The organism is Nostoc sp. MG11, assembly GCF_014904695.1.
Classification (GTDB): Bacteria; Cyanobacteriota; Cyanobacteriia; order Cyanobacteriales; family Nostocaceae; genus Komarekiella.
Map to the genome: position 1 here is coordinate 1 of NZ_JACXXN010000010.1, position 57671 is coordinate 57671.

General features: G+C 41.5%; 45 protein-coding genes, 3 pseudogenes and 1 CRISPR repeat array (1 of these 49 running past the window's edge). Of the genes and pseudogenes, 22 read left to right on the plus strand and 26 right to left on the minus strand.

From position 1 onward, the window contains the following. Positions 1-511 precede the first annotated feature (511 nt). A CRISPR array of direct repeats spans positions 512-2979; the repeat unit is 37 nt; unit sequence GTTTCAATCCCTAATAGGGATTATGAGTAATTGAAAT. Positions 2980-3374: 395 nt separating this feature from the next. Continuing rightward, on the minus strand, positions 3375-3698 hold the full coding sequence (locus HCR01_RS16055) for a hypothetical protein (protein WP_162394444.1): 324 nt from the start codon (positions 3696-3698) through the stop codon (positions 3375-3377). A gap of 97 nt (positions 3699-3795) precedes the next feature. Further along, positions 3796-4842 (minus strand): histidinol-phosphate transaminase, encoded by a 1047-nt coding sequence (hisC, locus tag HCR01_RS16060; RefSeq protein WP_193197154.1) that lies wholly within the window; start codon positions 4840-4842, stop codon positions 3796-3798. A 325-nt stretch (positions 4843-5167) separates the two neighbouring features. Here hisC and HCR01_RS16065 point away from each other — a divergent pair, with 325 nt between their 5' ends. The 3 genes from HCR01_RS16065 to HCR01_RS16075 are packed head-to-tail and all read left to right on the plus strand — an operon-like array spanning position 5168 to position 7636. Continuing rightward, entirely contained in the window at positions 5168-6310 is a 1143-nt protein-coding gene (locus HCR01_RS16065; protein WP_226889377.1) for an acyl-CoA dehydrogenase family protein, read from the plus strand. Beyond that, entirely contained in the window at positions 6300-7049 is a 750-nt protein-coding gene (locus HCR01_RS16070; RefSeq protein WP_226889378.1) for a PIG-L deacetylase family protein, read from the plus strand. The genes HCR01_RS16065 and HCR01_RS16070 overlap by 11 nt, the downstream gene beginning before the upstream one ends. Beyond that, a complete protein-coding gene (locus HCR01_RS16075; protein WP_193197155.1) occupies positions 7046-7636 on the plus strand; it encodes a class I SAM-dependent DNA methyltransferase in 591 nt (196 codons plus the stop codon). The genes HCR01_RS16070 and HCR01_RS16075 overlap by 4 nt, the downstream gene beginning before the upstream one ends. A gap of 76 nt (positions 7637-7712) precedes the next feature. Here the strand turns inward: HCR01_RS16075 and HCR01_RS16080 are convergent, their stop codons facing one another. After that, a complete protein-coding gene (locus HCR01_RS16080) occupies positions 7713-9008 on the minus strand; it encodes a glycosyltransferase (protein ID WP_193197156.1) in 1296 nt (431 codons plus the stop codon). Positions 9009-9318: 310 nt separating this feature from the next. Between HCR01_RS16080 and HCR01_RS16085 the strand changes: the two genes are divergently transcribed. The 3 genes from HCR01_RS16085 to HCR01_RS16095 all read left to right on the plus strand — a co-directional run bounded on the left by HCR01_RS16085 (position 9319) and on the right by HCR01_RS16095 (position 10620). After that, positions 9319-9837: a GNAT family N-acetyltransferase gene (locus HCR01_RS16085; RefSeq protein ID WP_193197157.1), complete on the plus strand. Its 519-nt coding sequence runs from the start codon at positions 9319-9321 to the stop codon at positions 9835-9837. 170 nt (positions 9838-10007) lie between these two features. Beyond that, entirely contained in the window at positions 10008-10253 is a 246-nt protein-coding gene (locus HCR01_RS16090; RefSeq protein ID WP_193197158.1) for a hypothetical protein, read from the plus strand. After that, positions 10246-10620, plus strand: a complete 375-nt coding sequence (locus HCR01_RS16095) for a type II toxin-antitoxin system RelE family toxin (RefSeq protein ID WP_193197159.1) — start codon at positions 10246-10248, stop codon at positions 10618-10620. Before HCR01_RS16090 ends, HCR01_RS16095 begins: the two co-directional genes overlap by 8 nt. A 54-nt stretch (positions 10621-10674) precedes the next feature. Here the strand turns inward: HCR01_RS16095 and HCR01_RS16100 are convergent, their stop codons facing one another. The 9 genes from HCR01_RS16100 to surE all read right to left on the minus strand — a co-directional run bounded on the left by HCR01_RS16100 (position 10675) and on the right by surE (position 21699). Further along, positions 10675-11946 carry an ATP-grasp domain-containing protein gene (locus HCR01_RS16100; RefSeq protein WP_193197160.1) on the minus strand — a complete coding sequence of 424 codons (1272 nt, stop codon included), beginning with the start codon at positions 11944-11946 and terminating at the stop codon, positions 10675-10677. Between the two features lie 56 nt (positions 11947-12002). Beyond that, positions 12003-12968: a protochlorophyllide reductase gene (locus HCR01_RS16105; protein WP_193197161.1), complete on the minus strand. Its 966-nt coding sequence runs from the start codon at positions 12966-12968 to the stop codon at positions 12003-12005. A gap of 166 nt (positions 12969-13134) precedes the next feature. Continuing rightward, positions 13135-13665, minus strand: coding sequence for a DUF937 domain-containing protein (locus tag HCR01_RS16110; RefSeq protein WP_193197162.1), 531 nt, complete (start codon positions 13663-13665; stop codon positions 13135-13137). A gap of 52 nt (positions 13666-13717) precedes the next feature. Beyond that, positions 13718-15637, minus strand: a complete 1920-nt coding sequence (locus HCR01_RS16115; protein ID WP_193197163.1) for a DUF4912 domain-containing protein — start codon at positions 15635-15637, stop codon at positions 13718-13720. A gap of 658 nt (positions 15638-16295) precedes the next feature. Further along, positions 16296-17288 carry a DNA polymerase III subunit delta' gene (locus HCR01_RS16120; RefSeq protein WP_193197164.1) on the minus strand — a complete coding sequence of 331 codons (993 nt, stop codon included), beginning with the start codon at positions 17286-17288 and terminating at the stop codon, positions 16296-16298. A gap of 111 nt (positions 17289-17399) precedes the next feature. Then, entirely contained in the window at positions 17400-18308 is a 909-nt protein-coding gene (locus HCR01_RS16125) for an AAA family ATPase (protein WP_193197165.1), read from the minus strand. Between the two features lie 124 nt (positions 18309-18432). Then, positions 18433-19575 (minus strand): bifunctional riboflavin kinase/FAD synthetase, encoded by a 1143-nt coding sequence (locus HCR01_RS16130; RefSeq protein ID WP_193197166.1) that lies wholly within the window; start codon positions 19573-19575, stop codon positions 18433-18435. Positions 19576-19717: 142 nt separating this feature from the next. After that, positions 19718-20614 (minus strand): MBL fold metallo-hydrolase, encoded by an 897-nt coding sequence (locus HCR01_RS16135; protein ID WP_193197167.1) that lies wholly within the window; start codon positions 20612-20614, stop codon positions 19718-19720. A 287-nt stretch (positions 20615-20901) separates the two neighbouring features. After that, entirely contained in the window at positions 20902-21699 is a 798-nt protein-coding gene (gene surE / locus HCR01_RS16140; RefSeq protein ID WP_193197315.1) for a 5'/3'-nucleotidase SurE, read from the minus strand. A 308-nt stretch (positions 21700-22007) separates the two neighbouring features. Here surE and pheS point away from each other — a divergent pair, with 308 nt between their 5' ends. The 5 genes from pheS to HCR01_RS16165 all read left to right on the plus strand — a co-directional run bounded on the left by pheS (position 22008) and on the right by HCR01_RS16165 (position 25080). Then, on the plus strand, positions 22008-23000 hold the full coding sequence (gene pheS / locus HCR01_RS16145) for a phenylalanine--tRNA ligase subunit alpha (RefSeq protein WP_193197168.1): 993 nt from the start codon (positions 22008-22010) through the stop codon (positions 22998-23000). A gap of 135 nt (positions 23001-23135) precedes the next feature. After that, positions 23136-23738 (plus strand): Uma2 family endonuclease, encoded by a 603-nt coding sequence (locus HCR01_RS16150; protein ID WP_193197169.1) that lies wholly within the window; start codon positions 23136-23138, stop codon positions 23736-23738. A 232-nt stretch (positions 23739-23970) separates the two neighbouring features. Beyond that, complete coding sequence (locus HCR01_RS16155; RefSeq protein WP_193197170.1) at positions 23971-24318, plus strand: hypothetical protein; 348 nt, start codon at positions 23971-23973, stop codon at positions 24316-24318. Between the two features lie 127 nt (positions 24319-24445). After that, positions 24446-24739, plus strand: coding sequence for a DUF433 domain-containing protein (locus tag HCR01_RS16160; protein WP_193197171.1), 294 nt, complete (start codon positions 24446-24448; stop codon positions 24737-24739). Continuing rightward, on the plus strand, positions 24736-25080 hold the full coding sequence (locus HCR01_RS16165) for a DUF5615 family PIN-like protein (protein WP_193197172.1): 345 nt from the start codon (positions 24736-24738) through the stop codon (positions 25078-25080). The genes HCR01_RS16160 and HCR01_RS16165 overlap by 4 nt, the downstream gene beginning before the upstream one ends. Before the next feature lie 63 nt (positions 25081-25143). Here HCR01_RS16165 and HCR01_RS16170 read toward each other — a convergent pair whose 3' ends face one another. Together HCR01_RS16170 and HCR01_RS16175 are read right to left on the minus strand one after the other, a co-directional pair. Continuing rightward, complete coding sequence (locus tag HCR01_RS16170; RefSeq protein ID WP_193197173.1) at positions 25144-27030, minus strand: S9 family peptidase; 1887 nt, start codon at positions 27028-27030, stop codon at positions 25144-25146. Positions 27031-27105: 75 nt separating this feature from the next. Continuing rightward, complete coding sequence (locus HCR01_RS16175) at positions 27106-28548, minus strand: RecQ family ATP-dependent DNA helicase (RefSeq protein ID WP_193197174.1); 1443 nt, start codon at positions 28546-28548, stop codon at positions 27106-27108. Between the two features lie 310 nt (positions 28549-28858). Here HCR01_RS16175 and HCR01_RS16180 point away from each other — a divergent pair, with 310 nt between their 5' ends. Further along, entirely contained in the window at positions 28859-29296 is a 438-nt protein-coding gene (locus HCR01_RS16180; RefSeq protein WP_193197175.1) for a GNAT family N-acetyltransferase, read from the plus strand. A gap of 93 nt (positions 29297-29389) precedes the next feature. Here the strand turns inward: HCR01_RS16180 and HCR01_RS16185 are convergent, their stop codons facing one another. The 3 genes from HCR01_RS16185 to HCR01_RS16195 form a co-directional block, all read right to left on the minus strand. Beyond that, entirely contained in the window at positions 29390-30052 is a 663-nt protein-coding gene (locus HCR01_RS16185; RefSeq protein WP_193197176.1) for a SnoaL-like polyketide cyclase, read from the minus strand. A gap of 797 nt (positions 30053-30849) precedes the next feature. Beyond that, positions 30850-31521 carry a pyridoxamine 5'-phosphate oxidase family protein gene (locus HCR01_RS16190; RefSeq protein WP_193197177.1) on the minus strand — a complete coding sequence of 224 codons (672 nt, stop codon included), beginning with the start codon at positions 31519-31521 and terminating at the stop codon, positions 30850-30852. Positions 31522-31556: 35 nt separating this feature from the next. Beyond that, positions 31557-32033 (minus strand): GNAT family N-acetyltransferase, encoded by a 477-nt coding sequence (locus HCR01_RS16195; RefSeq protein WP_193197178.1) that lies wholly within the window; start codon positions 32031-32033, stop codon positions 31557-31559. Positions 32034-32137: 104 nt separating this feature from the next. Here HCR01_RS16195 and HCR01_RS16200 point away from each other — a divergent pair, with 104 nt between their 5' ends. Next, entirely contained in the window at positions 32138-33598 is a 1461-nt protein-coding gene (locus HCR01_RS16200; protein ID WP_193197316.1) for a PLP-dependent aminotransferase family protein, read from the plus strand. A gap of 237 nt (positions 33599-33835) precedes the next feature. On the opposite strand, the gene dapF is transcribed toward HCR01_RS16200, so the two are convergent. The 4 genes from dapF to HCR01_RS16220 all read right to left on the minus strand — a co-directional run bounded on the left by dapF (position 33836) and on the right by HCR01_RS16220 (position 37784). Then, the gene (dapF, locus tag HCR01_RS16205) at positions 33836-34708 is read right to left on the minus strand and encodes a diaminopimelate epimerase (protein WP_193197318.1); all 873 of its coding nucleotides are present in this window, start codon (positions 34706-34708) and stop codon (positions 33836-33838) included. A 328-nt stretch (positions 34709-35036) separates the two neighbouring features. After that, positions 35037-36641 carry a 2-isopropylmalate synthase gene (locus HCR01_RS16210; RefSeq protein WP_193197179.1) on the minus strand — a complete coding sequence of 535 codons (1605 nt, stop codon included), beginning with the start codon at positions 36639-36641 and terminating at the stop codon, positions 35037-35039. 95 nt (positions 36642-36736) lie between these two features. After that, positions 36737-37258, minus strand: coding sequence for an NYN domain-containing protein (locus HCR01_RS16215; RefSeq protein ID WP_162394409.1), 522 nt, complete (start codon positions 37256-37258; stop codon positions 36737-36739). Between the two features lie 343 nt (positions 37259-37601). After that, positions 37602-37784 (minus strand): hypothetical protein, encoded by a 183-nt coding sequence (locus HCR01_RS16220; protein WP_193197180.1) that lies wholly within the window; start codon positions 37782-37784, stop codon positions 37602-37604. Between the two features lie 213 nt (positions 37785-37997). Here HCR01_RS16220 and HCR01_RS16225 point away from each other — a divergent pair, with 213 nt between their 5' ends. Further along, on the plus strand, positions 37998-40313 hold the full coding sequence (locus tag HCR01_RS16225) for a CHASE2 domain-containing serine/threonine-protein kinase (RefSeq protein ID WP_193197181.1): 2316 nt from the start codon (positions 37998-38000) through the stop codon (positions 40311-40313). A 474-nt stretch (positions 40314-40787) separates the two neighbouring features. Here the strand turns inward: HCR01_RS16225 and gorA are convergent, their stop codons facing one another. Further along, a complete protein-coding gene (gene gorA, locus HCR01_RS16230) occupies positions 40788-42134 on the minus strand; it encodes a glutathione-disulfide reductase (protein ID WP_193197182.1) in 1347 nt (448 codons plus the stop codon). 253 nt (positions 42135-42387) lie between these two features. Continuing rightward, positions 42388-44700, minus strand: a complete 2313-nt coding sequence (locus HCR01_RS16235) for a tetratricopeptide repeat protein (protein WP_193197183.1) — start codon at positions 44698-44700, stop codon at positions 42388-42390. Positions 44701-45060: 360 nt separating this feature from the next. Between HCR01_RS16235 and HCR01_RS16240 the strand changes: the two genes are divergently transcribed. The 6 genes and pseudogenes from HCR01_RS16240 (at position 45061) to HCR01_RS16265 (ending at position 50848) form a co-directional block, all read left to right on the plus strand. Then, complete coding sequence (locus tag HCR01_RS16240; RefSeq protein ID WP_193197184.1) at positions 45061-45906, plus strand: peptidoglycan-binding domain-containing protein; 846 nt, start codon at positions 45061-45063, stop codon at positions 45904-45906. A 1085-nt stretch (positions 45907-46991) separates the two neighbouring features. Beyond that, a pseudogene (locus tag HCR01_RS16245) lies at positions 46992-47453 on the plus strand (TIGR00341 family protein); the annotation flags it as partial. 121 nt (positions 47454-47574) lie between these two features. Continuing rightward, positions 47575-48390: an ion transporter gene (locus tag HCR01_RS16250; protein ID WP_193197185.1), complete on the plus strand. Its 816-nt coding sequence runs from the start codon at positions 47575-47577 to the stop codon at positions 48388-48390. A 32-nt stretch (positions 48391-48422) separates the two neighbouring features. After that, positions 48423-48884: pseudogene (locus HCR01_RS16255) on the plus strand (mechanosensitive ion channel domain-containing protein); the annotation flags it as partial. 36 nt (positions 48885-48920) lie between these two features. Then, the gene (locus tag HCR01_RS16260; RefSeq protein WP_193197186.1) at positions 48921-49520 is read left to right on the plus strand and encodes a hypothetical protein; all 600 of its coding nucleotides are present in this window, start codon (positions 48921-48923) and stop codon (positions 49518-49520) included. A 101-nt stretch (positions 49521-49621) separates the two neighbouring features. Further along, a complete protein-coding gene (locus HCR01_RS16265; RefSeq protein ID WP_320073124.1) occupies positions 49622-50848 on the plus strand; it encodes an HhoA/HhoB/HtrA family serine endopeptidase in 1227 nt (408 codons plus the stop codon). Positions 50849-50965: 117 nt separating this feature from the next. On the opposite strand, the pseudogene HCR01_RS16270 reads toward HCR01_RS16265, so the two are convergent. The 3 genes and pseudogenes from HCR01_RS16270 to HCR01_RS16280 form a co-directional block, all read right to left on the minus strand. Further along, positions 50966-51838: pseudogene (locus tag HCR01_RS16270) on the minus strand (AI-2E family transporter); the annotation flags it as partial. A 119-nt stretch (positions 51839-51957) separates the two neighbouring features. Then, positions 51958-53817 carry a response regulator gene (locus HCR01_RS16275; protein ID WP_193197189.1) on the minus strand — a complete coding sequence of 620 codons (1860 nt, stop codon included), beginning with the start codon at positions 53815-53817 and terminating at the stop codon, positions 51958-51960. A 294-nt stretch (positions 53818-54111) separates the two neighbouring features. Continuing rightward, entirely contained in the window at positions 54112-56262 is a 2151-nt protein-coding gene (locus HCR01_RS16280) for an ATP-binding protein (protein ID WP_193197190.1), read from the minus strand. 182 nt (positions 56263-56444) lie between these two features. Here HCR01_RS16280 and HCR01_RS16285 point away from each other — a divergent pair, with 182 nt between their 5' ends. Continuing rightward, positions 56445-56816 (plus strand): response regulator, encoded by a 372-nt coding sequence (locus HCR01_RS16285; protein ID WP_193197191.1) that lies wholly within the window; start codon positions 56445-56447, stop codon positions 56814-56816. Positions 56817-57203: 387 nt separating this feature from the next. Then, on the plus strand, positions 57204-57671 hold the 5' portion of the coding sequence (locus HCR01_RS16290) for a DUF3611 family protein (RefSeq protein WP_193197192.1). It continues 102 nt past the right edge of the window; the window shows 468 of its 570 coding nt (coding positions 1-468); it begins with the start codon at positions 57204-57206; the stop codon falls past the right edge of the window.

Genomic DNA, 57671 nt, shown 5'->3' on the forward strand with positions numbered 1-57671 from the left:
CTGTGATTGACTTTTTTGCACAAGCACTGCTGGCTAATTCTAATAATTATCTGTCTCGCCCATCTCTGCTTCCTAAATATTAGACCTGAATCCTTACCAAAGAAATCACCAAATAATACAAATTATAGTCTTTTTGAAATGCATGTCCGATTATTTAGGAAAAATTATAATGTTGATATAGATTGTTTATATTTAATATAATTACATAGTATACATTTTGTATTTCGTTGTGTTAAATGTTTTGCGATCGCACTCAATTAAATAACGCACGCGTATAAATTATCAAACTAAAAACGCTTGTACTTACGTATTATATAGTGGCGTCATGCGATCGCAGTTTGAAAAAATAAATAAATTCGAGTTTTGCCAAGCTACATATCGATATCCAAGCGTTGCTGATTAAGAGTATGAATTTTGTTTCATGCAAAGGCGCAAAGATAAGAGTTTTAAAGAAGGAATTTTGAGTAATTGAAATTCTAGGTTATCTGAGAATGGGAATCCATTCCCACTCGCTTCAATCCCTAATAGGGATTATGAGTAATTGAAATAATATATTCACAAGTACCGCGCCTTGTCAGATTGCGTTTCAATCCCTAATAGGGATTATGAGTAATTGAAATTTGCTTTCCAACAATAATTGTGGCGTTATCGTGCTTGCGTTTCAATCCCTAATAGGGATTATGAGTAATTGAAATTGAACATATTCGCTTACATCTGGCATTGGAATTCGTTTCAATCCCTAATAGGGATTATGAGTAATTGAAATTTGAAGTTGAGCGGCTATTTCAGCAAGCCCATTCTGTTTCAATCCCTAATAGGGATTATGAGTAATTGAAATCTTATTTCTTCTTGGGAGACTTGAGGAACAAGGTTTCAATCCCTAATAGGGATTATGAGTAATTGAAATTTTATTTCCCCCCCTGCTGTCATCTTTTTAGAAAGTTTCAATCCCTAATAGGGATTATGAGTAATTGAAATATGCCAAAATCCATAGTGGTTTCAATCAAATTTACGTTTCAATCCCTAATAGGGATTATGAGTAATTGAAATCTGGCTATTGCGGCATCTCCAAGATGATGAGCGCAGTTTCAATCCCTAATAGGGATTATGAGTAATTGAAATATGTCCACTTCCAACCAGCAGAGCGATGGGCTTTGTTTCAATCCCTAATAGGGATTATGAGTAATTGAAATCTTGTATGGAAAAATCAAACTGATGAGGAGTTTCGTTTCAATCCCTAATAGGGATTATGAGTAATTGAAATCGAAGTTAAATCTATAGTTGAGCAAGCGTCTGATCGTTTCAATCCCTAATAGGGATTATGAGTAATTGAAATCCTAAAATCGTACTACAAACTCGATTTCTCCTAAAACGGTTTCAATCCCTAATAGGGATTATGAGTAATTGAAATCAAGATGCTGTCGTAGCTGCGGGTGGCACGATCGTTTCAATCCCTAATAGGGATTATGAGTAATTGAAATATTACAAAACCCGTGCTGATGTAGCGGCATTATTCGAGTTTCAATCCCTAATAGGGATTATGAGTAATTGAAATAGGTCTTGTTAAGTCAATTATTGGCATTGAAAACGTTTCAATCCCTAATAGGGATTATGAGTAATTGAAATTCTATTGCGGCGATCGCCTGGGGGTCTTTGAGTTCGTTTCAATCCCTAATAGGGATTATGAGTAATTGAAATTAACATTCTGCGTTTAATGCCGTCGTGAACACCATGTTTCAATCCCTAATAGGGATTATGAGTAATTGAAATCTTAGAGTACAGTAAGCAAGCTGAAGAACGCGAACGTTTCAATCCCTAATAGGGATTATGAGTAATTGAAATCTGTGGCAGAGAATCAAAAGCCTAATTTCATAGTGTTTCAATCCCTAATAGGGATTATGAGTAATTGAAATCTGGAATTATTTGGACTCCAAATGATCCGTTAGTTTCAATCCCTAATAGGGATTATGAGTAATTGAAATCTTTGTTACCTACTCAAATTGATAATTTATGTGTTTCAATCCCTAATAGGGATTATGAGTAATTGAAATGTCACTGCCCCCTGTCTTTAGCTTCTCGTACTCGTTTCAATCCCTAATAGGGATTATGAGTAATTGAAATCAAAATCTTTAATTATTAGTGACTCATCAAAAGGTTTCAATCCCTAATAGGGATTATGAGTAATTGAAATTTCTGCTCCAAATTTGGCAAAGAGAAAGTCCGTTGGGTTTCAATCCCTAATAGGGATTATGAGTAATTGAAATTCAGCAAGAATTTTACGGCTTTTGGAACTTCTCAGGTTTCAATCCCTAATAGGGATTATGAGTAATTGAAATGGTGCAGATCCCAGGTAGACCCGGTAGAGATGGTTTCAATCCCTAATAGGGATTATGAGTAATTGAAATGTGGACTAATGATATTGATTGGGATAGCGTCAGTGTTTCAATCCCTAATAGGGATTATGAGTAATTGAAATTTATCCCCGCGACCCCAGAGAGGGTGTTAGCGTTGCGTTTCAATCCCTAATAGGGATTATGAGTAATTGAAATATTAGATTATCTTTTGATATGCCTTTCATATCAAGTTTCAATCCCTAATAGGGATTATGAGTAATTGAAATGCAATCACTTTCTGGAATGACACAACTTCCACTGTGCGTTTCAATCCCTAATAGGGATTATGAGTAATTGAAATAATTGAAGATTGGTTAGACAAAAACGGCTTTTGAGGTTTCAATCCCTAATAGGGATTATGAGTAATTGAAATATATCAGTTTTACCGGGCACTAAAAAAGTTACAGGTTTCAATCCCTAATAGGGATTATGAGTAATTGAAATGCCCACAAATAATTGGCTCATCATACTTAACCATTGTTTCAATCCCTAATAGGGATTATGAGTAATTGAAATTACTAGAAAATTTCAAAAGAAGAACTTTCAAAAGTTTCAATCCCTAATAGGGATTATGAGTAATTGAAATCCCGGACGTCTGAAAGCCTCGTCTTATTTGGTTTTCAAGGTTCTGTTGCGCGGACTTAGAAATAATAACATGAGGAATTGTAATTTGGCTAGATGCAAATCGCTGAAAACTAGTCCAGGTAAGGTGCGCGGATGGCTTAGAAATTTTATTCCCCTCAAATTCTTGTATAGACGGCAATTCAGCCATTTTTATAGTTACCCTTTAACTAACACCTACCCATCCGCGCACTTGGTACAGAAACTAGTCGGATTGTAAAGCTGATCACTATCAATATTTTGCACTTTGCCAAGAGAAATTTATACTATCGAGATCATACTCAATTAGTTCAGATAGCTAAGAATGCGATGCCTACGGTGGTAAACTAAGCACTTCCGATTCCCCCCAAGCGTCGGATGTTATTTGATAGAGTCTTCAAAGTCTGTCATAGCACAAGCAAACTCCCTAAAAGCAGTTTTAATCAGAACCTCTTTCGTTCCCCTTTCAAGTCGAGAATTGCGTATGAGATCTGCTAATTCTATAAACAGCATAGAAAACATAAAGCGATCTTGGCGGTCAACTTGTTTCAAGCAAGACAATATAAACTCATAAAGCTCTGTTTTTCTTGGTTTGGTTTGTTCTTCCCATATTTGTAGTCCAAGCCTGAAGGTTCTCAAGCGGATTTCATTAGTGTTGAAAGACGCGTCTTTGTAGCGAACTGATACGCGTTGAGGTATTTCCATAAGTTTTCACATGAAAATTCAATGTAAAGTAATTATTCAGATTTTTTTTGGCTCATCCGGGAAAATGGATAAATTAGAGCTTGTTACTCTGAGCTAATTACGAATTACTCAGCGCTTTTACTAGAATTTGATTTTGCTCCTCAGTCCCAATAGTGATGCGTAATTTATCATCCAGTCCTGGCTGCTTGAAGTAGCGGATTAAAATTCTCTGTTCTTTCAGCTTTTGATAGAGATATTCTGCATTATCTTGCGGAGGTTGTACCAGTAAGAAGTTAGTTTGAGAATCCCAAACACGGAAACCTAATTGTTTCAAGTTTGTTGTTAGTTTAATCCGCGATGCTTTAATCTTTGCTATACAAGCATTTTTATAAGCTTGATCGGTGATGGCAGCTGTCCCAACTGCACAAGCGATCGCATCAATGTTATAACTATCTTTCACTTTAAACAATCCATGCAACAACTTGGGATTAGCCACTCCAAATCCCAGTCGTAATCCTGCCAATGAGTACCCTTTAGAAAGTGTCCGAATCACGATCACATTCTCGTATTCTTTAACCAAAGCCAATGCATTATCTTCAGCAAAATCAATATATGCTTCGTCAATCACTAAAACCCCAGATAACTGGCTAGCTAATTTCCGTAAGTCTTCTATTGGTACTGTGTGTGCTGAAGGGCTATTAGGCGATGCAATAAATGTTACAGACCCATCAGCGGCAACCAACTCTTCCAGAGGTAAACTGTAATCCTCGTTGTAAGAAACCTCAGTAATATCCGCATCCTGTATTTGGACTAACGTACGATATAGTACGTACGTTGGCATTGGATAGACTACCCTTCGCCCAGGTTCTACACAGGCTCGAATCACCACGCTCAATAATTCGTCGCTGCCATTTCCGACGATAATCCAATCACTAGGAACTCCTAAAACTTGACTCACGGCTTGACGGAACTCCCCGCCAAACGGTTCTGGATATCGTCGCAACCACTCCCCATCAATATTTTGCAGTACGGCTAGTGCCGCAGGGGAAGGAGGATAGGGGTTTTCATTGCTGTTGAGTTTGATGAACTGTGTGCCGCGCTGGGGTTGCTCACCGGGAACATAGCTAGCCATTGCGTCAACGTTAGAGCGGAAATAGTTGGTCATGGGGCATGGAAAAGATAGACTTTTATTTGGCGTTGCGATCGCTTGCAGTGGGCGGTTATGTGACGTATCTTACGCAAATTCAACCTACAATTTCTGACAATATCGTTTTTTGTCGTTTATATCCAAAAATAGGGTTTTATCGATTTCTCTCCCTTTGATGAGCGTAAAATCACGCAGAAGATAGAGGTATTGGGCGACTTTTTTTTATTATCTTCGATTAATAATTATGAAGAAAGATTAACTAAAGGAGCTGACTATTACTACTCAATTATCAAAGGATGTCGTCATCCAGAATTGGCCAGACGATTCAAGGGTTACTCTTGCATTGATACGTGCTTCGGAAATTGCTGATTATTGTGCAGCTAATGCTAACGCCATAGATTACAATGGTGCTTTTCCTAAACGTGAATTTGAACTGATTGCTGAAGCCGGGTTATTGACTGCACCGTTGCACCGCGAGTTAGGCGGGTGGGGTGCAGGAATTGATGCCAAGGTGACTCATGAAACGTTGATGCTGCTGAAGCAGATGGGGCGTGGTAATCTAGCGGTTGGTCGAATTTACGAAGGGCATATCAATGCTCTGCAACTAATTCAGACCTTTGGCACCAGAGAACAAATCGCAGACCATACCCATGATACCCGCGATCGCCACAAAATCTTTGGAGTTTGGAATGCTGAAGCGTCTGATGGTGTCAAGATTTTCCCCCTTGAAAACGGACGATATCGACTAGAAGGCTCTAAAACCTTTTGTTCCGGGGCTGGCTATGTTGAGCGTCCCTTTGTGAATGGAGCGCTACCTGATGGTAGTTGGCAAATGTGCATTGTGCCGATGGATGAAGTGAAAACAGTTAGTGATCCCACTTGGTGGGAACCTTCTGGAATGCGAGCAACTGCTAGCTACAAAGTAGATTTTAGCAATGTTGAGTTAGAGCAGAGTGCATTAATTGGTAAGCCAGGCGACTACTATAGACAACCGTGGTTATCCGCTGGAGTAATTCGGTTTGCTGCGGTGCAACTAGGTGGGGCGGAAGCACTGTTTGACCTTACTCGTGAGTATCTCCAGAAGTTGGAATATACAAATGACCCATACCAAAAAGAACGGCTGGGTAGAATGGCGATCGCTATTGAAAGTGGTAATCTCTGGCTGCGGGGAGCTGCGAATGTGGTAGCTGCGTATGCGCCTGTGTTTGGTGGTAATCCCACAATACCAAACCCCCAAGCTAACCAACTTGTCGCTTATACAAACATGGTGCGGACAGCTATTGAACAAATCTGCATTGACGTCATGCAGTTGTGCGAACGTTCTGTTGGAACTCGCGGGTTGTTACCACCAAATCCAATGGAACGGATTATTCGCGATTTAACCCTTTACTTGCGTCAACCTGCTTTTGATGCAGCATTAGCAAATGTTGGAGAGTACGTCTTAGGGCAAAGTAATCCTGCTTACATGCTTTGGAATGATGAATAAACAGGTTACTACTGCATCACCGTTAAACAATCCTAGCGTTTTGCCCTGGTATTCAATCAAGGATATCGCCTGTAGTCCGGTGTTAGTCGTTGCACCTCATCCAGATGATGAGACGTTGGGTTGTGGTGGTGCGATCGCTTTACTGCGTTCTTTAAATTGTGATGTCCGAGTTTTGGTCATCAGTGACGGTACGCTTTCACACCCTCGCTCACTGAAATATCCCGCGCCTGCACTTAGGACATTACGTGAAAGTGAAACACTCTCGGCACTTTCAGTTCTAGGAGTAGAGGCTAATGCTGTCACCTTTTACAGAATGCAAGACGGGTCTATTTCAGCACAGTATAAAAGTGCAGTGGATAATTGTCGTATTTATTTAACAGAAATAGCCCCACAGATTATCTTTTTACCGTGGCGATCCGACCCTCACCCAGACCACCGAGCCACCTGGAAGCTAATTGACACCGCACTAGTTGGATTGCACCTATGGCCTCGATTGATTGAGTATCCGATTTGGGATTGGGATCAAAAGCAACGGCAAAACCTACCAGAAACTCTGAAAGTGGCAGCCTGGCGGTTACATACTGGGACAGTGGTGGAGTTGAAACAGCAGGCGATCGCTGCCTATCGCTCCCAAATTACAGACTTAATTGATGATGATCCAGAAGGCTTTCGTCTAACTCCTGAAATGTTAGCGAATTTCACTCGTCCTTGGGAAGTTTATTTAGAGGAAACCCGATGAACCCGTTACAATCTGACTCTTTACCACCTAGTTATTTCGATAAACTTTACAGCGAAGACCCTGATCCGTGGAAGTTTGAAACAAGCGAATATGAAGCTAACAAATATGCCGCTACAATCGCATCTTTGCCCAAAGAACGCTATCGGTCTGCTTTTGAAATTGGTGGTTCCATTGGTGTTTTAACTGAGAAGTTGCAAAAGCGTTGTGATTCGCTGCTATCAGTTGACGTGTCAAAATTAGCGCAAGATAAAGCAATTGAGCGCTGCAAAGGCATAGAGCAAGTCCGCTTTGAGATTATGCGTGTACCAGAGCAATATCCTGATGAAATGTTTGATTTGACCCTAGTTTCAGAAGTTGGTTACTACTGGGGATTAGAAGACATGAAAAAAGCAAAGCAGTGCATTCTGGAACACCTGGAACCTGGAGGACATTTACTATTAGTTCATTGGACACTTTATGCCCGCGATTATCCTTTAAGTGGAGATGAAGTTCACGAAGCGTTTTTTGAGTTGACTCCAAACAAACTGCGACATTTAAAAGGTCAACGGGAGGAACAATATCGACTTGACCTATTCGAGCGAGTCTAAAATATTAACTAGTAATGCGTCAAGTTTAAATTGATGGATAAGCAAGGTAGTAGTAAAGACTTTAGTCCTGATTGTTCTAAGCACTAAAGTGCTTACTACAAACTCTCAAAACTAACTTGGTTCGGAATTTTTGTATACATCCAGAGATCTGCTGTTCATGAGAAGACCCCAAACGCAAAGGTTCAAGGCGCGATCGCAAATCCTGAATTGCTTGCTCAATCTTCACACTTTTCCAGCGAGAAGACCAAATTTCCTCTTCCTTTTGACGTTGCTCAACTTGTTCTAACAACTCACCAAATGTATAAGGTTGCCTGATTTTTTGGACGAGCCATTGAGATGAAACGCCCAGCATATCTGCCAAGGATACTACACTCCTGTGAGTTGGCTGATAGCCATTGAGAACACACCACCACATCACTCGTAATTGACGACGCGCCATAAAACGAGTTTCAATAGCCGCTGCTGGCTCTACTAAAAATGATTGCTGTTGTTGTCCCATTTGCGCCCATTTACTCAATTGGTTTGCCAAACCAATATCTGTACGTCCGGTTTGTCTTGCCGAAGTTACTACACGTACTAGCGGACTGTGGCGAAAACGAGCATTTACCCGCACTAAAGCCCGGTAAAATGCTACATCTTCGGGAGTTCGCACAGGTGGTAAGCCGCCTGCTAGTGCATACATCTGGGCTGTTACTGCCAAACTTGCCCCATAGTGTTGATAGTGACGGGGAAAGCTGTCATAGGGGTTGGGATCGAGGTAAGTTTCTAATTCGGCAATTAAGTAACGGTAGCCGACTTCACGCAGATAGCAAGCTCTGGCGTAGGGGTCTAAAATCGCACGACTGCTGTGATCAGTGATAATTCGTCCCCCTACAGCATCAGCACCGCAGGCGATTTCGTATAGGGTAGCAGCTATCCAAGTTGGGCTAACCTGTGAGTCGCCATCGGTTGAAGCAATTATTCCCCGTTTGCGCCCTAAACTGCACAAGCGGCGGTATGCTTCATCCATCAAAATCTGGCGCACTCGACCAATGTAAGCTTCCTCTGTAGGTAGAGTTTTTTCAACTATGTGCAACGCTAAGTCTGGATGTTGTTGAGCGAAATTTCGAGCGATCGCAGCGGAATTATCACTACAATTATTTGCCAATAAAATTACTTCGTAGCGTCTAAGATCTAAACGTTGTCCTTCTAGATCAACTTGATGTAGCAAGGCCGTAAGGGTTGCTGTCAATGTCTGCGCTTCATTACAAACTGGAACAATCACGCAGACTTCACAATACTGTGATGGCGGTGTTTGAACTAAATGGGAAAAGTCCTTTTGGAGTTGTGCAGCCGGAAAGTCAGCAACAAAAGTCAAGCGCTTACTCTCCATAAAAACCATTTTTCCAACTCCAGGAAATCAGACACATATTCATTTAATACTCAAGAATTATTAAGATTTATAAACTTATTGTGTATATTTTATCCTTTAGTTTCAATCTATCTACGGCATGAGTCAGTACTGATTCAAACTATGTCAACAGATACAATCGAAAATTATTATTAACTTGTACCGAGTGCATGAGGATTAGCAACAAGATTCCCGACTTTTCTAAAAAGTCGAGAATCTGAGTCTTGCAAACTTGATATCCTTATACCAGAAGGTCAAACAAGCATTTAACCTCAATGCTAGTCCTGAAACTATGAGCGCTAACAAAATATCTCTTCGACCTGCTGAAGAAACAGATGCGTGGCTAATGAGTGCAATTCATATTGCTGCCATCAAAGCCCTACCTCCAACTTTATACACCGAGAAAGAACTGTTAGCCTGGCGTAATTACCGTGACCAGCCTGATGGTTCAAATATTTTGAGAAGTATGAAAATCGAAACTTTCTGGGTTGCTGTCGAGCGTGATGTAGTCACAGGATTTGCTAGTTACATTGTTGATGAACTTATCGGACTATATGTTAATCCTAAATATCAAGGTCAAGGAATAGGACGCGCTCTAGTTGAGCATTTTTGCAACGAAGCAGCTAATCGCGGTATTGATAAAGTGATTACAACTGCTAGCCTTTATGCTGAAGGATTTTATTTGCGACTGGGATTTATTGCTATCCAAAGAGTACCTCATCAATTAAGAAGTTGCATAATTGTTCCAGTTACTAAAATGAGTAAGACATTATCTGATAGTACAGATGATGATAATTTTACATCCAGATGAAATCATCATTTGAGCTTAAACGCAAATCCAAACAACTGCTCGAAATTGCTAAAATAGGATGTAGAACAAGCCATTGAAACCGATGAAGCCTAGCAAAGACTTGGATGAACCAGCAACTTAAAGCTTTAGGCATTAACCTAGCCACTACCGAATAAAGATTTGGAGCAATAATGAAAGCAATTAAAGTTATGGCAACTATTGATGAGCATGGGCAACTTACTTTAGATCACCCCTTAATCACAAATAAAAATAGTCGTGTTGAAGTGATTGTCCTCATCCCAGAAGAAGCAGGAATCGATGAAAATGATAAATCTAAAAAAGAGATTATAGAAGATTTTCGTCAAGCTTGGCATGAGGCGATGACTGGACAAACGATTCCTGTTTCTCAAATTTGGGAAGGATTGGAGGATGTCTGAGCAAGCGTTCATTCAAGTTGAAGCCGCGCCAACGTTCAACCGAAATCTACGCATCCTCGCTAAAAAATATCGAAGTACTCGTAATGATATACAACCTATAATCACACAACTTGAACGGGGTGAGTTACCTGGAGATCAGATATCTAGTATCGGTTATACAGTTTTTAAATTGCGAGTCCGAAATAGCGACATTCAAAAAGGTAAAAGTGGTGGCTACCGTCTCATTTATTACGTTAAAACGGCAACTGGTATCATTCTTCTAACTATTTACACTAAATCTAAACAAGCTGATATCGCAGCAGATGACATCAGGAACATCATTGCTGAGTATGAACAAAATGCAGTTGAAGATGAAGAAAATCCATAGAACAATACAGTCATAACGTTAAGTAAGTAATTGCCAGAATTCGGTAAATGCTCTTTAACCAAACCACCGCAATCCCTTATCCTGTAAAATCTTCTCGATGTGCTGCATTTCTTTGAGCGTCTCTCCAGCAACAATGCCGTAAATATCGGTGTAGATTTTTCCGTATTTGACTGACTCTTGAGCTGACAGAATGATAAAATCCTTGCGATCCAGTTCCGATTTTAAGGTTCCTAGAATTGAATCCAAGGCTCCAGCCATGCGATAACTACTCGAATATTTAGCAACTTCCTTTCCTAGTCCTAGTAAGGTATGGCGTTGCAAGCAGAGTGGAGTTGAGCCATTGACTCGAAAATTGGCATCGATCGCATAAAGCTGTCCGTCTTCATCTTCTAGGACATCGAAGCCAATAATACCAAAATAACCCTGCTGGTGAGCATACTGACCAATAGCAGCAATCATCTCAAAGAACCTGCTCATGTCGAATTGGCGGTAGTCAATCAGTCCTCCTAAATAGTTGCCCTCTGGAGTGACGAGTTGGCTGGTAGTGCCGATGAGCGTTATGTCTCCCGCCTTGCTAACATAAAACTGTACGCAGTAGTTTTGTACAGTATTTTTAATAAACTCCGAGACAATAATTGTATTCAACAACTTAATATCAAGGTATTTCCTGACTTCTTCAAAGCAGTAGTTCAAATCACTAACGCTTTTAATAATATAAGTGCCTTCTCCTGAGAGTCCGTGAGATGTTTTGATTAAGTATGGAAATTTTGGTAACTGAATATCTTCGAGACTGACTTGATGAAGATTGTAGCTCTCGTATTTCGGACATTGGACTCCCAACTCCACTAGCGTCGCTTTGTCTAGCAAATGGTAGTGGGTGTCTGGATTAACAGCGTGTTTTTCTGTTTGCAGACTATCAAAAGGAAATAGAGTCAGGAGTTTATCAAAACGTTCGCTTTGGTTGAGAGAATCCAGATAAAGCGATCGCTGCATCACCTCCATGTTGCTATAGTTGAAACCAAAATGCTCTCGCCAGTAGTCAACCAGCAATTTTCGCGGTGGACTAATAACAATTCCTGGAACAGCATCGCCTAGCACAGCTAGATTTTTCCAAGGTTCCTTCTGGCAAATCTTATCGTAGGATGTTTTAGTGGCTTCATCACTGCCATCTTGAATAAAATATTTTTTTGTGTTGGGATAAGCAGCCCAACTGGCAGTTGCAGGGTAATTTAAGATGAACGCATAACGTGCATCTGTAATGTCTTGAGCAAAAAGATCATAAAGAGAACTTCCTTGAAAGTAAGGAAAGTCAGATTTTAAGTTCATAGCCAATTAGTCTTGCTTCCTGTGGGAATTTGTGAATTACTAACAGTTTTGTCCCACTACGCAAGTCCAACCAACTTTTCGCTCAGATCCCACATGCGCTTGGCTTTGTCATCATCGCTTGCTTCCTTGGAAACATCTTGAACAAACGACTTACCATTTTTTTTCTGCCGATTCCCCCAGCTCCAATAAGTGCCAGATTGGCTATATTCTGGATCAGCAACTACCGCCGCGACTCTCTCCCCAGCCAACTCTTCAGACACGAAGCCCCCAGTAATGTACTTCTGGAAAACTGGGAATATTTTCTGAAACAGGGGATAGTGATTTCGGAATAGAGCCGTTGTTGCAACACATCCTGGATAGAGAGAACTAAAAGTAATCCCGGTGGATTCGTGATAGCGTCGATGCAATTCACGCATAGTCAGCACATTACAAACTTTGCTGTCCTTATAAGCTTTGACAGGCTCAAATTTCTTCCCATCAATCATTGATATCGGCTGCTTAAATCCCGCTTCAAAGCCTTTGAGATCTCCTAAGTCTGGACGTGGCGGAATTTTCCCACCAAGTTCTTTAGGATTGTGTGTAACAGTTCCCAAAATTATCAATCTCGGTTTTGAAACTGATGCTTTCTTCAGATCCTCAAGCATGAGGTTACACAGCAGAAAATGACCAAGATGATTTGTCGCAACGCTCAACTCAAATCCCTCTGGGCTTCGCAATGGCTCCTTTAACAAAGGCATATAAATCGCAGCATTGCATACCAAAGCGTCTAGAGGTCTGCCAATTTCTCTGAAGTTTTTTACAAACTGTCGCACACTCTCTAAACTGCCCACGTCCAGAAGCATTACTGTATAGCTGTCCTTCGGCATTCCTACAGATTGAGCAACTTTTTCCGCTTTTGCCAGATCCCGACAGGCCATTACTACATGCCATTGCTCAGTTTGGGCAAGAGCTCTCGCCGCCTGCAAACCTACTCCCGATGATGCGCCCGTAATTACGACCGTTGACTTCTGATGTTGGTTCATTTCAGATTGAGATACATCGCCAAGTCATTATTGTAAGGCCATAAGGATGCGTTGAGGGAGTAGAGGGCAAGAGGGGCAGAGGAGAAACTTGTTACTCAGTACGGGCTAAACGCCCCGCTACCGCTAACAACACTCAGGACTCAGGAGTCAGGACTCAGCACTGAAATTATGCAGTTTGTGGATTAAGAAAACGATTGGCAAATTTTAGAACATCACCCATGTCTGTATTGCCATCGCGATCGCTATCCAAAAAACTATTCAACAGTGGATTTGAACCAAGAGTACCAGGTTTCGTAGAACCCATATTCAGCAGGCCTAAAACTCCTGAAGTTAGTGTTGGCAAAGCGGTTTGAATCACATTCGGACTTAGCCCAGTTCTTTGAGAAACAGTTTGCACAATTTGCTGCTGTAACTGAGGTGTCAGCAGAGATTGCAATCCAGATGCGCCCATGCCACTACCCGCAACTTGACCAATGAGATTCTGGAACTGATTGCTACCAAGGGCTGATTGCTGTTGCTTGAGTGCGGGACGAAGCACATTACCCAAAACTGACATGACATTTTGTACTTGAGATGGTTGAATTCCTCGACTAACTATTACTTGCTGAATTGAATTTGTGATTGACTCTAACTGAGCAATATTTCCCTGTTGATTGGGATTGTTAATTGCACTCAAAACATCAAAGAAAAGTCCCATGATTAATGTCCTCAATCAAAATTGATAAACGGTGTTATGGAATAATTTGTAATTACGAATTGGATAGATTGTCATTCCGCTCAAACACAGTTCCCGTATTAGATGAATGTCTGGCTGCATTGTCCACCGAGAAAGTAGATGGAACTTTTACAACCTTTGAACGAGTAAGTTCTAGCCAACGACCATCGTCAGTGACATAGCCTAATTCTGCGACATAATCGCGATCGCTTTGAGCAATGGGAATATGTAAATCAGGTGTTAATTCATCACAGTCAAACTGGCGAAAATTGCGAGCAGGTAGCCGTTGCTGATCAATACCTGTAGTGTCATAAACACGAAGCGCCAGCTTGCGTCCACCCTGCTGTTGCAGTTCTGCCTTTCGTGCTTCTGGAACTTCCCAGTAAGCATAAACATCTCTAGAGTCGCGGGGTACTAGTATTAAACGACTTTCATCTTTTGTGATTCTAGGGCGAGCGCCGAAGGCGGGCACTCCCGTGCCATCGCTCACTAAAGAATTAGCAGCAACACCTGTGGTTACTCCAGCAGTTGCCAAAGGTATGGCACCAACAGGTTCGCAGGCGGGAATACGCACATGAGACGAACGAGCAATTTCTACCCAGCGATCGCTATTGGTTGTGTAACCAAGCTCAGCAATATAATCACGATTGTCTACTGCGATGGGAATGTGGATATCTTGCGCCTGTTGATCACAATCAAACTCCTTCATGCTGTGCGGTGTTTGACGATCCATATCAATATCGGTGACATCGTAAAGACGTACTTTCAAATTACGTCCACCTAGCCGTTGTAAGTCTTGTCTGACTTCATCTGGAACTTCCCAATAAGCATAAGCATCTCGGCAATTTCTGGGTGTGAGGATGATCCGACTCTCTGGAGTTCGTCGGACAGGAAGAGGTACGGGTGCTGCAACGGGAGCAGGGGCGGAAGTAGTGGTAAGCGTGCGCCGACTCAACAACCACCACAATAATCCACCTAGTAACGGAAATAATAATAATATCCACCAGGGGAATTCATCCCTAGATCTAGTTGCTGTTGTTGTGGTAGGAATAGATACAGCCGCAGGAGTAGTGATAGCATTTGCAACCCTAGCTTCTTCTATGATTTGCTGATTCTCAAGAGCAGTTGCGTAGCCTAAAAATGCTTGTGCTGCTGGGTTTGTAATAGGTCTTTGGTGAGCATATCCCAAAGGCTGGGAGAATGGATAACGAGGATCTGTTGGAGGAACATTGTGTAGCGGGACAATTTGCACATTAGGATTGTTGATAACCTGATCTGCGATCGCATATCCAATGCCATCCGTTCCGAGTTTATTAATAACTGCTTCAGTGTTATCTTCTGATTTAACGGCATTTGCACCCGTTTTAAATGCAGCCGTCTTAAAAACTGGATAATTCTGAAATGATTGCCGCAAATCACTATTTTCTGGGCGATCAATCAAACGAATTGTTTGGGGAGAACCGCCAACTTGTGACCAGTTGGTAATTTCCCCCCGAAAGATTCTAGCGAACTGTTCAGAAGTCAAGCTATTCTTATACGGATTGTCCTTTCCAAGAATTACAGCAATCTTATTACGAGTTACAGGAGTGCTTACAAGCCCTCGCGCTTTCTCTTCTTGCGTTAGCGATCGCCCAATTGCAGCCAAATCAATCTTTCCATTCGGCAATGCTTTTAAAGATGCATCTGTGCCATCGTATGCTATGTTAACGTTTGTACCAGGAAACTTCGCTTTAAATCGCTCCGCTAGTGCTTGATTAATCTTTTCCATGCTAGTTGTGCCATTTATCTGCACTTTTGTACCACTAGGAACAGATTGCGGAACTGGAAAAGAAGTACTAACACCTGATGATTGAGCAAATGCAGGAAGAATAATCAAACAAACTGTTGAGATAGAAGTAGCAGTAAAGGCAAATAAAATTGCTACTGATGGTAGTGATTTTTGTTGATGAAACATCTTACTAACACATTTTCTCATAGTAAAAGACCCCCGGATACAAAAGACGGAGGCAGATTAAGTAGCAGTAGTAACAGAATAATTAACTTACAAGCCTATATAAGGCTGTGGTAAAACCACCTTCATTCTCGCTATTCAGATGCCGATTAATTCCTTCTTTAGATAGAAATTATTGATAATCCAATCTCTCATAAAATACCTCCTTTGAGGTGAGGTAATAGGTTTGATTATATGAGACTTAGTTTGAGAACTAGCTTAACTTACCCTTATTTCTAACTACCTTGTTTAAAAACTATTTCTGATGATAGTTGAAAATATTATGGCAATTCTCACTTGGGTGAAGTACAAAAATTTCAGTACAAGGTCTAACAGACAAGTATTTATCCCTTACCCTTTAACCGATAAGTATTGGCCCACAAATATAATTAGCTTGTTTGCGATAGGGTTTAAATCTTCCGAATTTCTTGGCTTTAATTACCACGCGAAATTTGACACAGTTAGGACTTACGCACTGAAGCCTGAAATCCTGATCCCCCCTAACCCACGCCAGTCGCTCCACTTGGGGAGACCCCATCGCATGATTGCGTCTCCCCAACTCTTGGAGACGCTACGCGAAGGGAGAAGACCGCGTTGGCTCCCCTTAAAAAGGGGGGAACGTCTAAAGCCCACTTTCTAAGAGGGTTGGGGGATCTGAGTGCGTAAGTTCTGACAGTGATACTAAGGTACATTCCCAAACTAGTCGTGGCTGGGCGTAAAAAAGTAGATATTTACGAGCTTGTTCTAATTGATTGATCATGTTGGGCTGATGCCATTGTTGCCAGTAATACTGTTGGAGATAATCGACCAACCACAGTTGTGCCTCTGTATCTAAATCCTGATCAATTTTCTTAGCTAACTCCAAGGCATTGCGGTAGGATGAAGGCGCTTTTGTGAGGTTTTGAAGTAACTCCGGGGAAATGGCTTGTAATTGCTCGTAAGATGCGATCGCACTTCCAGGACTGCCAGATGCTAAACTCAAAACTGTCTGATGCTGCAAAAGTTCCTGATGACCCGTTTGAGTGAGTACCTGAGTTAAAGACTGTGTATCTAAGCTATAAAAAGGGATGCGTTGACAACGTGACACCAAAGTTGGTAACACAGACTCAGGCGTAGGTGCAATCAAAATCAACGTTGCTTGCCCTGGTTCTTCTAAAGTCTTCAGCAAGGCATTTGCTGCTGCTTCCGCCATTGTTTGGGCTTCCTCCAGCACTACCACATTTGTCGGTGCTTCCAACGGCGGACGACTCAAAAATTGAGTAATTTCACGAATTTGCTCTAGTCTAATTACAGGCGGTGCTTTGCGCTTAAGCCCTTTTTCTGCGGCTTCGGCCGCTGTCAGTCTTTGCCCTTGGTATTGGTACGTTGGTTGCACCCATAACAAAGCTGGGTGATTGCCTTGACGTAAACGGTTTTGTAAAGACGTAATTACTTGCGTCTTTACAAAACCAGAAAATAGCAACTCGATAAAACATCGTGCCGCTAAACTCCGTCCTACACCATCTGGCCCCACAAATAGGTAAGCTGGGGCAACCCGGTTCTGTCTAACAGCCTGAGTGAGTAATTCTACAGCTTGCCGTTGCCCTACAAGTTGTGCAAATGGGTCATTAGTCATTAATTAATTGTGACCGAACAATTCGCAATTCGCAGTGACGGCTCGTTCCTCTCTACGAGACGCTGCGCTATCGGTACGCTTAGAGCGACGTAGGAGCGATTAATTCTTACATTAAGGTATGGGAAGCGATCGCAATAATCGCTCAACAACAGTTCTCGAACTGCGTCCCCCTCTAGGGATAATTCGATGGCAAAGAACGTGAGGAGCAAGAAATTTTACATCATCGGGAATGGCGTAATCACGTCCTAGCAAAAAAGCCAGCGCTTGGGTAGCCCGTTGCAATCCTACTGTGCCGCGTGGACTGACGCCAAGAGCAATTTCTTCATCTTGCCGTGTTGCCCTCACCAATTCGAGAATGTATTGTTGCAGGGAGGCTGCGACTCTTACCTGAGAACAGATGTCACGTAATTCTTGTACTTCTGCCAAAGTAATACAAGGCTGCAAATCAGCAACCTTAACACCCTTTTGAAGGCTTTGCAGCATTTGGAGTTCTTCTGCTTCGGAAGGATAGCCCAAACTTAACGACAACATGAATCGATCCATTTGCGCTTCTGGCAGAGGAAAAGTACCTTGATATTCAATGGGATTTTGGGTGGCAATAACAAAGAATGGCTGAGGAACTGCACGAGAAACACCATCAACCGTTACCTGATACTCTTCCATTACTTCCAGCAAAGCTGATTGAGTGCGGGGTGTAGCACGATTGATTTCGTCAGCTAGCAACACATTGGCAAATATTGGCCCAGGAAGAAAAGTAAATTCGCCGCTTTTTGGGTTCCAAATGTTAGTACCAGTGATGTCAGTTGGCAGCAAATCGGGGGTGCATTGTAGCCGTTGAAATTTGCCATCCACAGAGCGAGCAAGGGATTTGGCGAGCAGGGTTTTGCCAACGCCAGGAACATCTTCTAGTAGGGCATGACCACCGCCTAATATAGCGACTAGCACTAAGCGTATGGCCTCGGTTTTGCCAACGATAGTACGAGCCAGATTTTGTGTTAAAGCGTCAATTTTTTCTCTCATGCACTGTGGGGAATGGGGAATTGGGCATTGGGCATTGGGGATTGTCAGTAATTTTTGACTATGCCCTATGCTCCATGCCCCATGACCAATTTATTGTTCCCACTCAGCACTCAGAACTAAAAATTTAGCACTGGGCATTCAAAACTTCTCTAGCAGCAATGCAATCGAGTTGAATTTGTGTTTTCAGGGCTTCTAGAGAAGGAAATTTTTGCTCAGGTCGTAAAAATTTTGCTAGTTGCACAACCAGCTTTTTGCCATATAAGTCACCAGACCACTCAAACAAATGTACTTCCGCAGATGAATAAGTACCATTCACAGTTGGGCGGTTGCCGATATTCATTACCCCCAAGATCTCAGCAGGACTTGCATTTGGTGGGTCACCGAGATTGGAGACGCGAACAGCATAAACTCCTTGGCGAGGCAAAAACTTTTCTTTTGGGAGTTGGAGGTTGGCGGTGGGAAAGCCGATAGTTCTGCCCAGTTGTTGACCTTGAACAACAACACCGATTAGGGTGTAAGGGCGTCCTAGTAATAGATTTGCGTTTTCAATGTCGCCGCGCTCAAGTGTTTGGCGGATTAGTGAAGTGCTAATACGCGCTTGCTGTGTTTGAGCAATGTTAACATCACTGCTTTGTGGGGATACGCCTGTATAATTTTGCAAGGGAACGATAGTAACTGGAATACCGTACTTAGCGGCGAGTAATTGCAAATCTTTAGCTGTACCACTGCGTTTTTCACCAAAACAAAAATCTTCACCGATACTAATTTGCTGACATCGCAGTTGTTGCACGAGAATTTTTTCTACGAACTCTTCGGGGGTTAAAGCAGATAATTCTTTATCAAAAGGCAGCAGTACCAGTTGTTCTACCCCAAGCGATCGCAATTGTTCGACTTTTTCATCCAGTGGCGTTAATAAAGTCCGGGGTTGTCCCGTAAAAAACTCCTGTGGATGAGGATGAAAGGTGACAACTGTCGAGTATACACGTTCGTTTGGTGATGCTAGGGGTGCAGAAGAGGAGGAAATGGGAGGATAAGATGATGGCGGAAATGAAGAATTCCTTTCTCTTTCAATTTCCCCTGCTCCCCCTCTTCCCTTCTCCTCCTCTCCCTCTTGTCTCCTTGCTTGCTGCAAAACTGGTTGAATTACTCTTTGATGACCAAGATGGACACCGTCAAACTTGCCAAGAGCAACAGCGGTTGGTGTTAGAGCCAGTTCGGTCGAAGAAGCAACCCACACAGAACACCCATTTTGAGACAGATTTAGCACGTGGATTCTGGATTTTAGGTTTATTTTAGCTATCAGCAGGAAGCTACTCTATGGTAAACCGCCTTGAGGAGGACAGCTCTCGTGCTGAAAGCTCTTGATCACCAATCTAATCTAAAATCTACAATTGCTTCGACTGCAACCTTTAGGCGGAAAACTTGCTGACAGGAAAAGATTCTGATAAGGGAGCTGAGACAGGAACCTGGAGTACCATTCCTTCGCGTGCCATAATTGCACCAGAAAATTTCGCTGCTGCTTGTTCTCCTACACAATCTAAAAAATCGTCATTGTGTGCGGGGTCGTGATGATAAATCACTAAAGTTTTAACGTTAGCAGCTTCGGCTACTTTTACAGCTTCTTGCCAAGTAGAATGTCCCCAGCCAATTTTTGGAGATTTTGGACAATGGTATTCGTCATCAGTATAGGTGGAATCGTAGATCAAAATGTCGGCATTACGAGATAACCACAGCACATTTTCATCCAATCGGTCAGGATAATGTTCAGTATCGGTAATGTAAACAGCAGCACCACCAAGCCAGTTGACTCGGTATCCGACAGCTTCACCCGGATGGTTTAAAGGTGATGTTTCTACAGTAATGTCATCAATGTATATAGGTTGCCCTGATTGAATGTCGTGGAAATTTAAATTGGCTTGCATAATCTGCAAGGGTACAGGAAAATTCGGGTGGAGCATTTGGTCATTCAACCGCTGTTCTATGGTGGAACCATCGGGAGCGATCGCGCCATAGATATGAAAGTTGTTCCCTTTGACAAATCCTGGACTAAAAAAGGGAAAACCCTGCATGTGATCCCAATGCGAGTGGGTGAAAAATATATGAGCTTCTGTAGGCATTTGGCGCAACAAAGATTGCCCCAAAACATGCAGTCCTGTACCACCATCGAAGATTAAGCGTTTACCGCCCACTTGCATCTCAACGCAAGGGGTATTACCGCCGTAACGGACGGTGTGTGGCCCTGGACTGGGGATGCTGCCGCGAACGCCCCAAAATTGCACAGTAAATTTGTTCTCTATCCTAGACATGGGTGTTGGCTTGCTGGACTGAGCGGGCGATAAATCAAAAAAATTGTCACTTGTTTTGTCTAAGTTTATGCTGTCTCACTGCTAAAAGCAGAGGATGATTTATTGGTAAAACAGCATACTCTGTTTCCGGCTGGTTTTGTGACGTGATTAAGGTAAAACAAAGCACAAGTTTCAAGTTGTTACTGCGTATTTACATCGGTTATCTCAAGACTGCCCCTACTTTATAGCCTACATTTTCCTGTGATGCATTTGACTAACCTCAAATCGTTGTCTATAGATAAAATGATTCAGGTAAACTTAAATTCCCACTGAGATAATTTATCTAGTCCGGTTGCGTAAGTAAGATTGTATTGTAATGGTGTTATACTGATGTGGTTTTTACGGATAACGTGTACATCTAGGGGGATGTTTTGAGGCAAGTTTAACCCTGATGGGGGTTCCACATCTTCGATTACTTCTCCGGTTAACCAGTAGTACGTTTTTCCACGGGGATCGACTCGCTTATCAAATACATCAATGTAGCGCCGCACTCCCTGACGAGTAAGAGTGACTCCGGCAATTTCTTCCCACTTAACAGCAGGAATATTAACGTTGAGCAACATCAAATCTGGTAAAGGCTTTTGTGCTAATTGCTGCACTAAAATTTTGGCAAAATTAGCAGCGGGTTGAAAGTCCTTAGAAGTGTGACTGGTAAGACTCAGCGCCACACTGGGAATGCCTTCAATTAAACCTTCCATTGCCGCGGAAACTGTACCGGAATAAAGAATTTCCGTTCCCAAATTCGCACCTTGATTAATGCCAGAAAGAACCAAGTCGGGCGGAGATTCTAGCAAAGCCCACAGGGCCAATTTCACACAATCTGAAGGAGTGCCATCACAAGCCCAGGCATTGACCGCAGGATGAAAAAGTGCATCAACAATTTCGGCGCGAATGGGTTGGTGCATGGTTAGTCCATGTCCAGTTGCCGATCGCTCCCGATCTGGGCAAACTACGCTTACATCATGGCCTGCTTCTGCCAAGCAGTTAGCTAGAGTACGAATACCTAGGGCAGAAATACCATCATCATTGCTAATCAGTAATTTCATAGTCATTAGTCATTAGTCATTGGTCATTTGTCTTTGAAGTTCTGTTTGCCAGTTTGCCTTTAGGTGTTCCCTGCGGGATCTTGCTACAGACTTCTCTCTTTGTCATTGGTCATTTGTCAATGTCAAGGGTCACAAGTTTAGAACAAAAAATATACATACATTCAGTTAACTCTAAACTGGTAAACATAAAGTCTAGCTTCGACCCTTACCTTTGATTTCAGCAATGGCACAATGCTCAGGTGATTTGTTGAGCAGTCTTGAGCTTTGGACTATAGACTAATGACTAATGACTAATGACTAATTAACCAATGACTAGCAATTTAGAGGCTCAACTTTTAGCACTGCGGCAAGAAGGAGAAAAAGCGATCGCAGCCGCCGATACCCTAGAACGCCTAGAAGAACTCAGAGTAAGCTATCTGGGTAAAAAAGGGCAACTGGGGGCACTGTTGCGGAGTATGGGGCAAATGAGTGCAGAGGAACGACCGAAAATTGGGGCGATCGCCAATACAGTCAAAGAGTCCCTGCAAACTAGTTTAGACCAGCAACGCGCCGCCTTAGAAGCCGCGCAAATTGAGGCACAGCTAGAGGCTGAAACTTTAGATGTGACTATGCCGGGAATTTACCGCCCTCAAGGTCGCATCCATCCCTTAAATGGCATTATTGACCGGGCGCTGGATATCTTTGTCGGTATGGGCTATACGGTGGCTCAAGGGCCAGAAATGGAAACAGATTATTATAATTTCGAGGCTCTCAATACCCCACCTGACCACCCCGCCCGTGATATGCAGGATACTTTCTACCTGCCAGATGGTAATCTCCTACGTACTCATACATCGTCAGTGCAAATTCGTTACATGGAAAGAGAGGAGCCACCCATCCGGGTTGTTGCTCCTGGGCGAGTTTATCGGCGAGATAATGTAGACGCCACTCACTCAGCAGTTTTCCATCAAATAGAACTTTTAGCAATTGACGAGGGATTAACTTTTACCGACCTCAAAGGCACAATTAAGGTATTTCTACAGGCAGTATTTGGCGATTTGCCAATTCGCTTCCGCGCCAGTTATTTCCCGTTTACCGAACCCTCGGCTGAAGTAGATTTGCAGTGGAATGGGCGCTGGTTGGAGGTGATGGGCTGCGGTATGGTCGATCCAAATGTACTCAAGTCTGTGGGTTACGACCCAGAAGTTTATACCGGGTTTGCTGCCGGTTTTGGTGTAGAACGCTTTGCAATGGTGTTACACCAAATTGACGATATTCGCCGCTTATACGCTAGCGATTTGCGTTTTTTGCAGCAGTTTTAGGCAATTGCAAGGTCAATCAGTTATTAGTGAACAGTTATCAGTAAAGTTGATAACTGTTCATTGTTTTAATAGTCAACGAAATTGTACCAGAATAAATTTGGTAAGCTATTAGTATCTAACTTCTATTGAAGCGATATGACTGCAATCACTGGCAAACGTCTAACGCTTGAGGAATATTTGAAGTATGACGATGGCACGGATAGCCAGTATGAACTGGTGGCAGGTGAGTTAGTTGCAATGCCACCCGAAAGCCCAAAAAATGTCCAGATATCTCTCTTTTTGCTAGTAAATTTCCTCAAGTTCGTCCCGTTCAATCGGTTGAGTAACAAAGCTGAAATTGTTGTTGCTGGTTCTCGTGCGACAACTCGCATTCCTGATCTTGTTGTGCTAACAGATGAACTAGCAAAAGCTTTACAAGGCTCAACGAGATCCACAATTACTTTGGATATGCCACCTCCAGCACTGGTTATCGAAGTCGTTTCTCCTGGCAAAGCTAATGAAGACCGGGACTATCGCTACAAACGTTCCGAGTATGCTGCAAGAGGAATTGCTGAATATTGGATTGTTGACCCCCAAATGAACAGGATTACTGTACTAACATTAGTTGATGGGCTTTATGAAGAAACTGTATTTGTAGGAAACACATTAATTGTTTCTACTATCTTCACAGAATTACAGCTAACCGCAGAGCAAATACTCAACGCTGGAGAAAGCCATGCGGGTGATGCCATTTGTTAGTTTAAATTTAAAAAGAAGACAGATGAAGTGATTTTAGAGATGCGATCGCCCAGTTTTCTTGCGCGGTCGCCGCTATTGCTTCTGGTAAAAGCCTTGGTATATACGCCTCAAGATACTTAGAATCTTACACTCAAAGTAGTATCTTTTCTAGTTATCAATTTAAATATATTTACGATGTATAATTAGCTAACTTTTATATTATAAGTGTAATCATTCAATTCAATATATACTTATGAATGCCGCTGAAATAATATATTTTACTTTAGCAAAATATAAATTAGATCCTAGTGCTCAACATTATTTAGTCATAGTAGATGCAATGCAAAAGTATCAGGCTAACCCTCCTGATATTTTTATTAATGATATGAAGGATGCAAACTACATCTCAAAGTATGAAAATTTAACAATTTATAAACAATATTCTTTTGAGGAAGATAGATTAATCAGTCTAGATGATTTATATCATAAATTTATTATGTGTCCTAACGGTGTAACTTCTGACAATTTTCAACAAGTATTAAGAGAATATAAAAATGAATTTACAAGAAATCCTAACATCATAGATCCATTTGATATTTAGCGATTTTCTGGTCTAGTAAAGCCATTTCCTTCATCGCTGTTACATATTGCACAAGTAAACCAGCCTGCTGTAACCAGAACTATTGGTAAACTAGAAGCAACGCCAGTTCTGCTGAGGGATTCGTTCTATGTTTGCTGAAACTTCCTCGCGCTACGTTACCCGCAACCCTGAAATTTTGAGTGGAGAGCCAATTATTATAGGTACTCGCACATCTGTTCGTGCCATTGTCGGTTTGTGGCGACTGGGGATTATGCCAGAAGAAATCCTGAACCATTTGCCGCATTTAACGCTGGCACAAGTGTTTGATTCCTTGAGTTTTTATCTCGATCATCAAGCAGAGATTAATGAATACATTGAGCGAAACCGAGTACCCGATGAATTAATACATCCATCTGTAAAAGCTATATTGGGCCAATCGTGACGGTTTTTACTGCACTTTATAACGATGAGGACATGTCAGCGTTGGTTGCTACACTGTTACGTTCGCGCGGTCTGGATATCACAACTGTTTCGGAACAAGCAACCCTCGGCAAAACTGACCGCGAACAACTTGAATTTGCAACTTCTGTAGGCAGATGTATTCTGACACATAACCGTGTCGATTTTGAGCGGTTGCATCTCCAGTATCTAGAGGAGAATAGAGAACATTTTGGTATTATCGTTGTGCCTCAAAAAAACGCTTATGAAGTGGCGCAACGGATTGGTATTCTAGTAAGCACACTAACGGCTGATGAAATTAGAAATCAGTTGTTGTATGCATGAATTATTCCAAAGTAAAAATATTAAGGTGGTCAGTGAATGACACTAACCACACTTTTTGAGACTTTATTTAACTACTCCTGAATGACCTGGGATATCTCCCAAAGGTTCAAATCTACCACCTAAGTATTTGGCGAGAAACTCCTCAGCGATCGCATAAAAATGCAAGCGATTTTCTGGTCTAGCAAAACCATGTCCTTCATCGGGGTAAAGTACATATTGCACTGGTAAACCAGCTTGCTGCATGGCTGTGACAATTTGGTCACTTTCTGACTGTTTCACCCGTGGATCGTTTGCACCTTGACCGATGAGCAAAGGTTTTTGAATGCGGTCAGCAAAAAATAAAGGCGATCGCGATTTGAGAAACTCCTGTTCTGTCTCTAAATTACCAACACGGTGATAAAGCATTGCTTTGAGTGGTTCCCAATAAGGCGGTATAGTTTGGATCAGGGTAATCAAGCTACTTGGGCCTACAATATCTACACCAGCGGCAAAAACTTCTGGTGTAAAAGTCAATCCCACTAAGGTAGCGTAACCACCATAAGAACCACCCATAATTGCAATCTTTTGCGGATCGGAAATACCTTGTTCTACTAACCAGTTAATACTGTCAATCAAGTCGTCGTGCATTTTGCCAGCCCATTCGCGATTGCCAGCATTCACAAATGCTTTACCATAGCCAGTGGAACCGCGATAATTAACTTGCAGCACAGCATAACCTCGGTTAGCTAGCCATTGTGCCTCCGGATCTAAACCCCATGTATCCCGCACCCAAGGGCCACCGTGAACTAGCAATACTGTTGGTAGATTCTGGGCAGGTATACCCACCGGAGTTGTTAAGTAACCGTGGATAGTCAAACCATCCCGTGCCTCGAAGCTAATTGGTTGCATTAATGCTAACTGCAACCCTTCAAGTTTAGGTTGGTTACTAAAGAGAAAAGTGCTAGTTTTCGACTCTCGGTTGTAAGAATAGTAATAAACTGGGCCATTGTCAGTGTTGTAAGCCACTAGCCAAGTTTTGTCTTCTAAGTCGCGGCTAATTAGAGAAAACTCTCCAGGACGCACCTTGGCAAGTTCCTCAAAATCAGCGGCGATACTCTGGTCGATTATTTGCCATTCCTGTTTGTCTTTATAAAAAGAAATTGCTTGGATAACTCGCGTTAATGGCTGGATAATTATCCCCGCGACATCATACTGTTTATCTTCAGTAATGACAGTTTCCTGATGAGTATCTAAGTCAATAGCTAGCAGACGTAGGGCGTTGGCGTCGTGATTGCCTTCAATATAAAGTGTTTTACCATCAGCCGAAAAGCTAACAGCACTCCCTTCCTCCTCCGGCCCCCAGTGGCGGAGAATTTCCCACTGTTGGTCTGGCGTTTTCAATAACAAGTCGTAACCACCATCAGGAGTGCTAGCTGTGGCTGCACGTACTTGCAACTTGGCATCCTCTGTCCAACTGATAATGTTACCGGGGTTGTCAGTGTCGAACTCAACTGCACCATTTTTCAGGTTTATACGGTATATATCAAACTTTTGAGGATTGTTTAAGTTCATCCCTACCAGTACTTGATCTGGAAATTTGGGTTCCAGTCCCACTACTTCGGCTTTTACACCCTGGAATGGAGTTAGGTCACGCACAATCTTTGACTGAACATTAACCAAGTAGAGGTGAAAGTTTTCGTCACCGTCCGAGTCTTGCATATAAATCAACTGGTCGGCGTTATAAGTCCAGAAGAAAATGCGGACGCCACGTTTTTTATCAGCAGTTAGTATTTGGTCGTCTTCTTGTCCTACTGTTCGCAACCAGACTTGTAAGACATTGTTTTCGTCTGGGGCGATATAAGCCAAGTACTTGCCATCAGGCGAGAGTCGTGGGCTAGTTTTTTCAGGGTTCCCAAAGAGAATTTCGCGTGGAATCAGGGTTGGTAGTGCGGTTGCTTGTGCAGATGACATATTTTCATTCTCTACTTGACTCCCTTATTGTCACTTGGTAGAGAACATGACAATTCATCCCATTGGGTGAACCTATCAGCAGCAATTATCACAATGTCCGCAACGCCAGTTAGTAGCTTCTTTATCAAAACCAAAAGCATTTAACAAAAACTGCCAACGACACTGCTTGGTAGTCAGATATTGATGCATTTGTTTTGCAGCGTGTAATTGTGTTGATGGCTGATTTTTCGCGCCTTGCTGAATGCTGTAATGAAACGGGTCAAGCCAGTTTAGCTGACCGCTGCTGTGAAGTGAAGCTAAAGCGATCGCAGCTTCGGGAAATTGTCGCGTCACTGCATTGATTTCTCCCTGTTTTGGCAGTTTTTTGACTAATTGTTGGGCTATTTGTTGTTGCGATCGCATTTGTTGTTGAAAAAACTGCTGTCTGTGCTTATCTTCTGGGTCTAACCACCCCGTCGGTTCACTCACCAAAGTCAGCGCCTCAGCTGGTTTCCCATCCCGTCCAGCCCGACCAATTTCTTGCACATATTCAGACAACAGATGCGGTGCGTGAAAGTGAATTACCCAACGCACATCTGGTTTATTTATCCCCATACCAAATGCACAGGTACAGACCACAAAGGGCATTTTTCCGCCTAACCAGCTTGCTTCTACTGCACGGCGTTCTGCTGCACCTAATCCCGCATGATAACTAGCTGTGGCATAACCCATCTCTGCTAACCATTGGGCTAAATTCTCGCTATCTCGCCGAGTGCGGACATAAACTAAACCGGATTGTTGGGGTCTATTTTGAATAAACTTTAATAATTGTTGTTTCCTACCTTGCGGTGTCCAAGCTATGCGGACGCTGGGATGCAAGTTAGGACGGTAAGGATTCAGGCGAAAAATCTCTGGTTGCTGTAATTGTAAAACTGTTTGAATGATTTTTTGGGCTAAGGGGTCAGCAGTCGCAGTAAAAGCAGCGATGCTGATTTTTGTTCCTGGTGGTTTTGATTTGAGTAATGCAGGCCGTACCGCTCCTAATCTGCGATAAGCTGGTCGAAAGGTTTCACCCCATTGCACTAAACAATGGGCTTCATCCAAAATCAAACCGTTAATTTGCAATTCCGGGTGACATAATCTTTCCCATACTGGCGCACTCAGTAAAGTCTCCGGCGATAAATAAAGTAATCTTAGCTGTTGACGTTCCAAAGCTTGCAGAGTTGCACGGCGTTGATATGAAGACAATTCACTATGTAAAAGTGCAGCTTTTTGGTGACTTTGTCGTAGTTCCTGTACTTGATTTTCCATCAGCGCTACCAAGGGCGAAACTACTAAAGTTAATCCTGTTTGTAGCAGTGCAGGAAGTTGAAAGCAAATCGACTTTCCGCCACCAGTGGGCATAATAATCAGTGCGTCTTTTTGTGCCAATAAACTACTGATAATTTCTCCCTGTGGTGAACGGAAATCTTCATAACCCCAGATTTTTTTAAAAGCTGCGCGGACTTCTTGCCAAGATTTTGTTGTTGGCTGATTCATAATCAATAGTAGATGCACCCATATCCTTGAACACTGAATATAGCCTCTGCTTTCTAGCTAATGGTTCAGTAATTTCATCATCTTATGTTGCAATTCATTGACCACAATAATGAATTAAAATTAATTCTTATGTCTCAATATATTAGACCTCTTGCATAAATGCTTAAAATGTCATGTTGAGCGGAGCGAAACATCTGAGTGAGATTCCTCTCTGCACTGCGTTACGCATCCTGCGGGAAGCAAGCTACAGAATGACATTACTGATTTTTGGACTTTTGCAAGAGGTCTATTAAATAAAAGATGCAATGATATGAACGAAGAATTAAAACATAAGTTTTATATCAATAGTGATAAATCTAAACTAGATATTCAAATGATTCATGATTTTTTACAGACTTCCTATTGGGCTGAGAACATCCCTTTAGCCACTGTAGAAAAAGCAATAAAAAATTCTTTATGTTTTGGACTTTATGAAGGTGAAAAACAAGTTGGTTTTGCGAGAGTTATTACTGATTATGCAACTTCTGCGTTGTTAAAAGATGTTTTTATTCTGGAGCCTTATCGAGGGCAGGGTTTAGGGAAATGGTTTGTAGAATATATTTTAGAATATCCAGAGTTACAAGACGTTCAAAGGTGGTTGTTAGGCACAAAAGATGCTCATGGACTTTATCGCCGTTATGGTTTTAAAAATTTGACAGAACCGGAAAAAATCATGATGCGTTTAAATCCCAACGCTTATCAAGTGTAAGCGATCGCAAGTAAATAGGTTAGCGTGAAGCAGGCAGAAAGCAGAAGGAATGTAATAATATGGTGGGCGGCTCATAAACCCCACCATAAGGTTTTAGGAATGGAAAGGACAACCACCTGCGGTTAATTTTTGCAAAAAGGTATTATTATCAAAATAATGCTCTAAAGATTCAATCTTTAAATCATCAGTAACACGAGCAATACTAACTCCTACTATTTCTATTGTTTCTCCTGTGGGTACATAATCTTTATAAGAACCATTAAATGTTCCCCAATGTCGCCACTTAAAGGTAACATTAGGCGGACCTGAAAGAACTTCTGTCAATTCCCAAAGAAATCCATTAGAAAAGGCATTATGAAAAAGTTCAAATGAAGATTCAAAGGTTTCTGATTTGGAGCTATACTGCTCACTTTCACCCAGAAATAAGTTATAAGTACCTTCTACTGCAACATCTTGGGCAGTGTATTGTTGTCCCCCATTACTACTCATCTTAAACTTATCAGTAACAATCGAAAGCCACTGTTGAGGATTAGTTTTATGAGAAGCTTCCATCTCAAAAGTTCGGACTAAATTTTGGGCGATCGCTTCTAAAGAACCTTCTGGATGTTGAAATTTACTCTCTTGATGAAGAGATTCATTGGTGTAAGAATAATCAGGACGTCTTCCTTCTCGCCACTGTACTTCTTCATCATGAGCAATGACTATATCTCTATCTTGTACCCAGAGCGGCAATTCTGTAGTTTTCTCGCTACTCATACAAGTGGACTGATTATAAACATCGTTTTTTAGAATAAAGTTTTCTGGGTATTAAATAAATCAGAAAATCTAAAAAGTAAAAAATATTCATACTTGAGTGTAGCCAGCACCCCTCTCCCAAATTTCAATTTGAATGGTATTTCGGTTCAAGATTTTTAGGACTTACGCACACTCTACAAATTCTCGGCGTTCTTCTCTACGAGACGCTGCGCGTTGGCGGAGCCTCTCGCAGAGAAGGCGTCTTGGCGGTATGCCTCCGGCACGCTACGCGAACGATAAATTAAGCTTTTTGGCAACTTTTGCGTAAGTCCTGATTTTTATGAATTGTTGGACTTACGCACTGAAGCCTGAAACCCCGATCCCCCCTAACCCACGCCAGTCGCTCCACTTGGGGAGACCCCATCGCATGATTGCGTCTCCCCTTCTCCTACGGTGTACACACATCTCTGTACAAAACCAAAATCGTTGTATATCCTCCTAAAATCCCCCTTCAAAAGGGGGACTTTGAGAGGTTTTTGCCCCCCTTTTGAAGGGGGGTTGGGGGGATCAAAAGCCTGTGGGGCAACTCTAAAAGACTTGTGTGTACACCGTAGCCCCTTGGGAGAAGACCGCGCTGGCTCCCCTTAAAAAAGGGGGAACGTCTAAAGCCCCCTTTCTAAGGGGGTTGGGGGATCTGAGTGCGTAAGTTCTGGAATTGAACATTCGTACGATTTGGGAAGAAGGGATAAACCTCCAAATATTGGCCCTACTGTTTAACAATGGCGGGTCAGATGCCTTTGCCTTCAACCTTCATCGCCTTACTTGATATGCAAACGTGTGTAGTTTTGTACTTCAGCTGGTATGTTAATCGTTGACTGCACACGAGAATCGGCGATCGCCTTTCCGGCAACTAATTGCAGTGGCACAACACCCGCCCACACTGGTAAAGCGTAGTCGGCTTCATCATCCAGTGGTGGGCCTGTCCGCACTTTGGCAGATGCCTCTGCTAAAGGTAGGGAAAGCACTAGAGTTCCTTGTAACTCCTGGCGGCTGGGTTGGCGCACTTGTGCCCATCGTCTCGGCACTACATGGTCAGTGAAAGCTTGCAGAGCTGCTAATTTCTGTTCAGCGTCTTGGACTATAGTTGCTGTACCAAATATTACTACAGAACGATAGTTCATCGAGTGGTGGAACGCAGATCGCGCCAGTACTAGCCCATCTAGCAAGGTGACAGTCAAGCAAACCTCGATACCAGTCTGAAGCGATCGCAACATCCGACTAGCTGGTGAGCCATGAATGTACACTTGGTCTTCTACTCGACCATAAGCAGTGGGAATGACAAATGGCTGTCCATCTACGGCAAATCCTAGATGGCAGACTAACCCTTCGTCCAAAATCTCATAGATTACCTGACGCTCATAATTTCCCCTTTGGGATACTCGTTTGATCTGACTGCGCTGTGTGGGATTAATACGATCTAAACTGCTCATAACTATTTGCTCCAATTACAAGAAAATTACTGTATTTACATCAAATCCAGGTGCATTGCATTGCTCTGTGAGAAACCAAGGCTGGAGTAGACTGGTTTACCTGATGGAGAAGCATTGAGAACTACTCGCGTGCAACCAATCGCTTTTAAATGAGCGATCGCACTATTAGTTAAGTGTTTGGCAATGCCTTGTCTGCGATGAGACGGTTCAACGTAAACACCCCAGATGTATCCGAATTTTCGGTATTGCGCTTTCAGCACATTTGGGTATAAACCTGCAAGCAATTGACAACTTGCAGATCCCACAACTGCGTTGTTCACTTCTGCCACAAAAGCTTTGTAAAACAAATCCTCACGAGCTTGTTCAGTAAACTGGAGAGTAATATCAAGCCAGTTAGGGTCGATAGCTTCATCAGGAATGCCAATATCTCGCCACATTTGATAAAAGTGCTGTGCAATCAGTGAGCCTTCTTGGGGAATTGCTTCTCTAATGGTGATGTGTTCCGTCAGCATCTTTGAGGGTGCTTATTTCAACAACTGTCAGCGTAATTCCCCAAGTGGTCTTAGACAAGAGCCAATTTGATAATTTAATACCAGTCCACTTTCATTATCAGATTATGGATTTAGCGATCGCCCTCGACAGCAATTCTGCTCTACCACTGCATCAGCAGCTATATCAAGAACTGCGTCAAGCTATTCTCAGCGGGCGGTTGTCGCCTGAAAGACGTGTTCCTTCGACGCGATCGCTGGCACAATCTCTAGGAGTTTCTCGCACTACTGTTACCCAAAGCTATGAACAACTTTTGAGTGAGGGTTATTTGACAACGATTGTAGGTTCTGGTACGTTTGTGTGCGCTCAACTTCCCGATGACCTGCTGCATTCAACGCCCATAGAGTCTAGTCAAATTACTCGTCCACCAATCAAATTAAATCGCTATGGGGCAGGTTTAGCCCAAATAGAGAATGTCCCGAAAATCACCGAACCTGATGCCCCGATTAACTTTCGCTACGGAAGACCAGCTTTTGATCAATTTCCCCTCAAGCTGTGGCGCAGGTTACTATCTCGTTACTTTTACTGCAATTTGAGTTGGCTGGATTACTCGACAGAACCCCTGGGTTACAAACCTTTGCGGGAAGCGATCGCTCGCTATCTTTCTACTTCCCGTGCTGTCAAGTGTGAACCCAATCAAGTGTTGATTGTTAATGGTACTCAGCAAGCACTCGATTTAATCGTGCGTCTTTTGATCGAACCTGGGGATGTCATTGCACTTGAAGACCCTGGCTATATGAGCGCACGCCTCATTTTTCAGTCTCAGGGCGCTCAACTCTTACCGATTACTGTCGATAGCTCAGGCTTGATAGTGAAGGAACTGGTATACGCCAGCCAACCAATCCCACTGGTGTACGTAACGCCTTCTCACCAGTTCCCAACTGGTGCAATCTTGTCTTTACCTCGCCGCTTAGAATTACTAGCTTGGGCACAGCAGACTGGGGGATTAATTATCGAAGATGACTACGACAGTGAATATCGCTATGGTGACAGACCCATCCCTGCTTTGCAAGGATTGGATCGAAGTGACTCAGTACTGTACATTGGTACTTTCTCAAAAGTGCTTTTTCCCGGATTGCGGATTGGCTATCTGGTATTGCCAAAGAGTTTAGTTTCTTTATTTGCCCGTGCAAAGTGGTTGAGCGATCGCCATCTACCATTACTAGAACAGCAAGTACTTGCAGACTTTATCGCTGAAGGGCATTTAGAACGTCATATTAGAAAAATGCGATCGCTTTATGAACGGCGTTGTCAAGTCCTTGTTAAGGCTTTAAATGTTCACTTTGGACAACGAGCAACTATTTTAGGAGAAAAGGCTGGAATTCATTTGATGGTGAAATTGCACAGCTATCTCAATGATGAAGAGATCATTCAACGTGCTGCTCAAATGGGCGTTGGTATGATGTCTGCCAAACTGCAGTATCTCAAACCCAATAACACAGGTGAGTTTATCTTCGGCTACGGTGAACTCTCAGATCAGCAGCTAGTAGAGGGTATTCGCAGATTAGCTCAAATTCTAGTTTTGTGAAATTTTTTTCTCTTTGTGCCTCTGTGCCTATATGATTTTAATTTATACCTATTAAATTAATGATTGCAACAAATCTTTTGGTAGAGACGTTGCAATGCAACGTCTCTACATGGTCTATCTGTCACATTCTTTTTTGAAATTGGTATTATTTAACCACAGAAACGCAGAGAACACAGACAAAAGTTTGAGCTAAGGAAGCCTTAGATCAGAACTTCGGTAATAAAGACGTTATCGAATTTAGAAACTGTTTAGTACTGCAAACAATTCTGCTGATAATTCACCTTCAGCAACCTTCGTCACAGCACCTTTCATAGAAATTGTAAAATCATTGTTTACTTGAATCAAAATTTCTCCGCCAGGCATTTGCACAGTAATAGATGAATCGCACAAACCAAGTTTATGTGCAACAGCCGCGGCTGCACTGCTACTACTACCTGAAGCTAAAGTGTAGCCAGCACCCCTCTCCCAAATTTCAATTTGAATAGTATTTCGGTTTAAGACTTTCATGAATTGAACATTGGTACGATTTGGGAAGAAGGGATGAACTTCTAATATTGGCCCATACTGTTTAGCAGTGGCGGGCTTAACTTCAGCTAGAGGAATCACACAGTGCGGATTACCAATAGTCGCTGCACAGAAGGTAAAAGTTTTATCGCTAACATTGATTTTTTCTTCAATTACTTCTCTGCGTAGGCGTAGCTCCCCGTAGGCATCGCCAACTACTGGAATATCATTACTCCAAAAACTAACTTTTCCCATCTCTACCTGAACCGTTTTCCCTGCATCTTGGATAACCGATTGAACCAATCCACCCACAGTTTCAATTGTGAATGGTTCTTCGCTAACAAGACCTCTATCCCAGAGGTAGCGAGAAAAAATTCGCAGTCCATTACCACTCTTTTCGGCCTCACTCCCATCTGGGTTGAAGATGCGTAATCCAAACTGTGCTGTTTCGGATGCTAGTGGCCCCAACAAGATACCATCTGAGCCAATTCCAAAATTCCGATGGCAAATTGTTTTAATTTTTTCAGTGGTAAGCGGAAATAATAAATCCTGGGGATTAATAACTAGATAGTCGTTGCCAAGAGCATGATATTTGTAGAACTTGATCAATTTAGGTTGCTCACACATCACTACAAGGCAAAAAAATTGCTGTACTTATCTCTGATAGTGATATGTTTTTCTGTCAGCATGATTTCTAACAAATTTCCGTCACCACACATTTAACTCCTCCCCTAAGTAGCCGTCATGAACTGATTACACCATAACTAATCAAAACCCTTTTTTTCTTTGTGTCTTAGTGCCTTAGTGGTAAAAAATATTGAACCACAGAGACACTAAGACACAAAGTATTTTCAAGTTAGAGAAGGAGTTTTTTAGCTGATGCTAAAAATCAGATTTGGTACTTTTTATTATGGGCAATTTGACAGGTATGATCTCAGACTTTCTGTGCAGATACTTCCTCTGGCTTTTCTTGAGTTTGTAAAGATGCATAAAGCCGATTAAGCGCATTTACATAAGCTTGTGCAGAAGCAACAATGATATCTGTGTTCGCAGCATGACCAGAAAATACTCTAGATTCATGTCGTAAACGGATGGTTACTTCTCCAATCGCATCGATACCAGCTGTTACTGATTGCACAGAAAACTCAATCAACTGGTTGGGTACATTCACTACACGGTTGATAGCCTTGTAAACTGCATCTACTGGGCCAGTACCGATCGCCGCATCGGTTAATTCTTCACCTTCTGGGGTGCGGAGGGTAACTGTAGCAGTGGGACGGGCGTTACTCCCACAGGAAACTTGCACCAATTCTACACGGAATAAATCGGGTGCTTGTTGGATTTCATCATTAGCGATCGCTTCCAAATCCCGATCAGAAATTTCTTTCTTTTTATCCGCTACCTCTTTAAATTTGACGAATGCTTTATTTAATTCGGTTTCCGACAGTTCAAAGCCCAATTCTTTCAAGCGGGTACGGAAAGCATTTCTGCCTGAATGTTTACCCAAAACTATTTGATTGTCTGTCAAGCCAATCAATTGGGCATCCATAATTTCGTAGGTGAGCTTATTTTTTAACACACCATCTTGGTGAATACCAGACTCATGGGCAAAGGCATTTGCTCCAACTATTGCTTTATTTGGTTGCACTAGCATTCCTGTCAAATTAGAAACTAAGCGCGAGGTTCTATAAATCTCACGAGTGTCGATATTTGTCAGGGGTTCTTGAGATTCAGCTGGTCTTCCGAAATAAAAGTTAAAATATTGCCGCCGGACATGTAATGCCATCACTAACTCTTCTAGTGCTGCATTTCCGGCTCGTTCACCAATACCATTAATCGTACATTCTAGTTGCCGCGCCCCATTTTTTACAGCTTCTAAGAAGTTAGCAACTGCCAAGCCTAAATCATTATGTCCGTGAACAGAAATAATCGCTTGATCAATGTTGGGGACATTTTCTTTAATGCCCTTAATTATTGCTCCAAATTCGCTGGGGGTGATGTAACCCACAGTGTCAGGAATATTAACTGTTGTTGCACCAGCAGCGATTGTCCGCTCTAACACTTGGTAAAGAAATTCTGGATCAGAACGAGCAGCATCCATCGGAGAAAATTCTACATCAGCCATGAAGGACTTGGCATAAGCGACCATTTCTTCGGCGATCGCTAACACTTCTGCTCGTGACTTCCGCAGTTGATACTCTAAATGAATATCAGAAGTAGAAATAAATGTGTGAATCCTACCTTTAACTGCTGGCTTTAATGCTTCTGCCGCAGCTTCAATATCTGCTTTAATTGCTCTTGCCAAACTACAAATTACAGGTCCATTTTCTGTCCCCACAATTTGGGCAATTTTGCTAACTGCCTCAAAATCTCCAGGGCTAGCAAAGGCAAAGCCTGCCTCAATTACATCCACACCCAGACGAGCTAGTTGCTTTGCTATAACTAACTTTTCGTCTATATTTAAAGTTGCTCCTGGACACTGTTCTCCATCTCGAAGTGTAGTATCAAAAATGATGATTCGCTCTGTTTTGTTTGTCATTTGTACTTTGCTGTTTAATGTTTACTTGTAGCTCAAAATATCTTCAACCTTGGTTTTTATTTTACTCTTACGTTTGTAAATAATTGTTAAGTTGATTAACCTTCTGTTTTTTCTATTTGATCTCTGATATCATTTAAATCTATATATCTGTCCGTAGCATTACGCAATTCTCTAGCTATCATCCCTTCTGTAGATACTACTGTAATATAAGTATTTTTTCCTCGTAATAATTCAATTGCCCTTTCAAAATCTCCATCACCACTAAATAATACTACCCGGTCATACTGCTCTACTGTATTAAACATATCTACAACAATTTCAATATCTAAATTAGCTTTTTGCGAGTAACGACCAGATGAATCATCGTAGTATTCTTTGAGAATTTTAGTTCGTACTGTATATCCCAGACTAATTAGAGCATCTCTGAAACCTCGTTGATCTTGTGGATCTTTTAAACCAGTGTACCAGAATGCATTAATTAAGGCTGTGTCTGGTTGTTCGTATTTGAAGTATTCTAAGACTCGCCGCGGGTCGAAAAACCAACCATTTTTTTGTTGAGCATAGAACATATTGTTTCCGTCTACAAAAATAGACAGACGATTCATTGGAGAACCCATAGAAATTTACACCTAATAATAGAAAAGAATTTAGATGGAACAATAGATTATAGCAATTCTCAAATGACAAGTTTGCTAATATCTATAAAGTTACTCTTCATCTATAGCTTTTATGTTACAGCTTTCAAAGCATAAAATCGGCTAAAACATTGGATTTGAGATCCTGGGCGCTAGACCTTTTTCACCTCCGGCACTGCAAGAGCCACCCTGTGATCAAAATCTACCAATAAAATAGACTGAGTAACAGCATTCTTTGCTGTATAACACTAAAGTTTACTCCTAAAGAGGTATAACATAGGCTTAAGGTAGGATATAAGTTGATGCCTATCTATAAGTTTTGCTGTCAATAGAAGGCTCGCTTTATAGAGAACACCAACATTGCACTAGAGACAGAATCCGCCTTTGGAACAGCTTTTGGTAGACCTCGTAGTTTGGGTTGTACCTGTTGGCGATCGTAGAGTAAAATTTTGCTGCAACCAAGTGCAGAGGCGAAGTATCTCTGGCTCTGAATCTGTGGAATAATCACAAGTTATAACTCACTCAGAGAGAGAAAATAAATCAGACAGTACTTGAGTTGGAATCTCTTGAGGGCTAGCTCTACCTACACAAGTTCGTTGAGGAAGAAAGGATACTTTACAAATATATAAGTTTCTCATTTAAGTCTTATTTCAACGTGATTGCTTTCAAACAGGGACTAAATAAATAAAAGTGTTGTACCTAAATCAATCAGTAGCATGATATGGCAGAAGAACCTACATCTACATTAACTAAAAAATATGTCTCTGCTGCCAATAGACTTTTAAGTAAACCTACAAAAGCAACTTCGACGGTATCAGTACGCCAGTCCAAGCTGATGGCTCGTCTAGGTCATCTACTTGCTGGTACTTTAACAATGGGGGCAGCACTGCTGAGTGCTTCTAATTTAGGCTTGGTTCAATTAATGGAAAATCAAGCACTTTCTACTTTTTTTCAGCTGCGCGGGCCGATTGTGCCTCCAGAAGATATTGTAATTTTAGCTATAGACGATCAGTCAATCTCAGTCCCCGAACAGTACTATAAAACAGATACGCAACAGTATGCCTACTTAGAAACACTGAAATCTTTTCCCTATAAACGTGCTGCATACGCCCAGGTAATTTCAAAGCTAATTAAGGCTGGTGTACGCTCTGTAGCGATAGATGTCGTTTTTGACACACCAAGTAGCTACGGAGTTGACGACGATCGCCAACTCCAAGCAGTATTACAAAAATATGGTAGTAAAGTCACCTTAGCAGCACTCTACGAAAATTTTGAAACGCACCAAGGGCCGTTCATGCAACTGGCACAGCCGCAACAAATTTTTCGTACAGGGTCAGTGTCCATTGGTTCAGCTAATTTTCCCATAGAGGTTGACGGTAAGGTTCACCGATTAGCGAGCGAGTTTCCCAAATTGTTAGCTGAAAATAATTTGTTAACAGCGAAACTACCCTCATTTGATGATGCAGTACTAAGAGCAGCCCAAGTAAAATATCCTCAGCCAAAAGGCGATCGCATTTATTTTTGGGGACGTGCAGGTACATTTGAACCAATTCCTTTTTGGTACGTATTCGAGCCGGAAAACTGGAACAATTATTTGCAGCAGGGAAAGGTTTTCAAAGATAAGATTGTCTTGATTGGTTCAACAGATAAGTTAAGCAATGATTATCATGCAATAGCTGCTACCAACACCATTGAGCGGATGTCTGGAGTGGAAATTCATGCCAATGCGATCGCAACTTTAATGACAGGTAAAGCAATCACCGTTGCAATTAAAAGTCCATTGCTGCGGGGTTTATTTGTACTAGTTTTGGTTGGCGGTACAGTTTTACTTATTACTACAAGCAAGCGCGGCATCAATAGATTGCTGTCTAGCATCGTCCTGGCTAGTATTTGGGGAGGAATAAGCTATGTGTTATTCGTCTATGGTCAGTTAAATTTTCCTACTACTATACCAATGCTTGCGATCGCCATGAGCGGACTTTCCTATCTGGGAACTGAAGTAGCTAGGGATAAGCTCAGAACACGCCAATTAATCGACATTTTTCAAAGATATAAATCTTCCCCTGTTGTCCAAGAGATTATCAGCCAGCAAAATGATTTGCAAGACTTACTCCAGCAGCGAGATTTAGCTGTATCGGGAAAAGTACTTGCTGGACGCTACAAAATTGTGAAAGTTCTCGGTTCAGGTGGATTCAGCGAAACCTACATTGCTGAAGATATCCAACGTCCTGGCTACCCGCGATGTGTTGTCAAACAGCTAAAACCAGTCAGCACCAAATCAGAAGGGTTGCAACTTGCTAGACGTTTATTTAACTCCGAGGCGCAAACACTAGAAAAACTGGGAACACACAACCAAATTCCTCAGCTCTTAGCTTATTTTGAGCAAGACGAAGAATTTTATTTAGTTCAAGAGTATGTAGTTGGTCATCCTCTAAGTCAAGAACTACTATCAGACAAACCCCTTTTGGAAACCACAGTTATCGAAATTGTCAAGGATTTATTGCAAACATTGACATTTGTCCATCAAAACGATGTGATTCACCGGGATATTAAACCTGGTAATATTATTCGGCGACACTTAGACCGCAAGCTGGTACTAATTGACTTTGGTGCTGTCAAAGAAGTCATCGCAAATCAGCTTGATAGTCAAGAGCAAACCCCCTTTACCATTGGCATTGGGACTCAAGGTTATGCACCAAGCGAGCAATGTTTTGGGCGTCCTCAGTATAGTAGTGATATCTATGCAGTCGGCATGATTGGGATTAAAGCCTTGACTGGTATAGCTCCTCATGAGCTAGATAGAGACGCTTATGGTGAGTTAAGGTGGAGCGACAAGGCCCAGGTAAGCAACTCCTTCGCTGAGATTCTCAGTAAAATGGTGCAAGATGACTTCAAACAGCGATATCAGTCTGCATTAGAAGCTCTTGAGGCGCTGGGCAAAGTAGTATCTCAAGGCAGATATGTATTACAAGACAACTCATCTTTAGCTTTAGACGATTCCGAAGCTCCTACTAAACCTTGGCCAGGTGAATCTTAGGCTGTGTCAACTACTCCGCTTCGCTATGTCAAGTCAAGAGTCCAGATTCACCTCATGAATAAATACATTCGTTTGTATCCTTCTTTAATGCTATGGCCCTTTCAAGGTGTCATGTATTTTTCTTTGTGTCTTAGTACGGGCAGTCCGTTCAAGTCAAGCCACTGCCTTGCGGGGGTTCCCCCCGTTGTGGCAAGTGGCGCGGGAAACCCGCCCACACGGCTGCCTTCGCCTTTGTGGTTAAAAAATTGACTTTTAAACCACAAAGCCACTGCGAAAAGTATGAGCGCCGGCTTCCGGCGATAGCGTAGCGGTAGCGAGTCATCGAGCGTCTGGCTGCGCCAACGCCAAGGGCGAACATAACTTTTAAAGACAAAGACACGAAGGTGAAAAGCCCAAAATTGAGTAAATTTTTTTGGGATTTTGACCCAAGTGCTTTTGACTTTTGACTCCCCGAAAAGTTGGTCAGTCCCTAATTTAACTTAACGATAGGAACTCTTCTCCTGCTGTAGGATGAATACCTATTGTTTCATCTATGTCTTCTTTGGTGATACCCTTACGAATTGCAACACCCAAACTTTGAATGATATCGGCTGCATGTTCACCCACCATGTGAGCGCCCAAAACTTGCCCAGAATTGCCGTCTACTACTAACTTTATCGTTGTTTGCTCATCCTGCTTAGTCATTTGAGATAACAGCGGTTGAAATTGGGTGCAGTAGCATTTTACAGATTCACCAAATTTTTCTCGCGCCTTTGCCTCTGTCATCCCCACGCTTGCTGCTTCTGGACGGCAAAAAACAGCAGATGGTACATAATCATAATTCAGTTTTTGTGGCTTATTGCCAAAAACTGTATCGGCAAAGGCTTTACCTTCTGCCTTGGCAACTGGTGTTAATTGCAAGCGGCCGGTACAGTCACCCACAGCAAAAATGTTTTCTTGGCTAGTGCGGCTGTATTCATCTACTTTAATTGCGCCTTGTTCGTCAAGTTCAACATTGGCGTTTTCTAAACCGAGATTCTTGGTATGCGGAGTGTAACCTGCGGCTACTAGGATAGTGTCTGCTGTAATGATTTCTTGGCGCTTACCAGTAATCATTAACAACAAACCCTCTTCTGAGTATTTGATTTCTTGAGCAGTGCTGTTGGTGAAAAATTGAATTCCCCGTTTGCTCAAACCCCGTTGCATCGCAGAGCGGATGTCATCATCAAACCCCGATAAAATCATCTCATCTTTTTCGATAACTGTTACCTCGCAGTCGAAAGCATGCATCATGCTAGAAAATTCTGCGCCAATATAGCCACCGCCAATAATTGCCAACCGTTTTGGCAGATAGGGTAAGTGAAACATCTGGCGAGATGTGATGGCGTATTCTATACCTGGGATGTCTGGCTTGACGGGTTGACCTCCCACAGCAATTAAAATTTTGTTTGCTGTAACTTTGCGTCCATCAATATTGATAGTATGGGCATTAATAAAAGTGGCATGTTCATGGATCAGTTCAATTCCAGCGTCGTGCAACTGCTGAAAATAGGAGTGGTTAATGCTGTCAATATGCTGGTGTACTGACTTAATAAATATTGTCCAGTCAAAGTGTGCTTGACACTCACTCCATCCGTAACTGTACGCCATTTGATTTTGCAGGGCGAAGTCAGCAGCGTAGACAATTAATTTTTTGGGAATACAGCCGCGATTAACACAAGTACCACCGGGGGCTTCTTGTTCAGCTACGGCGACACGCACGCCGTAACTTGCTGCTTTTTTAGCTGCTGCCAATCCCCCAGGCCCAGCGCCAATGACAAACAAATCGTAATCAAATGTCATAAAAATCTGTTCCTTTTTAACTGTTTGGAAAGCAGAGCTATTTCATCCCTTATAGTTATTTAGTTAAAACTTAATCTACTGTCTTTGGGTGGACAAAGTGGGATGAAAACACTCATACAAGTAGCAGACTGTCGATTTTCTAGCAATTAGATACAAAATAAACGGCGATCGCAGCCTTAAAAATTAAGATAAGATTAGTGACTTCAGTCATGAATTGGGCGATCGCTACTTGCAGAATTGCCAGCAATTACGGTTAATCAAGTAAATTTTGCATCTCCTCTACATCCCGCGTCATTCCCAAGTGCTTAAAACCATTAATCGCCTTAGTTGACAATTGGTAAGCTTTCTCTGCACTTCCCCACCTTTTTTCCCAGCGGGCAAGAGAACGTTGATAGCGAGCTAAACGCCGCTTATTGTTGCTGCTTTCGGCGACAGTTAAGCCTTGAATTAATAGCTTTTGGGCTTCATCGCGATCGCCTTGTTCAATTGCCAAATCAGCTAGCCAATTTTGAGCAGAATTAATCACTCGATGCCAATTAATTTTTTCTGCACTTTTCATCACCTCTTGAAAAAGCATCTTAGCTTCTAAATATTTATGTTCTTGATAAAAGATGATCGCCCGATGGTAAAGAACAGGAATATAATGACGGATGTGCTTTTGCTCCTCTAAATTAGCCTGAGTCACTAACTTCTGTTCTATATCCAGCCATGTACGCGCATCTGGATAATTGTGTTGTCTGATTTGTAGCCTAGCGAGATTCTCAGCCAAGTCAGCCTGAACGCATAAGTCTGCATGGTCGCGTAAAACCCATGCACGTCGCAACATTTCGTCTGCTTCTTTCAAACTTTGCTCTGAACATTCCCGAATCAGTAGCCAGGTTTTGCGAATCATAAATTTTACTAAAGAAGACCATTCACCACGTCGTTCTGATTGTTCTATGAGCCATTGCAACCAATCGAGGCGATCGTCCCAATAAGCGTAGAGATTTGCGTAGTGGTTCAAGAGCAGCCATAAACTTCTGACTTCTTCATAATGATCTTGGTCTTTACACCAATAAAGTACTGCCCGCAGATTTCCTTCCTCTTCCTCTATCCTGTCGTAATGTATCCACTTTTCCCAATCTTCTCCAGCATAACTATAGGCAAAGTCTAAATACCATTTCACCCAGCGCCTCCGTGCTTGTTTCTCGAAATCTGGGTAAGCAGCTAATTCTGCTAAGGCATACTCACGAGTTAGAGACAGCATCTCATAGCGCTTAGTCTCTGAATTTAAATTCACTAAAGAGAGTTGCTGCAAACGCGCCAAGCCACTATTTACAGAATCAGGAGCAAATGTTAGTCCAGCAACTTCAGCCACAGCGGCGAGTGTGGGAGAGTCAGGAAAAATCGCCAGTGACATCAGTAACTTGTGGGGTGACTGTCCCTTTATGCTTTGCACTGATTTCTCAAAGCAAAAACGAGCCACATCACCTGTAGCTGACGCTAACTGTTCCAAAACTGAGTTTAGGGAATAACCACTAGATACTTGACCGATCGCATAAACAATAGCGAGGGGGATGCCTCCAGTGCGTGTATAAAGCAACTCAGAGTCCTCATCGTTGATAGTTATCCCTTTTTCTCCAGCTTGTTGCTGAATCAATTGCAAACCATCATCTAAGGGCAAGTTTCGCAGACTAATTGGCAACAAAGCAATCCGCTCGCGGGTTGTAATTACTACTTTGACGCAAATGGGCAGATTATAAAGAAACTCTATCACCTCATTCCTATCCTCTATAGTTTCCATGTTGTCAACAATCAATAACGTTCGCTGCCTCGAAAGGATTTGGCGCACACGGTCAAATTGGTCACTAGGAGGAGATTGAATAATAGTAGGGTCATTTAAAGCATTAGCAATCACCCGAAAAATCTCGCGCAAGTTACGCTGTCCTTGCCGTCGTAAAATATTATCGGGAATTAGTTCTTGTTGTTTGGCTGAAGTGAAAATAATCGCATCAAATCTAGGTGCGTCAGAAAGGTTTTCGTTGCTGGCTTTTAAGCACAGGTAAGCAGCTGCTAACACCAGCGCCGTTTTACCTACACCACCAATACCATGCATCGTGATCATGTGTGCGCCATGATCCGGCGAAAGGCGTTCCAGTAGCGTGTTCATCTCTACCTCACGACCAATAAATGCTGTGTAGGTCGGCGATGGCAGATTGTGAGGGATGGAGCGGCTATAGATAGGCAATGGAGCAACACCTCTGCGATACCCATATCTCTCCAAAATATAAACCAGGTTGCTTGACCTGACGCTGTTGTCTGACTCTCCTGTCAAAGTTTCGATGTTTCGATAAATATTGCTTAAGCCTGCTCTCACACCAGCGTTATCCCTGTGCAAGTCCTTACTAATCTTCTTTAAGCTATACCCACACAATAACCCAAGTAATAGATCTTTCTTGGTATTTTGCCTGTACCGCTGTTTAGTTCTAGCTTCTAAGTCAGTTAGTAGACGGTCTATTTCCCAGTCCTTCAAAACCTTTCGATACCAAGTTTTGGACAGATTCCCACTCTCGGACTGACCTGACATAAATATCACCCTATAACTCTGTCGTAAATGTTGTATTAGCAACATTTTAACGGACAAAATTTTCACAATGTCGCACTAGCAACATTTTAACCAACAAAGCGTTAACAATTTTTTAACTTGTCAATCAAAATTTTCACAATGTTATATCAGCAACATTTTAATCAACAAAATGTTGACAAAGCGTTAACAATTTTTTAACTCTGTCAATTGGCTGCTTGTAGTTAATTTAGTAGGTTAATCTCTAAGTTACTAAAATCTCGGTATCAACCGTGGTGTAGAGATAACACTCACTACCAAGTTTTATCAAAAATCTTGCTAGATTATTTATTCTTTTCACGCATTCCTACATAGGAGCACTAGATGAACAGAGCTATTAAATCACTAACTTTTTTACTGGGACTGAAATCAATAAAGCCTTATTTTCCAGAGGAAAAACAAGTTTGTTTATTCAATAAACGTCCCATACTTTACCGAGACTTTACGCCAAAGTCTGTACAAGAATCAATCAATGAACTGCAACAGCGCTTGCAAGCTCAAGGTTTTCTGGCAAATATCAGTGGTAAATTCGACTTAGAGACAGAAGAAGCAGTAAAAGAATTCCAGAAAAGAAATAATCTCAGGGTGGATGGAGTAGTCGGGCCACTGAGTTGGGCTTGTCTTTTCTACCCAAAGCTTTCCCACATTCATAGAATAACGCCTCCAGAGTTACAGGATGCTGTTAAAGAACTGCAAAACATCTTGTACGAAGAAGGATTTTCCAAAAAAAAGCCTGATGGATATTTTGATAGGGAAACAGAAAGAGCCGTTAAACGCTTCCAAAGAATCTATGGATTGAAAGATGATGGTTTGGTTGGGGCTGCAACTTGGGCTGTGCTTATGGGAATGCGACAAAAAATAGACAAAAGCTTTCCCAGGTTAGTTTATTTTTTATCACCACATTCGTTGTTTTTTTGGGAACAATTTTTAATGATTTCTTCTATTCTCTTAGGTATTTACCATAGCCCCATACCGGGGCCCTCTCCACAGTTGAATACAGCCCTAGCAACTGCCTATGCACTCACCTGTATAGTGCCTTTCCTGTTAGAGTGTTTACCATTGAAACCTTCAGATAAGCCAAGCTTACCACTTTTACAATATGCTCCGTACGTGTTAACTGGGATCTTTTGGAAACCAATTATCAACTTTATGGGGACATTGTTTAATTAAATGATCAGAATAAGCGATCGCTCGTCTAGCCTGATTATATGTAGCGATATCTAGAGCTTGGGTAAAGTGCGATCGCTAACCTTAAATATCCCTTAACTTATAGGTTGCAACAAAGGATTATTTCTGATCTCAGACAAACACTCTTCTAAAGACAAATCTTGCATAATTTGCCACCACTGCCCAGTATGCCTCATGTAAGCCACATTGAAACAATCTTTACCTGTGTACTCTAACCGGACAAATCTGGATTCTAATGACGAAGAAATCGCATTTTTTCCAGGACAGTTATAGATAGAACAAAAGTAAAAATAGTTGCGATACCATTTACTAAAAATATCTACCAAATAATTCCACTGATAATCTTCTGGTCTGGGTAAAATAAATTTTGGCTTCAGTTCTGTGACAATTAAATCATTACATTGCTTTCAATTAATTGTTTTTCGCTGATAGACACTTGCGGTTTAGGCTTTTTTCAGGCAAGGGAATCCATCTTCTCTTTGCCATAGGATTTGCTGGTAAAAATAACTTCGTTGATTACTACCTTATCACTGAGTCATGTTAGTTGAGCAAAATAGAAAAATTATGTGATGATTTTTAAAATCTCACGCATTACAGATGAATAGATCACAGTAGGGTGGACATTACAATGCCAGCCCTTTCAACACGAGCAAATGAACTAGTTAATTGAGGTGTCAAACCGTAACAGAGAATTTTAATGGAGAAATTCAACCCTTAGCCTATCCCAAAGCTGCCTTGTTTTCGTTTTCTATGGCATTTCATAAGAAAAAATCTTAAATTTAGGTAGTAAAAGTAGATAATTTGAGTTTTGGAAGAAAAATATATCGGAGTTCTCCACGTTTTCTCCACTATTTAGATTTAGATTAAATCTAAAATAGAATGTGATCAAACCTTCCTTTATAATCTGCTTTACCGCTTTAATTATCAGTTATTTTACTAGGCTTCACCAATTTTACAGACAAAAATCAAGTGTTAATTGAGTATGAGATACATCTTTCAAAAAATATTTCTTTGGGTAGTAGAGTTATTGCCTGAAAAAGCAAGATGGTTAGCGATAGGAGGGTAAAATGCGTCAACTCATTATCCAAGTGCCACGGGGAAACGGAAAAGCTGTTATCGATATTGCCAAATCTCATAACGGCGCAAATCTGGCTCGATTTGAAGGAAATGCAGAAGAACCAATTGATGTGGTGATTGTTCACTTTTCTAATCGAGAAGTTGGGAAAGTTTTAGAAGAATTGCAAAACTTGCCCAAAGTACACATCACACTCATACCAACTGGTGTGATGACTCTGCAACCGCCTGCAACGGAAGCACCACAGCAAGTTGTGGATGTGGAAGAATGCAGCCCTATTGAGATTTTTCTTTCTGGTTTGGAAAGTGTTGGCTCTTGGCAAGGCTTTCTTGGTTATGCAGTACTGGCAGGCTTTGTAGTCTGGATTGGCTTGTATACTAATACAGCTTACTTATTAGTGGCGGCAATGCTAATTGCACCGTTTGCAGGCCCGGCAATGAATACGGCGATCGCCTTACCCAATCAATTCAAACTCATTTATTGAAACAGGATTTTAACGTGACACCTCTAGTTGATGTCAACGTCTTAGAAACCTCTGCTAATAGCAATTAATTACGAATTATGAATTATGAATTATGAGTAGTTCAAAGCTTTCAGAAAAACAAGCCCTAGATAGAGAACGTAACGAAGTCTTGCAACAGTTAGAAGATTGGCTAGAAATTCCAATGCTGGTGCTGGGCTTTGTATGGCTAGCACTATTCATCATCGAAATTATTTGGGGTTTAAATTCTTTACTAGAAGCTTTCAGTATTACTATCTGGATTATTTTTATATTAGATTTTATCCTGAAACTAGCGATCGCTCCTCATAGACCTTCTTATATCAAAAGCAATTGGCTAACAGCTATTTCTCTATTTTTGCCTGCGCTGCGTAGTTTTCGGATTATCCGAGTCATAAAAATACTCCGAACAGGACGAGCTGTGCGAGGATTACAACTGTTGCGAGTCATGACTCGTGCTAACCGAGGAATGCGGGTTCTCTCAGCCAGTGTGAACCGTCGAGGCTTTGGTTATGTTGTGGCGTTAACCATGATTGTTACTTTAATAGGAGCAGCAGGGATGTATGCGTTTGAAAACGAAGTTCCTGTGGAATCAGGGCTGCACAACTACGGTACTGCTTTATGGTGGACAGCAATGCTAATGGCGACGATGGGTTCTGACTATTGGCCAAAAACGCCTGAAGGTCGAGTGCTTTGTTTTATTTTGGCGTTGTATGCGTTTGCCGTGTTTGGCTACGTTACTGCGACTCTAGCGACGTTCTTTATTGGTCGTGATGCCGATGATGATCAAGCAGAGTTAGCCGGAGCGAAATCGATTCAAATGCTTCAGACAGAAATCGCAGCGTTGCGGCAGGAAATTCAAGAATTATTGCATCAGAATTCACAGCGTTGACGTTAGTAAACATTAATTAGTGAGGAAACTACATGAATGCAGAAATTTCTACAGCTTGGGATAAGGTTCAAAGCATGATCAACGGTTTCATTGCTTTGCTACCAAACATGATCTTAGCGTTGATTGTTTTTCTATTATTTTTGTTTATTGCCAGCAGAATTAAGGCACTAGTTAAACGGTTAACTCGCAACCGTCGTTCTGCGCGGAACTTGGGATTAGTACTAGGAAGGTTAGTGCAAGGAATAACAATTTTGATTGGGTTGTTTATCGCCCTTTCCATTGTGATTCCTACATTTAGGGCTGGTGATTTGATACAACTGTTGGGAATTAGCGGTGTTGCAATTGGTTTTGCCTTCCGCGATATTTTGCAAAACTTCTTAGCTGGGATTTTAATTCTGCTGACTGAACCTTTTCAAATTGATGACCAAATTGTTTTTAAAGGTTTTGAGGGGACTGTAGAAAATATTGAGACACGCGCAACAACAATCAGAACTGACGTTTTAAATTAATAGCTTTTTGGACTAATACTTATGAAAAATCTGAATTGGAAAGGTTATCGAATTATCGCATGGATAGGACAAGCTCTACTAACAATATTTGTCATAGCCGCAGCAGTTCAAGGGAAGTGGTCAAATGCCTTGGGTCTTGCATTCTTCCTTATTTTATCCTTTGTGTTTGTCATCCGAGATTATAAATTACCCACCTTGTTTGATTTTTTGTTTGTCTTAGCTGCATTGCTAAATGCTACTGGTTGGGTATGGAATTTATTTGGTATGCCAGGCCCCTATGACGAGATTGTTCATGCTTATACAACTTTTGCAATTACCCTGGCGCTCAGTTTTTTAGTATATGGTTCAATATTGAATATATTTCGGAATCATACACTTTTATATCTAGTGACAATTACTAGTTTTGGAATTGCTATTGGTGCTTTGTGGGAAGTCACAGAATGGTCTGCTGGTAAAATTCTCAATACTCAGGTAATTGAGAGCTTGGATGACACCATTATTGATTTAGTAATGGACTCCTTGGGGGCTGAATTAGCAGCTTTAATTAGCCTTTGGGCATTACGAGAGTGGAAAAATCGTCATACAGATGCAACAAATTCACAAAATGAGACATACGTTTAAATTACATAATTTTTGATAATTATAAGAAAACTATGAAGGCTAAATATATACATAATCAACAGAAAAATCTTACATCAAATTTGGTGAAATTACTAAGAGTAATGTCAACCAAACAAGGGCATTCAATATGGAAACAATCAACAACTTATCTGCTGTTACCTTTTATCGGGTTAATGCTAGGATTTTTGAGTAGCTGTTCGAGAGAGTTGCCTAGAGAGGTTAGTCCTTCACCTGTTGTTTCTCCTACAGTTAATGAGCCACAAAATCAAAGTTCGCGCCCTTTAACACCAACTGCTGATGACAACAATTTTGTAGTTGAAGTTGTGGAAAAAGTAGAACCATCTGTAGTTCAAATTAATACATCCCGAACTGTCAGAAGTGAAGTACCACAATTACCTGATGCATTAAATGACCCATTCTTTCGGCGCTTTTTCGGTGAAACGTTACCAACACAGCCTCAAGAGCGAGTAGTGCGCGGTGTAGGCTCTGGTTTTATCATCGATCCCAATGGACGAATTCTCACCAACGCTCACGTTGTCAACAATGCGGATACGGTGACGGTGTCATTTTCTGATGGTCGTACTGTTGAAGGAAAAGTGCTAGGCCAAGATTCGGTGACAGATGTTGCAGTTGTGCAAATTCCTGGTAATAACTTACCAGCAGTAGAAATAGCAAATCCTGACTCTGCAAGACCAGGACAATGGGCGATTGCGATCGGTAATCCTTTAGGTTTACAACAAACAGTAACAGTAGGCGTTATTAGTGCGATCAACCGTTCTTTAAATCTTTCCACTAGACCTAGTAGCTATATTCAAACCGACGCAGCAATTAACCCCGGAAATTCAGGCGGGCCACTCTTAAATGCTCGCGGTCAAGTAATAGGAGTCAACACTGCAATTATCCAGGGTGCTGAAGGTATCGGCTTTGCTATTCCTATAGATACGGCTCAAAGAATTGCCCAGCAATTAATTACTCAAGGCAAAGTTGAATATCCTTATTTAGGTCTTCAAATGCTCACATTGACACCTGAAGTGAAGCAAAGAATCAATAATTATCCAAACAGTAACGTCCGTATTGTCGCAGACCAGGGAATTCTTGTTGTTCGCGTTATTCCTAATTCTCCTGCTTCCAGAATTGGGCTACGCCCAGGGGATGTTATTCAAGAAATTAACAATCAACCCGTTACCACATCTGAGGATATTCAACAGATTCTTGAAAAGAATGGCTTAAATAATAACTTGCAAATCCAAGTACTACGTAATGAGCAGAACTTGCAATTTACAGTAAAACCTGAACCATTACCATCTCCAAATAACATTCAGTCTTAAGTTTGTCAGGTAGGTAATCTCTACCTGACTCATCAACTGTTTTCCACAGATGATTCAGACTTACCATTTACCACAGCTAATACTTTTTATTCTGGACTATCTTTTTGATTTTCCTGCCAGTTGTTGATGGCTCTTCATCACTAAAGGCACTAGAACTAGACTCTCAATCTGCTGAATTCCAAAGTAAAAAGCTATAACAGCGGCGATTTTCCAAGGTTCTTCATTTAATGCTAGCAGTGCAGGCGGAATCACACTCAATGTTGGCCCAACATTTGGGATAAATTCTAATAATCCTGCCAAAATAGCATTAACTAATGGCAATGGTATTCCCAAAATCAACAATCCAATATAGCTTAATGTTGCAATGACCAGCATAGTCAGGAATGTGCCTTTAATCCAGCCAGTCAATGAGACTGCACACTTATTGAGAATGTCATCAACTCGCCGACGATAAAAGGCAGGAAATAGCATTATAAATCCTTGCCGATAGGGTGATGGATTGGCTAGTAGCATGATAGTGAGAGCTACAAAAAGCAGCAAACCTAAAATAATAGAAAGCGAGCTACTGACCAAGCTAAAAAAGTTGTTAATTAACCGATTTAACCAATCTTGTAAACCTTGAGTTAGATACTTAAGCCCCCGAATATTTTCTAAAAATTGGTCAGGAATTACATTTTGTAACCAATTGTTCCACGATCGCAACCGTTCTAGTGCCATAGGCATAATATTGCCAAATTGTTGCAATTGGTCAACAAGACGCGGCACAATCAGTGCAAAAAAACCGACCAAAACGACCAATAAGAAAATAACTGATATGGCAACTGCAATTCCTCTTTTTATGCGAAATCGTTGTAATAAACTTACTAGCTGATTGAGGACTGTCGCTAACACTATAGATGCAAATACCACCAAAATAATTTGCCGAGTTTGCCACAAAATGTAAAGAGATATAACAAAGGCGAGGAATCCGATCAATTGTCCGAATCGCACAATGTAGCCCCCATTTTTTGTTATTACCAGCTATTGTGCTGAGTCTAATTACTTCAAAATAGCTGGATTACTATATGTTGAATTGATAAAGAGCAGAGAAATTAAATACAAAAACTCATTTAGCAGTTATAGATATTCTTAATTAGTTGACTTCGCTCCAGACGGCTCAAAATCTGGATGATTAATTTTGAACTCACTATAGGTTTGCTCACACAATCATCAGCACCCACTGCAAATATTTGCTCAACAATATCTGCTTCTAAATTATCAACCAAAAACATTACTGGCAGGAATCTCCAGTACGGATCGTTACGTACTACCTGACAAAGTTCAATGCCATTGATATGAGGCATTTCCACATCTAAAATTAGCAAATCTGGAGAAAATTCTGTCAGAGTATCCCAGAAACCTTGTGGGTCTTCAAGAGTTTTTAGAGTAAGTCCTAATGGTTCTAGGGATTGCTGTATAACAGTTAATGTCTGTGGCTCATCGTCTACAATCATTACTCTTGCTTCGGTAATACGAGTTTGTTGTAATATTTGACTGACTGACTCCAAAATCTGGCTAGGAGGCATGGATTTTTGCAAAAAAGCACGACCGCCAGATCGTACAGCCTCAACGCGTAGGCGAAGCCTGCCGCAGGCATCGCTAAAATTATTTCGCTCTGTAAAAACTAACACAGGTATTTGTAGCGTTGGCGTTTCGCCCGCTGTAGGCGATCGCTGGGATAATTCTGTTATTAACTTCAAGCTGTCTTTCTCAATATCAATATCAAGTAGCACCACATCGGGATTTAAAGATGAGATTATACTTCTGGCAGCGGTGAGAGTAGTAGCAATCTTAACTTGTAGTTCCTGATTCTCAGCCTCCTTTATCAATCCCTCAACTATTTGGCGATCATTGCTAATTACTAATAGTAGATTTTGGGTTTGTTCAACTGGGGTTTTTCCTAGCTCTCGTTGTAACTCCATCAAAAGCTTATCTAAATGAAAACATTGAGCTTGGCTAATAAATTTTTGATTTTGAAATAAATCTTCTATCTCATTAGCTAATAATGAACCTTTTGGAAAGCCAAAACTACCCAATGAACCAGCTAGCTTGTGAGCTTCTTGCTCTGCGTTTTGCCGCAGTTGAGCATCAAGTGTACCTTTCCTGAAAGCATCAGCTGCTAGCTTCAATACTGCAATGCGCGAACCAACCTTAGCTTTGAAATTTTCCCGCTCTTGAGCAATGGCTGCTAGTAGAATTTGCTGCTGCTTTAAATCTATTTCTGGCTCATGTGTCTGACAACTTTGCTCATGAGATAGAACTTTTAAACGATAACCCATTCCATAAACAGTTTCTATAAAATCGTAGTTAGCACCTGCTGCTTTTAGCTTCTGTCGTAAACTTTTGATATGAGATTTAATCGTATTTTCTTCAGGTGGATCTTTTTCAGTGCCCCAAAGTTGATCTACAATTACACTCCGGCTAAAGATGCGCTGGTTATTGCGTAAAAAAAGGTCTAAAAGACTAAATTCTTTTGCTGTTAAATTTAGGGCAATATCTGCATAAGTTACCTCACAAGTACTAGGATCAAGACGCAAGCTTCCCCATTCCAAAACTGGAGGTAAAGAAGTATTTCCCCGACGTAGTAAAGCACGAATACGAGCTGATAACTCTTGAAAATCAAATGGTTTGACTACATAATCATCTGCTCCGGCATCTAAACCGATAACTTTATCAGTTTTAGTATCTTTTGCCGTTAAAAGCAGAATCAGCATTTGATAGCCTGAGTGGCGTAATTGCCGACAAAGACTTATGCCATCCAGCTTTGGCAGAATCAAATCTAGCAAAATCAGGTCATAGTTACAGACACTAACCAACTCCCAACCAGCTTCACCATCAGCTGCAATATCAACCACATAATTTTGTTTGGTAAGATATGTTGCTACAGCTTGAGCAAGCAAATCATCGTCTTCAACCAACAGAATTCTCATGAAAATGTTTGCTTGTAGAAGCAACCCTGAGCGCTGTAATCAAATTTCTATAACTTAGGTTATGCCCTTTTCAGCTTTATAAGACATCTATCAAAGGCAAGGTTTAGGCAAAAGATTCGCCCCGTCTAACCTATTTTGTTGACATCCTCTTCTACCCTTCTGCTGGCAAAGACGCTACGCGTAGCTTGGCTTTTGAGTAGGAGGAACGGCAAAGCCAAATAGGAAGGTTCTGCGATCGCCCATCATTGTCAGTCAGCAATTCAAAAAAACATCTGTCGCAATCATTTTCCAAGTTCAAAGTTTACCAGACATTTTACCCAGGCTGGCAACAACGGCAATTAACTCAGCTGCTCTAACTGGTTTAGCAATATGTCGCTGAAACCCTGCTGCTAATGCCTCTTTATAATCTTCTACCCTGGCATACCCTGTCAGCGCAACAGCAGGAATCCGCCCGCCTAGCTCTGGTTCCATTTCTCTGATTTTACGCATCAGCGCGTAGCCATCCTCGCCTGGCATCCCAATGTCGCTGATTAATACATCTGGATGTAATTCTTGTAGTGCTTCAAGTGCCTGCCTTGTAGAGCTAAAAGTACTAACTTTCGCTCCACACTCTTCGAGTACTGCGGTAATCCACTGCCGTACATCCGCCTCGTCATCTACAACCAGCACTCGCAAGCCAGTAAGGGGATTGGGGATTGGGGGCTGGGGAGAGAAGTGTAAGTTATTCTCTCCTGTCCCTCTGCTCCTCCGCTCCTCTGCTCCTCTGCTTTCTTCTAAAACGGGCAACTTGACTGTAAATGTTGCGCCTTGCCCTATTCCTTGGCTTTGGGCTTGGATTGTGCCACCATGCAGTTCTACCAGATGAAGTGTGATCGCCAGCCCTAAACCTAGTCCTTTATTTGACCGAGTATGAGTACTATCTGCTTGGCAAAAGCGCTCAAATACGTGAGGTAGAAAGTCAGCACTGATACCCTGGCCTGTATCACTCACTTGAATTTGAGCATAGTTAGGGATTGAGTATTGGAAAAAGTTTTCCTTATTACCCAATTCCCTTGACAATCGCACCTCAATTCGTCCGCCGTTGGGTGTAAATTTGATCGCATTGGTGAGTAGATTCAACACAACCTGTTGCAAGCGGTCTGAGTCACCCCAAATTCTTTCTATTGAAGTATCAAGTATAGATTCAAGTTGAATATCATTAGCATCTGCTAATGGTTGCACAACCTCAATTGCGGCTGTAATTACTTCTACTAAATCTACCAAATCAATGGAGAGTGAAAGTTCTCCTCTAACAATACGCGAAATATCAAGTAGGTCTTCAATAAGTTGCATTTGCAAATTAGCATTGCGTTCAATTATCTCCAATGCTAGAGTTGCTTTAGCCTCATCTAGCGCACCCGTTTGCAACATCCCAGCCCAACCAATAATTGCAGTCATGGGGGTACGTAATTCATGGGAAACTATTGCTAAAAATTCGTCTTTGGAACGATTTGCCGCTTCTGCCGCACTTTGTGCTGCTTCGCTAACGGCGCGTGCAGCTTGTTCTCGTAGTAGCAGTTGCTCTTTTTCTTCCTCGGATTGTTTGCGCTCAGTAATATCTTGCATAATTTTAGAGAAGCCGCGCAGATTTCCATTTTCATCTCGTAAAGGTGTGATTACACAATGCGCCCAGAAAAATGTTCCATCTTTGCGGATATGCCAACGATTTTCCCGCGAAAAACCTTCAGTTACGGCTTGTCTCAATGCTTGTTGTGGTTGTCCACGCTCAATTGCTTCTGGTGAAAAAATTCGCTCAAAAGGTTGACCAATAATTTCTGATTCTTGATAGCCTAAAATACGTTCGGCTCCAATGTTCCAACTGGTAAAGTTACCGTTTGGATCTAACATAAAAATTGCGTAATTAGTTACTCCTTCTACTAACAATCGATAACGTTCTTCACTTTGACGTAGACTGTCTTGAATTTGACGTAAACACTCGTAATTTTGCTGGGCTGCTTTCGCGTTTTTCTGAGCTTGCGATCGCGCCTGACGTAATGCGGAGTTAAGTGAGCTGATCAACACTGCTACCAGCACAAACTGAATCAACCCTACTACACTGAACCCAGTAACGGCCAGAGAATAAAAAGGAGGTAAAAGGAAGTAGGCGCAGACTATAGCAGACAAAAAAGTTGCCAACAGTCCTGGGTTGAAACCACCATACCAGGAACTAACCATGACAGCAGCTAAAAACAGTGGGTAAATGGTATTCAGCCTGTGTAACTGCCATAGAAGCAGTGTCAGCAGTAAAGCTAGTAAAACCGTTAAGAAGGCAATGCTATAGCCTTGTAGTTGCGATCGCCAAAGGCGGGGCGAAGCCCATCGCGTAGCGTCTCCGTAGGAGAATCGCCGTTCGCGGAGCGTTCCGTAGGAAAGGCGGGACGAAGCCCATCGCGTCAATCTCCACATTTTCTATTACTTCTGGTTATGCCATAAGTTTATTAGGGTTCTGCACGAGTTTTCCACTTTCGAGTTTTATCTTAGAAAATGAATCTTAAGAATATGGTATTTCTAAACAGTGCTCCTCACGATACTGGAGGAATTGAAGTAGTCAACAATAATAATTTCAAACTCCAAGGAAGATAATAATAATGAATACTAAACAAATTTTAGTTATTGATGATGAAGATGACATCCGTCAATTGATTCAGACTTGTCTAGAAATAATGGGGGGCTGGAAGGTGTTGACTGCTACTTCAGGTAATCAAGGATTACTCTTAGCTCAGTCATCTCAACCCGATGCTATCCTTTTGGATGTAATGATGCCTGATATGGATGGTTTAACAACTTTTCAACAACTACAGGCTAATCAAACAACTAAACATATACCTGTGATTTTGTTGACAGCTAGGGGGCGCACAACTGACCAGCGTTTATTTACTCAACTTGGCGTTAGAGGCATAATCAGTAAACCTTTCAATTCTCAAAAACTAGCTGTTCAAGTAGCAGCAGCTTTGAACTAAAGTAAATTAAAAAATCATACCGACTGTTTCAAGTTCAGCTATTCTTACCTCTAAATTAAATAACACTAGCACCTAAATTTTTAAGCATCTTTGCTTGAGAATTAGTCTATCTATAGTTTTATAAACCTATTTCCTAAGTAGTAGTTTTTAAAAAAATATCTATTCTCCACTAGTTTTCCACTTTTTTTATTTAATTTAGAAATCACTTGGTTTAGTAATCCTATCTGAATTTGTGAAAATTATTTTTTATCAATAGACGCGTTCTTCATTAAACATTGCCCCAGGTCAGCGTCTTACGGTAAGGGTATTCATAAAGACATGGAGAACAGAAAGATTTTCACAAGTGATTTAGGACTGCTATGTTAGCTCTTGATTTAGGAAGTGTAAATGTTAAATAATTCAGAATCCTTTTCACGTCCACCGAGCAAACAAGAATTTGCTGCTACCTTTCTTTTAGTAAGTCGAATTAGCTTTTGGGTACAGTTAGTGCTAGGTGGTATTTCTGGCATTACTTTGTTATTAGCATCCTTTAGCCGTAATGTTACTACTCAAACAAGCAATGCAGGCATAGGGTTTGGTATATTTTTAGCTATTGTTGGTATTTTATTGCTGTGCTTTCGAGTATACTGGGCTTTCCGTTATAGGAAGTTAGCTAAACTTTTACAAACACCAAATTCTCAAAACCATCCTAAGAGAGAAGACGTAATTCAAAATTTACGAATTGGATTAATTGTGAGTTTAGTAGGTATATTAATAGCTTTTATTGCTTCGGAAGCGACAGTTGCAATCATACTAGGAAAAACATTAGCTCAACCTCAAGGTGTCGCAATTTATCAACCGGAAAATGTCATTCGT

What these genes read in the sequence shown, in the direction of transcription:
- HCR01_RS16055 (WP_162394444.1), bottom strand. Translation starts at nt 3,698, where the DNA reads ATGGAAATACCTCAACGCGTATCAGTTCGCTACAAAGACGCGTCTTTC.
- hisC (WP_193197154.1), bottom strand. Translation starts at nt 4,842, where the DNA reads ATGACCAACTATTTCCGCTCTAACGTTGACGCAATGGCTAGCTATGTT.
- HCR01_RS16070 (WP_226889378.1), top strand. Translation starts at nt 6,300, where the DNA reads ATGATGAATAAACAGGTTACTACTGCATCACCGTTAAACAATCCTAGC.
- HCR01_RS16075 (WP_193197155.1), top strand. Translation starts at nt 7,046, where the DNA reads ATGAACCCGTTACAATCTGACTCTTTACCACCTAGTTATTTCGATAAA.
- HCR01_RS16080 (WP_193197156.1), bottom strand. Translation starts at nt 9,008, where the DNA reads ATGGAGAGTAAGCGCTTGACTTTTGTTGCTGACTTTCCGGCTGCACAA.
- HCR01_RS16085 (WP_193197157.1), top strand. Translation starts at nt 9,319, where the DNA reads ATGAGCGCTAACAAAATATCTCTTCGACCTGCTGAAGAAACAGATGCG.
- HCR01_RS16090 (WP_193197158.1), top strand. Translation starts at nt 10,008, where the DNA reads ATGAAAGCAATTAAAGTTATGGCAACTATTGATGAGCATGGGCAACTT.
- HCR01_RS16095 (WP_193197159.1), top strand. Translation starts at nt 10,246, where the DNA reads ATGTCTGAGCAAGCGTTCATTCAAGTTGAAGCCGCGCCAACGTTCAAC.
- HCR01_RS16100 (WP_193197160.1), bottom strand. Translation starts at nt 11,946, where the DNA reads ATGAACTTAAAATCTGACTTTCCTTACTTTCAAGGAAGTTCTCTTTAT.
- HCR01_RS16105 (WP_193197161.1), bottom strand. Translation starts at nt 12,968, where the DNA reads ATGAACCAACATCAGAAGTCAACGGTCGTAATTACGGGCGCATCATCG.
- HCR01_RS16110 (WP_193197162.1), bottom strand. Translation starts at nt 13,665, where the DNA reads ATGGGACTTTTCTTTGATGTTTTGAGTGCAATTAACAATCCCAATCAA.
- HCR01_RS16115 (WP_193197163.1), bottom strand. Translation starts at nt 15,637, where the DNA reads ATGTTTCATCAACAAAAATCACTACCATCAGTAGCAATTTTATTTGCC.
- HCR01_RS16120 (WP_193197164.1), bottom strand. Translation starts at nt 17,288, where the DNA reads ATGACTAATGACCCATTTGCACAACTTGTAGGGCAACGGCAAGCTGTA.
- HCR01_RS16125 (WP_193197165.1), bottom strand. Translation starts at nt 18,308, where the DNA reads ATGAGAGAAAAAATTGACGCTTTAACACAAAATCTGGCTCGTACTATC.
- HCR01_RS16135 (WP_193197167.1), bottom strand. Translation starts at nt 20,614, where the DNA reads ATGTCTAGGATAGAGAACAAATTTACTGTGCAATTTTGGGGCGTTCGC.
- surE (WP_193197315.1), bottom strand. Translation starts at nt 21,699, where the DNA reads ATGAAATTACTGATTAGCAATGATGATGGTATTTCTGCCCTAGGTATT.
- pheS (WP_193197168.1), top strand. Translation starts at nt 22,008, where the DNA reads ATGACTAGCAATTTAGAGGCTCAACTTTTAGCACTGCGGCAAGAAGGA.
- HCR01_RS16150 (WP_193197169.1), top strand. Translation starts at nt 23,136, where the DNA reads ATGACTGCAATCACTGGCAAACGTCTAACGCTTGAGGAATATTTGAAG.
- HCR01_RS16155 (WP_193197170.1), top strand. Translation starts at nt 23,971, where the DNA reads ATGAATGCCGCTGAAATAATATATTTTACTTTAGCAAAATATAAATTA.
- HCR01_RS16160 (WP_193197171.1), top strand. Translation starts at nt 24,446, where the DNA reads ATGTTTGCTGAAACTTCCTCGCGCTACGTTACCCGCAACCCTGAAATT.
- HCR01_RS16170 (WP_193197173.1), bottom strand. Translation starts at nt 27,030, where the DNA reads ATGTCATCTGCACAAGCAACCGCACTACCAACCCTGATTCCACGCGAA.
- HCR01_RS16175 (WP_193197174.1), bottom strand. Translation starts at nt 28,548, where the DNA reads ATGAATCAGCCAACAACAAAATCTTGGCAAGAAGTCCGCGCAGCTTTT.
- HCR01_RS16180 (WP_193197175.1), top strand. Translation starts at nt 28,859, where the DNA reads ATGAACGAAGAATTAAAACATAAGTTTTATATCAATAGTGATAAATCT.
- HCR01_RS16185 (WP_193197176.1), bottom strand. Translation starts at nt 30,052, where the DNA reads ATGAGTAGCGAGAAAACTACAGAATTGCCGCTCTGGGTACAAGATAGA.
- HCR01_RS16190 (WP_193197177.1), bottom strand. Translation starts at nt 31,521, where the DNA reads ATGAGCAGTTTAGATCGTATTAATCCCACACAGCGCAGTCAGATCAAA.
- HCR01_RS16195 (WP_193197178.1), bottom strand. Translation starts at nt 32,033, where the DNA reads ATGCTGACGGAACACATCACCATTAGAGAAGCAATTCCCCAAGAAGGC.
- HCR01_RS16200 (WP_193197316.1), top strand. Translation starts at nt 32,138, where the DNA reads ATGGATTTAGCGATCGCCCTCGACAGCAATTCTGCTCTACCACTGCAT.
- HCR01_RS16210 (WP_193197179.1), bottom strand. Translation starts at nt 36,641, where the DNA reads ATGACAAACAAAACAGAGCGAATCATCATTTTTGATACTACACTTCGA.
- HCR01_RS16215 (WP_162394409.1), bottom strand. Translation starts at nt 37,258, where the DNA reads ATGGGTTCTCCAATGAATCGTCTGTCTATTTTTGTAGACGGAAACAAT.
- HCR01_RS16225 (WP_193197181.1), top strand. Translation starts at nt 37,998, where the DNA reads ATGGCAGAAGAACCTACATCTACATTAACTAAAAAATATGTCTCTGCT.
- gorA (WP_193197182.1), bottom strand. Translation starts at nt 42,134, where the DNA reads ATGACATTTGATTACGATTTGTTTGTCATTGGCGCTGGGCCTGGGGGA.
- HCR01_RS16235 (WP_193197183.1), bottom strand. Translation starts at nt 44,700, where the DNA reads ATGTCAGGTCAGTCCGAGAGTGGGAATCTGTCCAAAACTTGGTATCGA.
- HCR01_RS16240 (WP_193197184.1), top strand. Translation starts at nt 45,061, where the DNA reads ATGAACAGAGCTATTAAATCACTAACTTTTTTACTGGGACTGAAATCA.
- HCR01_RS16250 (WP_193197185.1), top strand. Translation starts at nt 47,575, where the DNA reads ATGAGTAGTTCAAAGCTTTCAGAAAAACAAGCCCTAGATAGAGAACGT.
- HCR01_RS16260 (WP_193197186.1), top strand. Translation starts at nt 48,921, where the DNA reads ATGAAAAATCTGAATTGGAAAGGTTATCGAATTATCGCATGGATAGGA.
- HCR01_RS16265 (WP_320073124.1), top strand. Translation starts at nt 49,622, where the DNA reads ATGTCAACCAAACAAGGGCATTCAATATGGAAACAATCAACAACTTAT.
- HCR01_RS16275 (WP_193197189.1), bottom strand. Translation starts at nt 53,817, where the DNA reads ATGAGAATTCTGTTGGTTGAAGACGATGATTTGCTTGCTCAAGCTGTA.
- HCR01_RS16280 (WP_193197190.1), bottom strand. Translation starts at nt 56,262, where the DNA reads ATGTGGAGATTGACGCGATGGGCTTCGTCCCGCCTTTCCTACGGAACG.
- HCR01_RS16285 (WP_193197191.1), top strand. Translation starts at nt 56,445, where the DNA reads ATGAATACTAAACAAATTTTAGTTATTGATGATGAAGATGACATCCGT.